We start from the raw sequence: 47,878 nt of genomic DNA on the forward strand, positions 1-47,878 counted from the left end.
ACTGGACCCCGTACACCTGCTGACCTGCACCGACCACGTCCTGTACCTCGGAGACAAGGACCTCAGGACGATTGCCGCGTACGACACCGCCAACGGGCGGGAGTTGTGGCGCATACGGTCGACCGTCGCCCCCTACAAGGGCGCGGACCCGCTCTCCGACCCGACCCCGCCGGCCCACCTCACCGGCGGGCGGCTGGCTCTCGTACGCGGCCCCTCGGTGGATCTCTACGCACCGGACACGGGCAGGCTGCTGCAACGCGTCGACACCGGGAACGCGCCCGAGGAGTACTCCCCAACACCGTCCGCCGCCGACGACCAACGCCTCTACCTCAGCGGCCGGAGCGGGCTGGTCGCGGTGGACACCGCACGTGGCAGGGTGGTGTGGCGGCTGAAGACGCCCGGCCCCGGCAGATGGGGCACCTTCGGCAACCCGGAGGTGGCCAACGGCACCGTGTACGTGCTGGCCCCCTCCCTCAAGTCGGTGGGCCCCGGCAAGACCCTCACCCGCCTCTTCACCTACGACGCCGAGTCCGGCACCCCGTCCTGGACCTGCGACATGCTGACCGACGTCGACTACCTGGGCGGCCGCCCCGTGATCCGCGGCGAGCGCGTCTACCTCACCGGCAAGGACTCGGCCGCCCTCCTCGCCATCGACACCCGCACCCACAAGGTGACCTGGACCCACACCGTCCCCACCTCCCAGTCCGGCACCCAACGCCACCTCACCAGCGACTCCACCACCCTTTACCTCCACACCCCCAAATCCACCACAGCCCTCCCCCTGGACCGCCCATAACCCCACTCACCCCGTCAGCCCCTTGGGCAGCCCCTTGGGCCAGCGGGGCCGCCCACCCCGGCCCACCCCCACCCCGTCCCACACCACCCGCGTAACACCCCCACAGCCCCCACCCCACCCCCGGCGGCCCCCATGAACCTCACCACCCCCCTCACCCCCCAAGACCCCACCCACCTCGGCCCCTACCAACTCCTAGGAGTCCTGGGCGCCGGCGGCATGGGCACCGTCTACCTGGGCCGCACCCACACCCCCACCAGCCTCCGCCCCCCTCACCTCGCCGCCGTAAAAACCCTCCGCCCCGAGCTGGCCCGCGACCCCCACCTCCTCTCCCGCTTCCGCCGCGAAATCGAAGCCGCCACCGCCGCACGCAGCCCGTACGTCGCCAAAGTCCTGGCCCACGACCTCACCACCCAACCCCCCTGGTTCGCCGGCGAGTTCGTCCCAGGCCCCACCCTCTCCACCGCCGTGGACTCCCGCGGCCCCCTCCCCGAGCCCGCCGTCCGCGCCCTCGCCGCCGCCCTCGCCCGCGCGCTGGCCACCCTCCACGAGGCCGGCGTCGTCCACCGCGACCTGAAACCCTCCAACGTCCTCCTCGCCTCCGACGGCCCCCGCGTGGTCGACTTCGGCATCGCCCGCACCAGCGAACGCACGGCCCTCACCGTCACCGGCCAGAACCCCGGCTCCCCCGGCTACATGTCCCCCGAGCAGGTCCTCGGCGGCGAAATAGGCCCTCCCAACGACGTATTCGTCCTCGGATCGCTCCTCGCGTACGCCGCCGGCGGCCATCACGCGTTCGGCAGCGACTTCTCCATCGCCGCGTTCGCCATCGCCCACGAGGAACCGGACCTCTCCCGCGTCCCGCACCCCCTGCGCCCGCTCCTCGCCTCCTGTCTCGCCAAGGACCCGGCCGCCCGCCCCACTGCCCGCCAACTCAGCGAGCAACTCCCCGAGCTCAAGCCCAGGCTCTGGCTCCCGGCCGGCGTCGCCCAGGACATCGCCGCCCTGGAGACCCGCACCGTCGAGGTCACCGGTCTGCGCCCCGGCGACACCCGCGCCCGCCATCCCCTGACCCGCCGCGGACTCCTCATCGGCCTCGGCTCCGCCGCCCTGCTGGCCGCCGCCGGAACCGCCACCGTCCGTCTGCTCCCCGACGACGCCCCCGCCACCCTCCCCCTCTGGACGGGCGCCCAGGACACCGTCCCGCCCGCCGCCTGGCAGGACGAACACGCCGACCCGAAGGCCGAGTTCGGCCCGACCACCACGGGCAACCTGGTCCTGATCGCCCGCACGGGACGTACCGTCGCCGCCCTGGACCCCCTGACCGGCGCCCAGCGCTGGACGTACCGCTACGGCGCGGGCGGCGCCCCCGTGCCCGCGCCCCACCCCTACGTCCTCGACTCCTCGTCCCGCCTGGTCCGTCTCGACCCGGAAACCGGCAAGCCCCACTGGCAGGAGCAGGACGCCAGAAACACCCCCTCCGGCCTCACCTGCATCCTGGCCGCCGACCAGGACACGGTCTACGCCCTGACCCGTACACAACGCATCGTCGCCATCTCCGCCGAGAACGGCACCCACCGCTGGCAGTACACGGCCCCCGCGGGCACCGCCCTGGCCACGGCGGGCGGCACCCGTCTCCTGGTCGCCGCCAAGGACGGCCGCGTACACGCCTTCGACACCACCGACGGCCGCCCCGTCTGGCAACACCGGACCAGCACCGAGGAACCCCAGCAGCCCTGCATCGCGGGCACCCTGGCCCTGCTCTCCGGGAAGCTCCTGTGGGCCGGAGACCTCCTCACGGGCACCCAGAAGTGGACCGCCGAGGCCAACGGTGGCGCCGGCCCCTTCGTGCCGTCCCCGTTCGGCCCGCCCGCCGCCGCCGACGGCCGCTGCTACCTCGTCGACAACTCTGAGATACGTGCCTTCGACCTGGCCGACGGCAAGGACGTCTGGTCGCACGACAGCGTCGATCCGCTGGACTCCGCCACCCCACTCCTCGCGGCCGGCGGGGTGTACGTGCCCGTGGACGACGCCGCCACCGTCATCGCCCTGGACCGCACCACCGGCAACGCCCGCTACCGGGCCACCGCGGGCAGCACGGAGTCCTGGCGCGGCACCACCGCCGCAGGCGCGGCCATCTGGCAGCGGGGCTCAGTGGTCACCGCCCGCCCCGCCTTCTGACCCGCCCTCTCAGGCCTCGCACCTCCGGCCCCTCACGCACCTCATGCCCCTCACCCCTCAGTGCCCGTACGCCACCGTCACCGGCGCATGATCGCTCCACCGCTCCCCGTGGCTGGCCGCCCGCTCCACCCATCCCTTCACCGCACGCCCGGCCAGACCGCCGGTCGCCACCTGATAGTCGATCCGCCATCCGCTGTCGTTGTCGAACGCCCGCCCCCGGTACGACCACCACGAGTACGGCCCCTCCACCCCCGGGTGCAGCTGACGCATCACATCGACATATCCACATTCCTCGAAGACCCTGGTCAGCCACTCCCGCTCCTCGGGCAGGAACCCGGACGCCTTCCGGTTCGCCTTCCAGTTCTTGAGGTCGGCCTCCTGGTGCGCGATGTTCCAGTCACCGCACACCACCACCTCGCGCCCGTCCGCGGCCGCCCGCGCCTTCAGCCCGACGAGATAGAGCATGAATTCATCCATAAAGCGATATTTCTCGTCCTGTCGCTCGGTCCCGACCTCCCCCGACGGCAGATAGAGACTCGCCACCGTCACCCCCGGCAGGTCAGCCTCCACATACCGCCCGCTCCCGTCGAACTCCGCGCTCCCGAACCCGATCTGCACCCGCTCCGGCTCCTGCCGCATGTACAGCGCCACCCCGGCCCGCCCCTTGGCGGCCGCCGGCGCGAGCACCACGTGCCACCCTTCCGGAGCCCGCACCTCGTCCGGCAACTGGTCGGCCTCCGCCCGTACCTCCTGAAGGCAGACCACGTCCGCATCGGTCCCCGCCAGCCACGGCACGAAGCCCTTCTTGGCGGCGGCTCGCAGCCCATTCACGTTCACGCTCGTCACAGTCAGCATCCAAAAACCCTACCTACCTCCGCACCAGCCACCCTCCGTACGCTCGTACCCATGGAAATCCGCCCCGTCGCCTACGACCACCCCGACGCCGTCAAGCTCAACGACCAGGTGCAGATCGAATACACCGAGCGTTACGGCGAGCAGGACCTCACCCCGCTCGACCCGGCGATGTTCGCCCCGCCCCTCGGCCTCTTCCTGATCGCGTACGACGACGAGGGCTTCCCCGTCGCCACCGGTGGCTGGCGCACCCAGCGGGCGAGCGAGGAGAACTACGCCGACGGCGACGCCGAACTCAAGCGGATGTACGTCACCCCCGCCGCCCGCGGCCTGGGCCTCGCCCGCCGCATACTCGCCCTGCTCGAAGCCGACGCCCGCACCGTCGGCCGCACCCGCATGGTCCTCGAAACCGGCACCGAACAGCCCGAGGCCATCGCCCTCTACGCCTCCGAGGGCTACGCCCCGACCCTCCACTCCGAAAGATTCGGCCTCTACCGCACCACCGAAGAAAGCCGCTGCTTCACCAAGCCCCTCATCTGACCCACCACACACACGAGGGGCCGGCCTCCCGGCCGGCCCCTCGTCCCCCACTGCTCACGTACGACTACTTCTCACGCACCACTACTCACGCGCTTCTGCCCAAATGCCGCTGCACATACGAAAGATCCCGCCCGATCTTCCGATCGGACGGGATCTTTCTTGTTGTTGTGGACCTGTGGGGATTTGAACCCCAGACCCCCTCGATGCGAACGAGGTGCGCTACCAGACTGCGCCACAGGCCCTTGCAACGAGTGAAACTCTAGCACCTCTTCGGGGGTGCTTGGAAATCCGTTCCGAGGCCCCCCACCTGCGGCGGATCACTCGTTGGCGGCTCGGGGCCGTTCGCCCTCGTCGTACTGATCGAAGAGCGGGGTGCGACCGCGGTCGCGGGAGCGGCGGCCGGCCTGCGGTCGCTGCCGGGCCGCGGAGCCCGAGGGCGAGGAGGAGGACGAACCCGGGGCGTCCGCGGCGGAGGCCATCGGGTCGGCGGTGCTGGAGCGGGCGGAGCTCCAGGTGCCGGGAGCGCCGAGGTCGAGGTCGCCGGTGGCCCGGGGGGCGACCGGGGCGGTGACGTAGGTGGGCAGCGGGACCGGGACCGGCTCCCAGCTGTCGCCGCGGACACCGCCGCGTTCTCGCTCCCGCTGCTGGTCGACCCACTCGGCGTGGTCGGTCTGCTCGACCAGGGCGCGCCGGCCGGCCTCCTGCGGCGAGAGCGCGGGGGCGGGTTCGGGCTCGGGCCGCTCGTCGGATTCGGCGCGGTAGTGCTGGTCGGGCGCGGCCGACTGCTGCTGCGGGGTGGGGCGGCGAACCTGCTGGGTGCGCTGCTCGCGCAGCCGCTGGGCGGCGAGTTCGGCCCGCTGACGGTCCATGGTGAAGGCGAACCGGCGCTTCTCCTGTCCACGCAGATGCACGATGTACGCGCTCAGCAGGACGGCCGGGATGCCCGGCGCCCACAGGTAGTGCAGGCCGCCGACCCCGGCGACGATCGCGCCCAGGGTGAAGGCGGCGAAGAGCATCACGGTGGTACGACGACGACGGGCCAGCACCTTGGTACGGCGGGCGCGCTCGGCGGAGGCCGGGGACTGGGGTGCGGGGGTGGCGGGCCGGGCACGACGGGACTGGTCACGCGGGGGTTGCTGGTCGCGGGCAGGCTGCTGGTCGCGGGGAGCCTGCTGGTCATGCGCGAGTTGCTCACCCACCGGCTCGCGGTGCTGGTCGCGTACGGCCTCCCGTACAGCCTGCTCCCGTACGACGTGCTCCCGCGCAACCTGCTCGCGCGCGACCTGTTCACGGGCCTGGTGGCCACGGACCTGCTGGTCGCGGACCTGCGCCTTCACCTGCTGGCGCGGCTGCTCCCTGGCGGCCGAGCGTTCACCCCGGGATCCGGGTTCGGCGAAGGCGCGGACGTCGACCGAATCGGTCGCCGGGTCCGCACTGCTGGTGTCGGAGTCACTGGGCTCGGTGCCGTCCGTACCGTCCGCGTGCTCGGAGTCGCGCTGCTGGAGTTCCTTGGCGTACCGGCGCTCCATGGCCGCCCGTCCGGACAGCAGTCGGATGGCGGTGCTGAAGCGTTCCGTCGGACGGGCCTCGTTGAGTTCGTCCTGCCTGCGGAGCCACATCGGCACCAAGTAGGCGGCCCAGGCCCCGACAATGACTGCGTAGATCAGGCCGCTGCTGCTCACACCCCACACCGTAGAGGGGCCTGGAGGGGGCCATCTGCCAATTGGCCCGGTGTGTCGGACGTATCTGTCTGATATTCCGAACTTTTTTGACGTCCGGGATTGCAGCCGCGATCAAATTCGAACACTTATTTCATTTCTGGGACGTCGAGCGCCGTCGCCACCTGCCGAGGACGCCCTCGGGCACCTCTTCCGAGGTCAGAGCGAAGACGAGGTGGTCGCGCCAGGCTCCGTCGATGTGCAGATAGCGCGGCCGCATGCCCTCTTCGCGGAAGCCGAGCTTTTCGACGACGCGGCGGCTGGGGCCGTTCTCCGGCCGAATGCACACCTCTATGCGGTGCAGTCCGACGCTGCGGAAACAGTGGTCGACGGCGAGCGCCACCGCCGTCGGCATCACCCCGCGCCCGGCCACGTCCCGGTCGACCCAGTAGCCGACGTGCCCGGAGCACATCGACCCCCAGGTGATGCCGGCGACCGTCAGCTGGCCGACAAGTCGACCTTGGTACTCGATGACGAACGGCAGCATCCGCCCTGCGTTCGCCTCCGACCGCAGGTGGCGGACCATTTGACGGTACGTCGGCCGATGCGCGACGGGACCGAACGGAGTGGGCGGCGGGACGGTCGCCTCCCACGGGCGGAGCCAGTCGCGGTTGCGCCGGTTGACCTCGCGCCAGGCCCGTTGGTCACGCAGCTTTATCGGGCGGAGGGTGATGTCGCCGTCGACCAGTTCCACGGGCCAGGCGGAGCCGTTCAGCTGAAGCTCCCGGTGGGTCCGGTGGGGCGTGGGTGGTCGCCGCCCCGGAGCTGGTCGACGGCGTGCAGCAGGATCCGGTCGAGGACGGCGAGACCGTCGCGGACACCGCCGGTGGAGCCGGGGAGATTGATGATCAGCGTGGTGCCGCCCGCGACTCCGGCCAGCCCCCGGGAGAGGGAAGCGGTGGGTACGTGCGGGCGGCCCTCCGCGCGGATCGCCTCGGGGATGCCGGGGATCTCGTAGTCGATGACGTACCGGGTGGCGTCGGGGGTGCGGTCGGTGGGCGAGATCCCGGTACCGCCGGTGGTGACGATGACGTCGTACGCGACCTCCACCCCGTCCCGCAGGGCCGCCTCGACGGGGTCACCGTCGGGCACCACCTGCGGGCCGTCGACAGTGAAGCCCATCCGGGTCAGGCCCTCGGCGACCAGTGGCCCGCCCTTGTCGGCGTACACGCCGGCGGAGGCGCGGTTGGAGGCGGTGACGACGAGCGCGCGGTACGGGCGGACGTCGGGCCCCGCGTGCGCGGGCGAACCCGGCACCTGCGGCAGGTAGCCGGGCTCGGACACCGGTCCCGGCACGGCGTCGGGGTGCGCGTGCGCCTCGGACACGGGGACGTCGGTGTCGGCCGGCGCGTCGGGGGCGAGGTCGGTGACCTGGTGGGTACCGGGCCGCTGAGTGGCCTCTTCGGGCCTGGTCCCGGTGGCCGACTGCGAGATGGTCATGAGCGGTTCCAGTCGCCGGACTTGCCGCCGGTCTTCTCCTCGACGCGTACGTCGGTGATGATCGCGCCCTTGTCGACGGCCTTCACCATGTCGACAATCGTGAGCGCAGCGACGGTGACCGCCGTCATCGCTTCCATCTCGACGCCCGTACGGTCCGTGGTCTTGACCGTGGCGGCGATCTCGACCGCGTCGTCGGCGACGGTCAGGTCCAGCTTGACGCCGGAGACGGCCAGTGGGTGGCAGAGCGGGATCAGGTCGGGGGTGCGCTTGGCACCCATGATGCCCGCGATGCGCGCGGTGGCGAGGGCGTCACCCTTGGGCACACCCTCGCCACGCAGCAGTTCGATCACGCGCGGCGCGACGAGCACGCGTCCGCTCGCTCGGGCGGTACGGGTGGTGACGTTCTTCTCGGAGACGTCGACCATCCGGGCCGCGCCCGCCTCGTCGATGTGCGTCAGCCTGCTGTGCGTACTCATTTACTCCGCCTCGCGTTCCGGCGCCGGTCTTGCCTGGCAGTCGTGGCCACGGCGCAGCGGCAGACACCGTACCGCCACCGGACACTCACTGGGCGAGCAGGACCACCTCGACTTCCCGGCCGGCTTCGACGCTCTCGGTGTCCTCGGGTACGACGAGCAGGCAGTCCGCGTGGGCGAGGGCAGCGATCAAGTGCGAGCCGGATCCGCCCACGGGGGTGACCGTGCCCGCGGCGGCGTCGTACACCCCGCGCAGGAACTGGCGCCTGCCGATGGGCGAGTTGAGGGCCTTCTCCGTCTTGAGGGTGGCGCGTGCGGTCGGCCGGTGGACGTCCTCAAGGCCCATCAGGGCGCGGATGACCGGGCGGACGAACAGCTCGAAGGAGACGTACGAGGAGACGGGGTTGCCCGGCAGGGCGAGGAGCGGGGTGTGGTCGGGGCCGATCGAACCGAAGCCCTGCGGCTTGCCGGGCTGCATGGCGAGCTTGCGGAAGTCGACTCCGCTGCCCTCCTCGTCCTCGTCGCCGACGGAGGACAGCGCCTCCTTGACGACGTCGTACGCGCCGACGCTGACGCCTCCGGTGGTGACCAGGAGGTCGGCGCGGACGAGCTGGTCCTCGATGGTGGCGCGGAGGACCTCGGCGTCGTCGGTGACGGAGCCGACGCGGTAGGCGATGGCTCCGGCGGCACGGGCGGCGGCGGTGAGGGCGAAGCTGTTGGAGTCGTAGATCTGGCCGGGGCCCAGCTTCTCGCCGGGCTGGACCAGTTCGGATCCGGTGGACATGACGACCACCCTGGGGCGCGGGCGGACCAGGACGGTGGCCCGGCCGATCGCGGCGAGCAGGCCGATCTGCGGCGGGCCCAGCACCGTACCGGCTTCGAGGGCGGTGTCACCGGCCTTGACGTCGCTGCCGGCCGCGCGGACGTGCGCGCGGGCCTCGGCTGGGCGGTGGACGCGGACCTCGCCGGTGGAGTCCTCGGGGTTGGCGCCCGCGGCCCGCATCGTGGTGGCGGGGCCGCCACCGCTGCCGCCGTCGGTCCACTCCACGGGCACGACAGTTTCGGCACCCGGGGGCAGCGGTGCTCCGGTCATGATGCGGGCGGCCTCGCCGGGGCCGACGGTGAGCGGGCCGCCGCCGCCGGTCTCGCCGTCTTCGCCGTCGGGGTCACCGTCCTCGCCGTCAGGGGCGCCGGAGCCACCACCGGAGCCCGCCGCCACATCGCCGATCACGGTGAGCACGGCGGGGAACTCCGTGCTCGCCTCGGCGATGTCGGCCACTCGGACCGCGTACCCGTCCATCGAGCTGTTGTCGAAGGGGGGCAGTGCGAGCGGGACGATGACGTCCTCGACGAGTACGCAGCCCTGGGCGTCCGGGAGTTGCAGCTCGATGGGCTCCAACGGGTGGATCGCGCCCAGGACGTCGTCCAGGTGCTCGTCCACCGACCAGACGCGGTCGGGGCCGCTGCCGCTGTCGGGGGCGGTGGCGGGCGGTGCTTCGGTGGTGCTCACGGTGCTACATCTCCTCGGTGACGTAACTGCGAAGCCAGGTCTGGAAGTCCGGGCCCAGGTCCTCACGTTCGCACGCGAGTCTGACAATCGCCCGAAGATAGTCCCCCCGGTCCCCGGTGTCATAGCGCCGGCCCTTGAAGACCACGCCGTGAACGGGGCCGCCGGCCCTCTCGTCGACCGCGAGCTTCTGCAGGGCGTCGGTGAGCTGGATCTCGCCGCCGCGGCCCGGCTCGGTCTCCCGCAGTATTCCGAAGACGGCCGGGTCCAGGACGTAACGGCCGATGATCGCCAGGTTGCTGGGTGCCTCGGCGGTCTCGGGCTTCTCGACCAGGCCGGTGATCCTGACGACGTCGCCGTCGGCGGTGGGTTCGGCGGCCGCGCAGCCGTACAGGTGGATCTGCGCCGGGTCGACCTCCATGAGGGCGATCACGCTGCCACCGTGCTGCTCCTGGACCTCCACCATGCGGGCGAGCAGCGGGTCACGGGGGTCGATGAGGTCGTCGCCGAGGAGGACCGCGAAAGGCTCCTCGCCGACGTGCGGGGCGGCACACAGGACGGCGTGGCCAAGGCCGCGGGGGTCGCCCTGGCGGACGTAGTGCATGGTCGCGAGGTCGCTGGACTCCTGGACCTTGGCGAGGCGGTCCGCGTCGCCCTTCTTGGTGAGGGCGGACTCCAGTTCGTAGTTGCGGTCGAAGTGGTCCTCCAGGGGGCGCTTGTTGCGGCCGGTGACCATCAGTACGTCCGACAGGCCGGCCGCCGCGGCTTCCTCGACCACGTACTGAATCGCCGGTTTGTCGACAACCGGGAGCATCTCCTTGGGCGTCGCCTTGGTCGCCGGGAGAAAGCGGGTGCCGAGCCCCGCCGCCGGGATGACAGCTTTACTGATTCTGGGGTGATCCTGAGTCATGACCGCACGATATCGACTGACTCAGCCGGAACATCGGGTTTCCGGCCCTTTGATGCGTTACGAGAGAAATGTGAAGGTGAAGTGACCGTGGATGACGCGGAGATGGCGGCCCTCGTGACGACAAAGGCGGCGCTGCGTCGTGAACTCCTGGACCGAAGGCGCCTCTTGACCGTGGAAGACGCGCGGGAGGCGGCCGCGGTTCTCGCCCGTCGGGCACTGGAACTGCCCGAACTGGCGGCGGGGACGGTCGCCGCGTATGTCTCGGTCGGCCGCGAGCCCGGCACCCGCGCACTGCTCGACGCACTGCACGCGCGCGGGGTGCGGGTTCTGCTGCCGGTGCTGATGCCCGACAACGACCTGGACTGGGCGGCGTACGAGGGCGCGGAGTCACTGGCGAAGGCCGGTCGCGGCCTGCTGGAGCCGACCGGTCGGCGATTGGGCCTGTACGCCGTACAGGAGGCGGACACGGTACTGCTGCCGGGGCTGGCGGTCGACGGTCGGGGGATGCGACTGGGGCGCGGCGGCGGGTCGTACGACCGGGTGCTGGCGCGGCTGGGGGGAACGCGCGGTGAGGCGCGGGGCCTGTACGGCGTACAGGAGGACTTGTACGGCGTAGAGGAGGAGTCTGCCGGGTTGTACGGCCTACGGGAGACGCCGGACCAGCTGTACGGCGTACAGGAGGAGTCGCCGCAGCTCTACGGTGTACAGGAGTCACTGGACGCTGGTGACCGGTCACCGGGAGGACGAGCGCGGCTGGTGGTGCTCCTGTACGAGAACGAGGTGGTCGCGGAGGTTCCGGTGGAACCCCACGACCACCCCGTGCACGCGGTGGTGACGCCGGCCGGCGTCCGTCGGTTCGGCTGAGCCCCTACTGGGAGGGCTGGTCACCGCCCTGGCCCGGCTTGAGGACCAGGGTTTCGGTGGTCGCCTTGTCGACGGCCTGCTTTCCGAAGGGCCAGTCGAGCAGGTCGCCCTTGGCCCACAGGTCGGTCTGATCGCTGTAGTTCGAGCTGTACGCGTGGCCCGAGGAGCCCGTCAGGTTGATCCAGCGGGACTTGTCGAGGTTGCCGAGGTTGACGACCATGCGCATCGACGGGACCCAGACGACCTCGTAACCGCCGGCCGCGTTCCAGCCGGTGGCGTTGACGGTCGCCTCGCCGCCGCCGAGGTTCCACGGGCCGCGGTTGAGCAGGTGCTGGATGAAGCCGGGGCCCTCGGTGCCGAGAGTCTGGTTCTTCAGCGTGAGCTGGTGCAGGCGGCCCCAGTTCCAGGTCTTGATGTTCTTGCCGAGCTTGGCGGTCAGCTCCCAGCGAGCGTCCTTCATGGCCCGGGCGAACAGCTGGTCGCGGGTGGTGGTGGCCTCGTTCGTACGGGAGGCCGGCGTGGCCCACCACTCGTTCTTCTCGTCCTTGACCAGGCCGCGCACGACCTCGAACCAGCGGTCACCGCCGTCGGGCTGGGCGGAGTCGCCATCGCGCTCGCCGCACTCGCGGGTCGGCTTGGCCAGGTCGTCGACCGGTCCCGATCCGTCGGCGGCACGGACGTACAGGCAGGAACCCTTGACCCGCAGTTCCTTCGGCATCTTGTTGCCGAAGGCCAGGCGCAGGATGTTGCGCCAGACGCCGTTGAAGTACGCGGCGGCGGCCGAGTCGGACTCCTGGGTGTAGTCCCAGCCTTCGAGGAGCTTCTGCGCCTCGCGGATGTACGGATCGGAAATGTCGATTTTCAGCAGGTAGGGCGTCAGCAGTTTGGCGATCTCGCTGCTGTTGTCCATCTGCATGGTCCGCATGTCGTCCGAACTGATTTTGCCGCCGTCCTTGGTCTTGGACTCGATCAGGTCGTTGATGCGCTGGCTGCGGGCGCCGTAGCCCCAGTCCTCGGTGAGGAGGTAGGGGTACTTCTTGGTGTCGATCACGGCCTGGTTGGCGGTGACGATGTAGCCACGGCTGGGGTTGTACTCGTAGGGCAGTTCGGCCTGCGGGATGTAGCCCTTCCAGCCGTTCTTCGACTCCCAGCCGGCCGCGGGCAGCCGGCCGTCCCTGTCGCCCTTGCGGATCGGGATGCTGCCGGGGGCCTGGTAGCCGATATTGCCCGCGGTGTCGGCGTAGATGAGGTTCTGCGACGGCACCTCGAAGTGTGCGGCTGCTGCCCGGAAGCTCTTGAAGTCCTTGGCCTTGTTGAGCTCGAACACGGCGTCCATGGACTTGCCCGGCGTCAGAGCGGTCCACTTGAGAGCGACCGCGTAGCCGTTGCCGCGGTCGGGGGCGGCGTTGCTGACGGGGGCCTTCTGGCCGACCGACTCCAGTTCACCACTGCGGTCGGAGACCAGCGGACCGTTGCCGGTGGAGCGGACGGTGATCTTCTTCGGTTCGCCGCCGGCGACCTTGATGGTCTCCTCGCGGGTCTTGAAGGGGACCTCCCGGCCGTCGAGCAGGTAGGTGTTGTTGGCGCCGACCTTCTCCAGGAAGAGGTCGGTGACGTCGGCGCCGAGGTTGGTCATGCCCCAGGCGATGTCCTGGTTGTGACCGATGACCACGCCCGGCATGCCCGAGAAGGTGTAACCGGCGGTGTCGTACTGGCACTGCGCCGAGACCTCGCGGCAGTGCAGGCCCATCTGGTACCAGAGGGACGGCATCTGGGGGGCGAGGTGCGGGTCGTTGGCGAGCAGCGGCTTGCCGGTGGTGGTCTTGGAGCCGGAGACGACCCAGGAGTTGGATCCGATGCCGTTGCCGTTGGGGCCGAGCAGGGCGGGGATCTCGTCGAGGGCGTCGGAGACGCGGGCGAGCTGGGTGTTGAGGCCCTGGGTGCCGGCGGTGCCGTTGGAGCGGTTCGCTCCGGTGCCGATGCCGTTGCCGGTTCCCGCGGAGTTGCCGGTTCCGGGACGTCCGGTGGAGTCGGGTCCCGTACTCGAATTCGCACGCGTGCCGCCGGACGACGTCCTGGCCCGGTTCTCCTCGACGATCGGCTTGTGCCGGTCGAACGGGTAGTCCGGGTAGAGGTCGCTGATCTGCTTCGCGTCGAGGCGGCTGGTCATCAGCGAACGGTCGATCTCGTCCTGCATGTTGCCGCGCAGGTCCCAGGCCATCGCCTTGAGCCAGGCCACCGAGTCGACCGGGGTCCACTCCTCGGGCGTGTAGTCATTGGTGAAACCGAGGGCCGCGTACTCGACCGAGATGTCCTTGTTGGCGCGCCCCTTGAGGTACTGGTTGACGCCCGCGGCGTACGCCTGGAGGTACTTCTTCGTCTCCGGCGTCAGCTTGGTGTCGTACTCCTGCTGGGCGACCTGGCGCCAGCCGAGCGTACGGAGGAAGGCGTCGGTCTCGACCTGGCCCTCACCGAACATCTCGGAGAGCCGGCCCGACGTCATGTGGCGGCGGACGTCCATCTCCCAGAAGCGGTCCTGGGCCTGAACGAAACCCTGGGCGCGGAAGAGGTCGTTGTCGGAAGAGGCGTAGATCTGCGGGATTCCGTTGGCGTCGCGCTTGACGTCGACCGGTCCGGTCAGGCCGTCGAGGGTCAGTTCGCCGCTGGTCTGCGGGAACGACGCTCGCACGGTGCTGACGCTCCAGTACGTGCCGTAACCGACGCCCGCGACAATCGCCAGCACCAGCACGATGACGAGCAGGCGGGCGCGACGCCCCTTCTTTTTCTTGCCGCCGGAAGCGGCTCCGGAAGGGGCTGTTGTGGTGGCGGGCATCGCTGTCCTTCGAGGGGCAGGGTGGTCCTGGAGTGCTGGAGCAACCATAGGCGCAGGCCCGTACCGCTCCTGACTCGGTCTCCGGAACCCCGCGAAGGAGCGGTGAGGGCAAGTGCGAGAAGGGCGTTAAGGAAACGTCAAAGATTAGGTAAGGTAATGAAATTACCTCGCCGCCGGCAGTAACGATCCGGCTGGCCCCAGGAAAGGACCGGCCCCTGACTGTCCACCAGCTCAATGAACTCCTGCTCATCTGCGCGGTCGTGCTGCTCGTCGCTGTCGCGGCGGTCCGCATCTCGTCGCGCAGCGGGCTCCCCAGCCTGCTGATCTATCTCGGGATCGGCATCGCGCTGGGGCAGGACGGCATCGGCAAGGTCGCCTTCGACAACGCCGAACTGACCCAGGTGATCGGCTATGCCGCTCTTGTCGTGATCCTGGCCGAAGGCGGCCTCGGCACGAAGTGGAAGGAGATCAAACCCGCGTTGCCTTCGGCTGTCGTCATGTCGACAGTCGGTGTCGCGGTGAGCGTGGGCATCACGGCTGCCGGTGCGCACTATCTGGTGGGCCTCGACTGGCGACAATCACTGATCATCGGCGCGGTGGTCTCATCGACGGACGCGGCGGCGGTCTTCTCCGTGCTGCGGAAGGTGCCACTGCCCGCGCGGCTGACCGGCGCACTGGAGGCCGAGTCGGGGTTCAACGACGCCCCGGTGGTGATCCTGGTCGTCGCGTTCTCGACCACCGGGCCGGTGGACACCTGGTACGCGCTGATCGGCGAGATAGCCCTTGAACTGGCGATAGGCGCAGCGATCGGTCTCGCGGTGGGCTGGCTGGGTTCGCTCGGCCTGCGCAGTGTGGCCCTGCCGGCCTCCGGCCTCTATCCGATCGCGGTGATGGCGATCGCGGTGACGGCGTACGCGGCCGGCGCGATGGCGCACGGCAGTGGCTTCCTGGCGGTCTACCTCGCCGCGATGATCATGGGTAACTCCAAGCTGCCGCACTGGCCTGCCACTCGCGGTTTCGCCGACGGGCTCGGCTGGATCGCACAGATCGGCATGTTCGTGCTGCTCGGCCTGCTGGTCACACCGCACGAGTTGCTCGACGACATCTGGCCGGCAGTCATCGTCGGGCTGGTCCTGACGATGGTGGCGCGACCCGCGTCCGTGCTGGTGAGTCTGTTCTTCTTCCGTACGCCGCTGCGCGAACAGGTACTGCTGTCGTGGGCGGGGCTGCGGGGTGCGGTGCCCATCGTGCTCGCCACCATTCCGATGGTGGCCGGCGTCGCGGGCAGCGACCAGATCTTCAACATCGTCTTTGTGCTGGTGGTCGTCTACACGCTGGTCCAGGGGCCGACGCTGCCCTGGGTGGCCCGTCGGCTGCGCATCAAGGAAGCTCCGGAGGCCGCTGCCGACCTGGGTATCGAGTCGGCGCCGCTGGAGCGGCTGCGCGGTCATCTGCTGTCGGTGGCCATCCCGGAGCACTCGCGGATGCACGGGGTGGAGGTCAATGAGCTGCGGTTGCCGCCGGGCGCCGCGGTCACCCTGGTCGTACGCGACGGAACCAGCTTCGTACCGCTGCCGACGACCGTGCTGCGATGGGGTGACGAACTGCTGGTGGTGGCGACCGATCCGGTACGGGAAGAGGCCGAGCGGCGGCTGCGCGCGGTCGGCCAGGGCGGCAAGCTGGCGGACTGGCTGGGCACCGGCGGGGAACCGGTTCCACGGGCCGTAACCCGCAAAAGCCTGTGAACGCAAGCCCTGGCGGCGAGATCCCCTGTAGCATGAAGGTGAATTGATCGACCAACTCTGCCTGACGCAGAGCTGGCGCGACCGCACGGCGGCCTGTTTCCCCTGTTTCGAGGGGACGTCCGGTATCTACCGCCGGTCCTGCGCAAGAGGACAGCTCTCGGCGGCTCCCGCACGCGATTGCGTGCCCACGTACGGCGTAGACGTACGGTGTACAGGGAATTCCCTGTACACCGTAGAACGTGGCCACGTGCAAGGGGAGCGCCACCAGGCGGCAGAAAGGCAAGGGCCGTGACGCACACGGTCACGACCGACGCCACCGAAGGCTCCGGCACGAAGAGCTCCGGCACGCGTGACGGCAAGCGCCCTGGATACGGGCAGCTGCTGCGTACCCCCGGGGTGTGGACGTTCCTGATCCCCGGTTTCCTGGCCCGGCAGCCGTTCGCGATGCTGACCATCGGCATCGTGCTGCTGGTGCAGCACACCACCGGTTCGTACGGCAGCGCGGGCATCGTCGCCGCCGTCACCGGTGTGTCCATGGCGCTGTTCGCGCCGCAGAGCGGCAAGCTCGCCGACCGATTCGGTCAGCGGGCGGTACTGCTGCCGGGTGTGCTGGTGCACGCGACCTCCGTCGGTGCGCTGACCGCGCTCGCGCTCGCGGACGCACCGCTGTGGGCACTGTTCGTGGCTGCCGTTCCGGCAGGTGCCTCGGTGCCGCAGGTGGGTCCCATGGTGCGTGCACGCTGGGCGGCCAAGCTGGACGGTTCGCCGCTGATGTCGACGGCTGCCGCCTTCGAGTCCGTGACCGACGAGTTCACCTTCGTGGTCGGCCCGGTGCTGGCGACGGCCCTGTGCACGGGCGTACATCCGGCAGCGGGTCTGATCGCGGAGGCCACGCTCACCCTGGCCGGCGGCCTGTTCTTCGCGGCGCAGAAGCGCACCCAGCCGGTGCCGAGCCGCACCGCCGGTGGCGCGCACGTCAAGCACGCATCCGCGCTGTCCATCCCCGGTGTGCGGGTGCTCGCCGTCGCGTTCCTGGGCATCGGCGCCGTCTTCGGCGGCATGCAGGTCTCGCTGACCGCCTTCGCCTCGGAAGCCGGAAACCCGGGCATCAACGGGCTGCTGTACGGAATCTTCGCGGGCGGCAACATGCTGGCGGGCATCGTCTGCGGCACCGTCGCCTGGAAGATCGGGCCGCGCCGTCGGCTGATGACGGGCTACGTCGCTCTGACGTTGTTCGCCTCGGGGCTGTGGGCCGTGCACTCGGTGCCGCTGCTCGCCGGGCTGGGGCTGCTGGTCGGGCTGTGCATCGCACCCGCGTTGATCACCGGCTACACGATGGTCGAGACGCTCGTGCCGGCCACCGCGCGCACCGAGGCCTTCACCTGGCTGACCGGCGCGGTGGCGTTCGGGCAGGCCATGGCGGTGACGGTGGCCGGCCGGCTGACGGACGCGTACGGCTCGTCCGCCGGATTCCTGGTGCCGCTCGGCGGTACGGCGCTGGCGCTGATCGTGCTGGTCGCCCTGCGTTCCAGCCTGCTGCCGCAGTCGTCCGGGCGGGTCGCGGCACGTGGTGTGGGTCACCGCGTGCCGGTCACGGTGGACTGATTCCGCGGAATACGTCACTATGGACCGTCGTTAGCACTCATCGAGTGAGAGTGCCAGGAGGATCAAGTGCCGACCTACCAGTACCAGTGCACCGCATGTGGCGAAGGCCTTGAGGCAGTGCAGAAGTTCACCGATGACGCGCTGACCGAGTGCCCGAACTGCCAGGGACGCCTGAAGAAGGTCTTCTCCGCGGTCGGCATCGTCTTCAAGGGCTCCGGTTTCTACCGGAACGACAGCCGCGGCTCTTCGTCGAGCAGCACGCCGGCGTCGTCGTCCTCGAAGTCGGGCACCGCGTCCAGCGGCTCGGACTCGAAGGCCGCCTCTTCGTCGTCCCCGGCGTCTTCGACGACGTCGTCCACGTCGTCGAGTTCGTCCAGCAGCTCCTCGGGGTCGTCCTCGGCCGCCTGAGTGACTTGCGTTTTCCGAAGTCCCCGCCGTCATCGACGGCGGGGACTTCGGCGTTTCCGGGCGCGGCTAGGGTGACGGCCATGGTGAACGCACAGGCAGAGATCGGCGTCATTGGCGGTTCGGGCTTCTACTCCTTCCTGGAGGATGTGACCGAGGTAGTGGTGGACACCCCTTACGGCAGTCCCAGCGACTCGCTGTTCCTGGGCCGGGTCGCCGGGCGGAAGGTGGCGTTCCTCCCCCGGCACGGCCGCAGCCACCACCTGCCCCCGCACCGCATCAACTACCGGGCCAACCTCTGGGCACTGCGCTCGGTGGGCGCACGTCAGGTGCTCGGGCCGTGCGCGGTGGGCGGCCTGCGGGCCGAGTACGGGCCGGGCACGCTGCTGGTGCCGGATCAGCTGGTGGACCGTACGAAGGCCAGGACTCAGTCGTACTACGACGGCGAGACGGCGGTCGACGGCAAGCTGCCCGCGGTGGTGCACATGTCTTTCGCCGACCCGTACTGCCCCGAGGGCCGCAAGGTGGCGCTGGCCGCGGCGCGCGGGCGCGACTGGGAGCCGGTGGACGGCGGCACGCTGGTGGTCGTCGAGGGGCCACGCTTCTCGACCCGCGCCGAGTCGGTGTGGCACGCATCGATGGGCTGGTCGGTGGTCGGCATGACGGGACACCCGGAGGCGGTTCTCGCCCGCGAACTGGGGCTCTGCTACACGTCAATGACCTTGGTCACGGACCTGGACGCGGGAGCCGAGACGGGCGAGGGCGTCTCGCACGAAGAGGTGCTGAAGGTGTTCGGCGCCAATGTGGACCGGTTGCGCACGGTGCTGTTCGACGCGGTGGCGGGGCTGCCGGCGAACGCGTCGCGGGACTGCCTGTGCGCGCACGCCCTGGACGGGATCGAGACGGGCATCGCACTGCCGTGAGGTGGGCGGGAGGCCGATGAACCACCGATGAGGGCACACGGCGAATCCCCGGTGAGGGCGGGCTCCGAATGCCCCGCCGGGGTGAGCGGGTTGCCCCCAGGCTGAGGGTTATCCACAGGCTCAGCAGGATGGGCGCGGAAGGTGGATCGTGAGGGACCCAGAACGCCCCCAGCGATCAGGTGGTGATGCTCCGTGTCTCCCGTCCCTCTTACTTCCCCGTCCCGTCAGCCCGGCCCACCCCTTCCGTCTCTTCCGCAGGCCCTGCCCGCGCCCGAGCCGTTCGGGGTGCCGGAGTTCGCGCCGTTGCGTGTACGCGGCGGAGGCGGCCGGCACCGGCTGCGGCGGGCTGTTCGGCGCAGGCGTCGGGCAATGGCGGCCGGACTCGCGGTGACCGCGGCCGCGCTGGCCGCCTCGGCGCCGCGCACCACGGACCGTACAGGCGCGCACACTGAAGCGGCCGAGGCCACGGAAGCGACCGGTCGAGCTCGCCAACGGGCGGTTCCCCGAACCGAGGTGGTGTCGGCACCGGTGCGTATCGCGGATGCGGCGACCGTACGTCTGCTGCGGCGCGGCGACCTGGTCGATGTGATCGCAGCCGCGAACTCTCCTACCGGCCGTGGAGGTCCATCGGCACGCGTGGTGGCGTCCGGGGTTCGAGTGACCGACGTGCCGGGTACGCGGGAAGCCGCTCCGGAAGACGGGGCGCTCGTGGTGCTGTCCGTTCCGCGTGCCACCGCAGCCGAGTTGGCGGGTGCAGGCGCAACGTCGCGTCTGGCGGTGACTCTGTGCTGATGTTCCAGGTGCTGACTCACGTACTGAATTGCACTGACGAACTGGAGGGTCACCGATACGAGTTGACGGATTGGACAGCTACGACGGGTGCTGCCGTAGGTTTCGGAGGAGTTTGCTCCGCCCCCTGCACATGCGAAAAGAGGCTCACTTGTGAGCAACGAGAAGACCAGCCTGCTGGAAGGCTTCAAAGCCTTCCTGATGCGCGGCAACGTGATCGATCTTGCGGTTGCCGTCGTCATCGGTGCCGCGTTCACCAACATCGTGAACTCGATCGTCAAGGGCGTGATCAACCCGCTCGTCGGCGCGTTCGGCACCAAGGACCTGGAGAGCTACCAGTCCTGCCTGAAGGGCACCTGCGCAAAACTGCCGGACGGCTCGGTCGACGGCATCCAGATCCTGTGGGGCTCGGTGCTCAGCGCAGTACTGAGCTTCCTGATCACCGCTGCTGTTGTCTACTTCCTGATGGTGCTGCCGATGGCGAAGTACCTGGCCAAGCGCGCCGAGAAGGAAAAGGCGAAGGAGGCGACCACCGAAGTGATGGAGGCCACCGAGGTGGAGCTGCTGAAGGAGATCAGGGACGCCCTGGTCGCACAGCGCGGCTCCGGGCACAGCAACCCGTAACGACGCCGCGGCTGCCGCTGGCGAATCAGACGTGGTGCGGCGGCTTCTCGTCGAGGAAGCGGGCGAGGTCCGTCGTACCGCCGGTCCCCGGCCTCTCGCCCCAGCCCCGGTCCGTGTCGTCCGAGGACTGCTGGTCCAGCGGGTCGTCGAAGACCAGCTTGGGCTTGGGGCGCTCGGTCGGCGCGGGGCGGCCGAGGCCGGGGTCGGCGTGGTCTGAGGTGTTCACTCCTCCAGGGTACGGCGGGGACCGAGCCGGCCCGGCGAGCCCGCGGACCCGGTCAGCTGGGGGCCTCGGCACCCTTGCGGGCGTAGAACCACCAGCAGACGACCAGGCACGTGACGTAGAACCCCACGAACACCCAGAGCGAGCTGACCACGGGGAAGTTCGCGAACATCGCGGGGATGAAGAAGAAGCCGTAGGCGGCGATGCCGGAACTGAAGCCGGTGACCGCACCCGCTTCCATCTCGGACTGCTTGAGCGCCGCCACCCGGGCCTCCTCGCCCTTGCCCTCGGCGCCCTTGAGGTGCTGGTCGCGGAAGATCACCGGGATCTGCCGGAAGGTCGAGCCGTTGCCCAGGCCGCAGAAGAGGAACGCCACCAGGAAGCCGGCGTAGAAGACCCAGAAGTTGCCCTGGTCGCCGCCGCTCGGGAGCGCGCTGATGACGACCACCAAGGCGATGCCCATGCCCACGAAGGACAGCATGGTGACGCGGGCGCCGCCCATCTTGTCCGAGAGCCAGCCGCCGCCCCAGCGGGCGAGCGCACCGATGAACGGGCCGATCCAGGCGTACGTCGTCGCCGAGTAGTCCGGATTGATCGGGGTGAACGTGGTGTTGATCAGGTTGGGCAGGGCTGCGGCGAAGCCGATGAAGGAGCCGAAGGTTCCGACGTACAGCCAGGTCATCAGCCAGTTGTGCTTGCGCTTGAAAATGATCTTCTGCTGGCTGAACGGTGCTGCGGCGACCTTGAGGTCGTTCATCATGAACCAGGCGAGCAGCGCCATGACGATCAGCAGCGGCACCCAGAGGAACGCTCCGTTCTGGAGCCAGACGTCCTCGCCGGTCTTCTTGCTCTTCAGCGGACCACCGGCCGGGGCGAACAGGACGGCGGCGGTGATGACCAGCGGGGCGACCAGCTGGACGATGGAGACGCCGAGGTTGCCGAGGCCACCGTTCATGCCGTTGGCGTTGCCTTTTTCCCGCTTGGGAAAGAAGAAGCCGATGTTCGCCATGGAGGACGCGAAGTTGGCGCCGCCGAGGCCGCAGACCGCGGCGATCAGGGCCATCTCCCAGTACGGGGTGCTGGTGTCCTGGAGGGCGAATCCGAGCCAGAGCATCGGCGCGATCAGAATGATCGTGGAGAACGCGGTGAACTTCCGCTCGCCGTAGATCGGCCCGATGAAGGTGTAGAGGATGCGGAAGGTACCGCCGGTGATGCCGGGGATGGCGGTCAGCCAGAAGAGCTGCGACTTGGAGTAGTCGAAGCCGACGTCGCCGAGCTTGACGACGGTGACCGACCAGACCTGCCAGACGACGAAGCCCAGCATCAGTGCGGGGACCGAGATCCACAGGTTGCGTTGGGCGACCTTGCGGCCGGTGGACCGCCAGAAGGACTCGTCCTCGGGGCGCCAGTCGCTGATGGTGGTGCCGGGTCTGTAGGTGTCGGTGCCGGGCCCGCTGCCGGTACCTGCGGGGGTTGCTGTCGACATGGGAGTCATCGGTCCTTGGGGTCGAGGAGCCAGAGAAGGAGGACGGCCAGGAAGGACAGGCACAGGAAGCCCGCACCCCACCAGGCGGTGCCGGTGTCGCCCTTCATCCATTCGTTGACCGTGATGAAGAGGGCCCAGAGCTGGCCGATGACCACGGACATGGCGAGGACCAGGCGGGCGGTGAGCTTGGCGGAGCGTTCCGGTTCCTGCTCGGTGCCCGCGCCGGGGCCGGGTCCTGTGTGACGGACCCGGGGGTCCCCGTAACCGCTGGTGGGCCGGATCTGCGGGTAGCGCTCGTGGACGGGGCGGTTGAGACGCGGGACGGCGCTGCCGGGGTGGTATTCCGGGCGGGGCGGGACTCCGGTGGCGGAGCCCCTCTCCGGTCCGGGCTGCCGGCCCGACTCGGGGGACGGTGTCGGGGCGGTCATGTCTGCCTCCCCTGGCGGAGGGGCTCGGAGGGGGTCTTGTGGCGGGCGGCGGCGCCGGGGCAGCCGACGCGAGCCGCGAATTCAGGGCGTTCGTCGAGGAGCTGGCGGCACAGGCCGGCTTCGATGCTCTCGCCGGAGCGGGTGGTGCCGATCGCCCAGATGCTGCCGTCGGTCTCCTCGATGACGACCACCTTGGGCAGCCCGCGGGGTGGCGGGCCGGCGGTGACCTCGCCGGTTCTGGCGTCGAAGATGCCTTCGTGGCAGGGGCAGTACAGCTCGCCCTCGGTGCCGCGGTCCTTGCGCCACAGGACGGCGCAGGCGAGGTGGGTGCAGACCGCGGAGTAGCCGACGAGGGCGCCGTCGTCCAGGCGGACTGCTACGGCGCGGTCCTCGTCGCCGGGGTAACGGAAGGAGATGGACTCGCCGGGCGGCAGGGCGTCGGCGATGCGCTTCGGCTTCGGGACGCCCTCACCTTCGGGGTCGCCGTGCCGGTGCAGTACTCCCCCGGCGACCGCCAGGCCGCCGACAGCGAGGCCGCCGGAGACGGTGGCGACGATGCGGAGATAGTCGCGGCGGGTGGTGAGGGAATCGGCGCTGATCCGGTCGTAATGGGCGGAGCGGGCGACGGCCTCGGCGTCCGCGGAGTTGCCCGGGGCGTCGGTGTCGGTGGTTTCCGGTGGTGGGGGCTGGACGGTACTCATCGGACGTCGACTCCGTTCACCTCGACGACCGGGAGCCCGCCGGGGACCGGCCACTGGACCTTGTCGGCGGGGACGACCATGGCGACCCCGGTGGAAACCATCACGTCGCCGAAGGCGAAGGAGTCGGCGACCTGGACGCCGGGGCGCTCGGCCTGGAGCTCTTCGAGGGTTCCGTAGAAGAGGGCTCCGGTCGGGCAGACCGTGGCGCACATCGGCGCGAGGCCGTAGGCGGTGCGGTCGTAGCAGAGGTTGCACTTCATCTGCAGCTTGGCTTCGAGGTCGATCTTGGGGACACCGAAGGGGCAGGCGTTGACGCAGTTGGCGCAGCCGATGCAGCGGGTGGTGTCGGCCTGCTGCACCACGCCGTCGGCGGTGACCAGGATCGCGTCGGCGGGGCAGACCTCCGCGCACGGGGCGACCGGGTCCTCGCAGTGCATGCAGACCGTGGGGAGGGAGGCGACGGACTGGCCGGGCTCCGTGTAGTCGAGGTGGATCATCGACTTGCCGCGGTGCGAGTCGCATTCGCGGCACGCGGAGACACAGGCCTGGCAGCCGATGCAGCGGCCCGGATCGATGAAGATCGTTTTACCCATCATGGCTGGTCAGCTCCTCTCTTCTGCGGTCGCTCGGCCCTGTGGGGCGGTGGGTGGCAGGGGGTCGGTGCGGGATACCTGGGTCTCGGGGTACGCCTGGTGACCGGGGGCGACGGGTGGTGCGGGCACCTCGTCGATGTGGTCGGCGCGTTCGATGCGGCAGGCGCAGACCTTGTACTCGGGGATCTTCGAGCGGGGGTCCAGGGCGTCGATGGTGAGGATGTTGGCGGCCGTCGGCGAGGGCCAGTGGTACGGGATGAAGAAGGTGTCCGGGCGGATCGCCTCGGTCACCAGAGCCGGGTAGACGGAGCTGCCGCGGCGGGTGACGACGCGCACCGGGTCGCCGTTCTTGAAGCCGTGCGAGGGGTGCACCTCCACCCACGGGCGCGGGGTCTGCTCGACCAGTGCGCCCAGCCGGCGGGTCTGGTTGCCGGAGAGGAAGTGGGCAACGGTGCGGCCCGTGGTGAGCGACATGGGGAAGTCGTCGTCGTACGGGTCCATCGGCAGGTGCCACTCCACGACCTGGAGGTGGATCTTGCCGTCCGGGTGGAAGGTCCGGCCGTCCTCGAAGAGGCGGGGGGTGCCGGGGTGGTCGGTGTCCGGGCAGGGCCAGGCGATGCCGCCGGTCTCCTCCAGGCGTTCGTAGGTGATGCCGTAGTAGTCGTTGACGGTGCCGGCGGAGGCGACGCGCAGTTCCTCGAAGACCTCGCGGGAACCGGCGAAGGCGAACTTGTCGCCGACGCCGAGGCGCTGGGCGAGCTGGCACATCACCCAGGTGTCGGTGCGTACCCCGGCGGGGGGCTCCTGCGCCTTGTTGTGCTTGACGACGCGGGCCTCCGCGTTGGCCATCACGCCCTCGTCCTCGGCCCAGGTGGTGACGGGGAAGACGACGTGCGCGTTGGCCGCCGTCTCGGAGAGGAAGAAGTCGAACTGTGCGTGGAACTCGGTCGCGTCGTACCCCTCCTTGACCACCCGGTAGTTGGGCAGCGAGACGAAGGGGTTGTTGCAGACGCCGATGAGGCCGCGGATCTCGCCGCGCTGCATCTGCCAGACCATTTCCATCATCGAGGTGCCTGCGGCCGGCAGCTCGGACTCCTCGATGCCCCAGATCTCGCAGATCTGGCGGCGATGCTCGTCGTTCAGGATCGAGCGGCCGCCGGGAAGCATGTCGGACTTCTGGCCGTGTTCGCGGCCGCCCTGTCCGTTGCCCTGGCCGGTGATGGTGCCGTAACCGGCGCCCGGTTTGCCGATGTTGCCGGTGGCGGCGCACAGGTTGATGACGGAGAGGCAGTTCTCGACGCCCTGTGAGTGGTGCTCGATGCCGCGAGCGTGCCAGGCCATCGCCTTGCCCGCGGTCGCGAAGACCCGGGCGACCTGCTCGATCTGCGCGCCGGGAACGCCGCAGATCTCTGCGGAACGCTCGGGCGGGTACTCGGCGACCTTGGCCTTCAGCTCGTCCCAGCCGGTGGCGGACGCTGCCAGATACGCCTCGTCGACGAGGTTCTCGCGTACGACGACGTGCAGTACCGCGTTGAAGAACGCCGAGTCGGTGCCCGGCTTGAGGGCGACGTGGATGTCGGCGGTGCGCGCGATGGCGGTCTCGCGCGGGTCGACGACGATCAGCGTCGCCCCGCGGTCACGCGCTCCCCACAGGTACTGGGTCATCACCGGGAAGCACTCACCGACGTTGGAGCCGGCGATCAGCAGGCAGTCGGTGAGGAGGATGTCGGAGAAGGGGTTGCCGGCGCGGTCGATGCCGAAGGCGAGCTTGTTGGCGCCCGCGGCGCTGACCATGCACAGGCGGCCGTTGTAGTCGACATGTCGGCTCTTCAGGGCGACCCTGGCGAACTTGCCGACCAGGTACGTCTTCTCGGAGAAGAGGCTCGCACCGCCGAGCATGCCGAACGCGTCGTTGCCGTACGTCTGCTGGATACGACGCACCTCGGACGCGGTGAAGTCGAGCGCCTCCTCCCAGGAGACCTCCCGGAACTCCTCGTCGCGGGAGCGGCGCATCAGGGGTGCGGTCAACCGGTCGGGGTGGTTGACCTGTTGGTAGGCGTTGATGCCCTTGGGGCACAGCCGCATCCGGTTGATGTCGTGGTTGCGGGGCTCGACGCCGAAGACCTTGCCGCCTTTGTCGACACGCAGGTACATGCCGCACTGCACGCCGCAGAAGCAGCAGTGGGTGGGGACGAGCGTTTCGCCGTTCTGGTCGGCGTGCCAGCGGTCGGCCGGAATGCCGCCCGCGTCGCGGAAGCCGCGGGTGCCGGGCGGTGCGAGGGAGGGGTCCAGCGGGATGCGCGGCCGACTGTGCGGGGTGACCTGCGGTGCGGGCCCGGAGGTGGGCTGCGGGGACGTCACTTGAAGCCCTTCTTGACGTGCGAGAGGTAGGCGTTGCCGCGCAGTTCGCGCTTGCAGCGCGGGCAGTACTCGGCCCACTGGGCGAAGTCGAGCTTCAGGTCGCGCATCGTGGCTTCGAGGTTCTCGACGTACGGCGCGGTGTCGATCGGGGTGTCGCAGCGGCGGCAGTGGAAGACCTCGTCCTTCTGCCGGGCGGTGTACTTGAACAGCTGCATGCCGACGGCAGCCGGCCGTTGCACGATGTGGAAGAACTTCCCGAACGGGATGTAGATGAGGGTGAACACCACCGACACCATGTGCAGGATCGCCAGGAACTCGTAGCCGCCGCCGTGCAGGAAGATCGACGAGAAGGTCAGCAGCAGGCCGGTGACCGAGATGACGATCAGCGCGATCAACGGCACCAGGTCGTAGGCGAAGCGCTGGCCGGTCATCGCACCGCGGTCCTTCATCCGTCGCCAGAGGAAGTACGAGGCGCCGGGGATGACCATGACGGCGGCGATGTCGAGGCCGTGGAACATCAGCCAGCCGAGGATGTTCGCGGAGTTGAAGCCGAGGACCTTGATGCCCCAGATCCGCATCTCGTAGCCGGGGCCCGAGCCGCTGCCCGAGGTGAAGGTGAACCACCCCCAGGTCAGCGGGAAGGTGATCGCGGCGGCCAGGATGCAGCCCCAGAAGATGAGCTGGTGGGCGGCCCAGCGGGCGTGCGAACGGGCGCCGAGGAACTTCTGGAAGCCGAGATACGTGGCGATCATCTTCGGCAGCGCAGTGGGTGCACGGCGGAAGTTCTCCGCGGAGAAGAGGCTTCCCCAGCCCTTCTTGAAGAGCCGCCGGGCGCCGGGGGCGGAGACCCACACGGTGTAGCGGTAGGTGACACCGAACGCCAGGAAGATGGTGGCCACCGCGTACGGCAGAAGGGCGGAGTCGAAGTCCCTCAGCATTCTGCTGCCGAAGTAGATGGCCAGCACAAGGAGGAGGGAGACGACGGTGGCGGTGAGGCTCGCGCGGCGGGTCACGGAGAGCGCTGGTCTCGACGTGGCGGGGCCCGACGCGGGGGACGACGCGGGAGGCGGCTCCGCCGGAGGCGCGATGGGAGGTTCGGTCACTTGCCCAAATTAGGGCTAATGGGGAGAAAGTTCTGGTTGGAGGACTCAGATGGCGTACAAGCCGTGCGCCGTGAAGAGGTCACGGGCGGCTGCCACCTGGTCGGGGCCGGGAGACGGGGTGTCGTGCAGGGTGAAGTTCTTGCCGAGGGCTTCCCACTTCGACTCGCCCAGCTTGTGGAACGGAAGTACGTCGACGCGCGAGACGACCCCGAGGGAGGCGGCGAAGGCGGCGACACCCTCGATGTTCGCCGGGTCGTCGGTCAGTCCGGGGACCAGGACGAATCGCAGGTGCACCTCCTTGCCGAGGTCTGCCAGGCGGCGGGCGAAGTCCAGGGTGGGGGCCAGTTCGCGGCCGGTCACCTGCTGGTACGTCGCCGGGTCCCACGACTTGATGTCGAGCAGCACCAGGTCCACGTCGCGCAGCAGCGCGTCGGTGGCGCGGGCGCCGAGGAAGCCGGAGGTGTCGAGGGCGGTGTGCAGGCCGAGTTCGTGCTTGAAGCGGTGGAAGAGCTCGCCCGCGAAGACCGGCTGAAGCAGGGGCTCGCCGCCGCTTATCGTGGCGCCACCGCCGGCCGCACGGATGAATGTCGTGTACTTCGCGGCCTCCGCGACGATGTTGTCCGCCGCGTAACGCTTGCCGCTGCGCATCCGCATGGTGTCCGGGTTGTGGCAGTACAGACAGGCGAGCGGGCAGCCGGCGAGGAAGGTCACGAAGCGGGTGCCAGGGCCGTCGACCCCGGTGGACAGGTCCCAGGAGTGCACGGATCCGCTGATGGGGCGCTGGGTGGCGGCTCCGGCCGGGGTGGCGCCCTCGGGAGCGTTAGGGGCGGCGGCCCTCACCGGAATGCCGGTTCCGAGAAGTACGGCGGTCATGGCAGGACCTCCTGGGAGGAGAGGCGGAATGGATTTTGTACGGCGCCGGGACCGGGTGCAGTCAGGGGGATCGGCCCCGGCGCCGTACGGTTCATGGGCTCCTGTACGGCGTACAGGAGGCTCTCTGAGCTCTTGTACGGCGTAGAGGAGCAGTTCCCCTACGCCGTACAGGGGGCCTACAGGGAGCCGTGGAAGGTGCGGTTGATGACGTCGAGCTGCTGCTCGCGGGTCAGCCGCACGAAGTTCACCGCGTAGCCGGAGACCCGGATGGTGAGCTGGGGGTAGTTCTCCGGGTGGTCCATGGCGTCTTCGAGCATGGCCTTGTCGAGGACGTTGACGTTCATGTGGAAGCCGTTGCTGGCCATGAAGCCGTCCAGGACGCCGGCCAGATTGTCGACACGTTCCTGAGCGGTGCGGCCCAGGGCGTCGGGGGTGATGGTGTTGGTGAGCGAGATGCCGTCCTCGGCGTCGTCGTACGGGAGCTTGGCGACCGACAGGGCGGAGGCGATGTAGCCGTGCTCGTCGCGGCCGTTCATCGGGTTGGCGCCGGGGGCGAAGGGGGTCCCGGCGCGGCGGCCGTCGGGGGTGTTGCCGGTCTTCTTGCCGTAGACGACGTTCGAGGTGATCGTCAGCACGGACTGGGTGTGCACGGCGCCCCGGTAGGTGGGGTGCTGGCGGATCTTCTGCATGAATTCCTGGACGATGCGGCGGGCGATGACGTCCGCACGGTCGTCGTTGTTGCCGTACGCCGGGTAGTCGCCCTCTATCTCGTAGTCGACGGCGAGACCGGACTCGTCGCGGATCACCTTCACCCGGGCGTGCTTGATGGCGGACAGCGAGTCGGCGGCGACCGACAGGCCGGCGATGCCGCAGGCCATGGTGCGCAGGATCTCCTGGTCGTGCAGGGCCATCTCGATGCGCTCGTAGGCGTACTTGTCGTGCATGTAGTGGATGACGTTGAGGGCATGGACGTACGTCTTGGCCAGCCAGTCGAGCATCGCGTCGTAGCGCGGGGCGACCTCGTCGTAGTCCAGGTGGTCGCCGGTGAGCGGTTCGAAACCCTGGACGACGAGCTTGCCGGTCTTCTCGTCCCGGCCGCCGTTGATGGCGTACAGCAGGGCCTTGGCGACGTTGACCCGCGCACCGAAGAACTGCATCTGCTTGCCGACGGCCATCGCGGACACACAGCAGGCGATCGCGGTGTCGTCGCCGTACTTGGGGCGCATCAGTTCGTCCGACTCGAACTGGATCGCGCTGGTGTCGATGGCGACCTGGGAGGCGAACGACTTGAAACCCTCGGGCAGTTGTCGCGACCAGAAGACGGTGAGGTTCGGCTCGGGGGCCGGGCCGAGGTTGTAGAGGGTCTGCAGAGCGCGGAAGGTGGTACGGGAGACCAGCGGGCGGCCGTCGTCGCCGATGCCGGCCATCGACCAGGTGACCCAGGTGGGGTCGCCGGAGTAGAGCTCGTTGTACTCGGGGGTGCGCAGGAAGCGGACGATGCGCAGCTTGATGACGAAGTCGTCGATGAACTCCTGCGCCTGCTCCTCGGTGATCAGGCCCCGCTCGATGTCGCGCTGCAGGTAGATGTCGAGGAAATTGTCGATACGGCCGATCGACATGGCCGCACCGTTCTGCTCCTTCACCGCGGCGAGGTAGGCGAAGTACAGCCACTGCACTGCCTCGCGGCCGGTGCGAGCGGGTCCCGAGATGTCGTAACCGTACGAAGCGGCCATCGACTGGAGTTCGTTCAGCGCCTTGATCTGCTCGGAGACCTCTTCGCGGTCGCGGATGACGTCCTCGGTGGCCCACCGCTCACCGAGGCGCGCCTTGTCGGCTTCCTTCGAGTCGATAAGTCGCTGTACGCCGTACAGGGCGACCCGGCGGTAGTCGCCGATGATGCGGCCGCGGCCGTAGGCGTCGGGCAGGCCGGTGATGATGCCCGAGGAGCGGCAGGCGCGGATCTCGGGGGTGTACGCGTCGAAGACGCCCTCGTTGTGGGTCTTGCGCAGGTGGGTGTAGATGTCGCGGACCTCGGGGTCGGCCTCGTGGCCGTACGCGTTGAGGGCGGTTTCGACCATCCGCCAGCCACCGTTGGGCATGATCGCCCGCTTTAGCGGGGCGTCGGTCTGCAGGCCGACGATGAGGTCCTTGTCGGCGTCGATGAAGCCGGGGGCGAAGGCGTCGATGCGCGAGGGGGTCTTCACGTCGACGTCGTAGACACCCCTGCTGATCTCCTCGGGGAACATCGCGAGGAGCTTCTGCCAGACGGCCGTGGTGCGCTCGGTGGGGCCGGCCAGGAAGGCGGCGTCACCCTCGTAAGGGGTGTAGTTCCGCTGGACGAAGTCGCGGACGTCGATGGCATCGGCCCACAGCCCGTCCCGGAACCCGTCCCAGGCCTCTGCGGTCACCGCGGACGCACCGGCATCCGCGGCAGTCCCGGCTTCCGTGCCGCCCGTCGTCTCCGCCTGGGTCGCAGTCATGACCACACCTTCCGATCGTCTGACGCCTCGCTCGACGCCTGTCGTGCGTCGCGAATTCCGCTGCCTCCATTCCACTCCTGAAAGGCGCTCCCGAGGGGCCGCAATGGTCCTCACCCTTGGACCTTTGGACCCGAATCCAATCGAGAAGAAGCTAGCTTCAAGCCCCTGACCTGCATATTCACTCGGGCCCAAAGTCCTTAGTTCGCTTGTGAACGCATTCACAAAGTTGTGCGGTGGGAGTCCCCCGAAGCCCGTCGGACAGCGCTTCGCGCGCGCTTCCCCAGCTCTTCTGGTGTCGTGTACCTATGACTGAGACGACGAGGACCACCAGCGGCCTGCTCCGCCGGATGTCGTCGCGCAGCCCGGACGAGGGGCACCGCGCGGCCACTCCCCTGGAGCTGTTCTTCGACCTGTGTTTCGTCGTCGCCGTCGCCCAGGCCGGGGTGCGCCTGGTGCACGCCGTCGCCGAGGGCCACTTCGCCTCGGGAATCCTCGGTTACACCCTGGTTTTCTTCGCCATTTGGTGGGCGTGGATGAACTTCACCTGGTTCGCCTCCGCCTACGACAACGACGACGTGTTCTACCGCATCGCCGTCCTGGTGCAGATCGCGGGCGTCCTGGTGCTGGCGGCCGGCGTACCCCGCGCCTTCGACGACGGGAACTGGACCGTCGCCATCCTCGGCTATGTGGTGATGCGCCTGGCGATGACCTGCCAGTGGCTGCGGGTCGCCCGCCACAACGAGGGCCCCGAACGGTCCATGGCGCTCAAGTACGCCGTCGGGCTCGTGATCGTCCAGCTCGGGTGGCTCGCCGTACTGATCACACCGGACGCGGCACGCCCGTACGTCTTCGCCGTTCTCGCACTCGCCGAGTTGAGCGTCCCTCCGATCGCCGAGCGGCGTTTCGAGACCAGCTGGCACCCGCATCACATCGCCGAGCGCTACGGCCTGTTCACCATCATCGTGCTCGGCGAATCCATCACCGCCGCGACCATCGCAGTCCAGGAGGGCCTGGACGAGCACGACGAGCTGGGCGAACTACTGTCCATCGCCGGCGGTGGCCTGCTGATCGTCTTCTGCGCCTGGTGGATCTACTTCGCCAACCCCGCGCAGGAACGCCTCACCTCCATGAAGCGCGCCATCCAGTGGGGTTACGGCCATCTGTTCATCCTGGGTTCGGCCGCGGCGATCGGGGCGGGCATCGAGGTGGCTGTGGAACACGTCGTCGGCAAGGCGCACATCTCGGCGGTGGCGGCGACCGCCGCGGTGACGATTCCGACCGCGCTGTTCCTGTTCACCGGATGGTTCTTGCAGGCCAGGCACTTCAAGCGGGACCTCGCGGAGAAGGCGCTGATGCCGGTGACCGTCGTTGTGGTGCTCGCCTGCACCTTCCTCGGCACCTGGGGGGTGCTGGCGGCGGGCCTCGCGATGGCGCTGACCGTGACCATCGGCACGCTGCTGGCCGCCCGGCCCGAATCCGACACCCTGCGCACACCGCGGCTGAGCTGAGCGCCTGCCCTTCCCGTACGACCACCGCAGAGATGACCAGCGCAGACACGCCCACCGCAGGCATGACCGACCCCCACAGCTACGCCCCCCACAGCTACGACCTCCGCTGCCACGACCTCCACGGTGATGACCTCCACAAGGCCCCAACCGCCGTGATACGCAGACCCCATGGCAAACCTCACGGAGAAGCCCGGACCCAACGACGCCCTGACCGACGTGGCCGGCCTGCGAGTCGGCCACGCACAGGCGGAGGGAGCACGCGCGCTCTCCGGCACCACCGTCGTCCTCACTCCCGAGGGCGGCGCGGTCACCGCCGTGGATGTACGGGGCGGTGGCCCGGGCACCCGCGAAACGGACGCTCTGGACCCGCGCAACCTGGTCCAGCGCACCGACGCCATCGTCCTCACCGGCGGCAGCGCCTACGGACTCGACTCCGCGTCCGGCGTGGTCGGCTGGCTGGAGGAGCAGCGGCGCGGCTACCGGGTCGGCCTGGACCCCGAGATGGTCGTACCGGTGGTGCCCGCGGCGTGCCTGTTCGACCTGGGGCGCGGCGGCGACTGGCGGGCCAGGCCGGACGCCTCGACCGGACGCGCGGCCGTGGAATCCGCCGCGGGTTCGGGAGTTGGCGCGCCCGTGGAGAGGGGATGCGTCGGTGCCGGTACGGGTGCGGTGGTCGGCGGGCTCAAGGGCGGCGTGGGCACCGCGAGCGTACGGCTGGAGTCGGGGCTCGCCGCGGGGGTCACGGTGGCGGCGCTGGTGGTGGTCAACGCGGCTGGTTCCGCGGTCGATCCGCTGACCGGGGTGCTGTACGGGGAGTACCTCCAGGGGCGGGTCGGCTACCCGCGCGAAGAGGTGCACCAGAAGGCGCTGCGACGTACCGGGGAGGCTCGCGCGGAGTCCGCGCGACGGTACGCCGACTCCGTACGCCCCCCGCTGAACACCACCCTCGCGGTCGTCGCCACCGATGCCGAACTCACCCGTGCCCAGGCGCAGAAGCTCGCCGGGACGGCCCACGACGGTTTCGCGCGGGCACTGCGGCCCGTGCACCTGCTGACGGACGGGGACACGGTGTTCGCCCTGTCCACGGGGGTGGCAGGGCTGCCGGCCGGGCAGTCGGACGGTCAGGACCCGGCGCTGGCGGCGCAGTTGGCGGCCGGGGCTCTCAATGAGGTGCTGGCGGCCGGTGCGGACGTCGTGACCAGGGCGATCGTCAAGGCGGTCCGGGCCGCGCAGGGGGTCGACGGGCCGGGAGGGGTCTTCCCGGCATACCAGGACCTCTATCCGGTTTCGGAGTGATGCTCCGACTCACGTGAATTTCGAGGCGGCGTACGGGAACCTCTCGTACGCCGTCCTTCGTTTTCACCAAACCGGGGCGCAATGTCAGACCCTTTGGCTACTTTGAGTACCGGACGAGTTACACGCGGCGATGGCCTGGAGAAGCCCTTGAACGATCGCGACGAGTACGAGAGCGACGGCCTCAAAACGACCGAGGAACACCTCGGGCAGCTCCTGGGCCGCGCGCTGAACTCCTTCGACCTGCCCGACGAGACCGTCGAGCAGCTGGAATCGGCGCTGGCGCACAGCTCTTCACTGCGCTCCTCGCACCACAGCGCCGGGCTGCACCGTTCCCTGCACCGGCACACCTTCCTGCTCTCCGACGGTTCCTCACTCACCCTCTGGGAGTTGGTGCACAGCGCGGGCCGTGACAGCGCCACCGAGCACGAGCTGTATCCGGACATCGGCGACGCCAGGCTTGCCGCGAACCGGCTGCCCGGACCGGCCGGTTCACGCGCGGACGACCTTCCGCTCTTCCCGGAGTACGCGGAAGGCCCGGACATCCTGGCCGAGTTGGCCCTCCAGCCCCGCAAGGAGGCCAAGCGCGCCTTCGTGCCGGACAGGTCCGCCGATCACGCGCGCCGGGTTCTGCGCCGTGCGGAGAACGCGGACCGGCCGGGCGAGGAGACCGCGCGCCGCCTCACGGACGCCCTCGCCCACGAGATCACGCAGGTCTACGGGCGCCAGCACCGCATCAAGGAGCGGGAGGTGGGCTTCACCCTTTACGAGCACGCGTTCCTGCTGATGGACGGCAGCGTGGCGAGCCTGTGGGAGGTCGAGCACACGGCGACACCCGACGGCCGTCATATGTGCGAGGTGTACGACGCGGAGCGGACCGCGCGCGAGGCGATGGAGCCGCGCGGGCGAGTGGGGTGAGGCGCCGCCCGGAACGGGCGGGCTGAGGGCGTCTGCGGCCGGACGCGTGGAAGTCCCGCCCCGTGGCGCTGATGCGGGGGCGGGACTTCTACGGCGTACGGGAGAAGTGGGTATACGGCGTACAGGAGGCGCGGTCGTGGTCGTACGCGAATCTCGGTTCTACACCGCATAACCAGGTGGCAGCCTCAGACCGCGGCCACCGCCTTCTGGTCGGCCTCGGCATCGCCACCGGCCGACGGTGCCACGGCGGTGACCGGCTTCCTGCGCATTCCCTTGAACAGGATGACGAGGGCCGCGGCGACCACCGTGCCGGCCACGACCGCCACCAGGTAAAGCCACGGGTTGCCGATCAGCGGGACGACGAAGACGCCGCCGTGCGGTGCCCGCAGGGTGCTGCCGAAGGCCATCGACAGACCGCCGGTGACCGCGCCGCCCGCCATCGCCGCGGGGATGACACGCAGTGGGTCGGCCGCCGCGAACGGAATCGCGCCCTCGGTGATGAAGGATGCCCCGAGCACCCAGGCGGCCTTGCCGTTCTCCCGTTCGGTACGGGTGAAGAGCTTGCCGCGCACGGTCGTCGCGAGCGCCATCGCCAGCGGCGGGACCATGCCCGCGGCCATCGCGGCAGCCATCACCTTGAGACTGCCGTCGTTCGGGTTGGCCAGACCGCCGATGGCGAAGGTGTAGGCCACCTTGTTGAAGGGGCCGCCCATGTCGAAGCACATCATCAGGCCGAGGACGACGCCGAGGATGATCGCGTTGCTGCCGGACAGTCCGGAGAGCCAGTCGGTCAGCGCCGTCTGCAGCTTGGCGATCGGCTCACCGATCACCAGGAACATCAGGAATCCCACGACCACCGAGGAGATCAGCGGGATTACCACCACGGGCATGATCCCGCGCAGCGCCGCCGGCACACGCACCCGCTGGATCGCCATCACCACGGCGCCCGCGATCAGACCTGCGGCCAGGCCGCCGAGGAAGCCCGCCTTGATCGCCACGGCGATGGAGCCGCCGACGAATCCGGGTACGAGACCGGGCCGGTCCGCCATCCCGTAGGCGATGTATCCGGCCAGCACCGGCACGAGGAAGGCGAAGGCCAGCCCGCCGATCTGGAACATCAGGGCAGCCCAGCTGGTGTGGTCACCCCAGGCGAAGTGCTCCATCACGGAAGGCGCTTTGTCGATTTGGTAGCCGCCGATCGCGAAGCCGAGCGCGATCAGCAGACCGCCGGCGGCGACGAACGGCACCATGTAACTCACACCGCTCATCAACCACTTGCGCAGCTTCGCGCCGTAACTCTCGCCCGCCTCGCCGATTTCCTCGACCGGTGAACCCTTGGCTGCGGCGGAGGTGACCTCGCCGCGGGCGGCCTTGTCCTTGGCCTCGGCGATCAACTCGTACGGGCGGTTGATGCCCGCCTTCACCCCGACATCAACGGTCGGCTTGCCCGCGAACCGCTCGCGGTCACGTACCGGTACGTCGTGCGCGAAGATCACCGCGTCGGCTGCGGCGATGACCGCCGGGTCGAGGCGGGTGAAGCCGGAGGAGCCCTGCGGCTCGACGGTGAGCTGCACGCCGTCGTGGTTACCGGCCTGTTCGAGGGATTCGGCTGCCATATAGGTGTGCGCGATGCCGGTGGGGCAGGAGGTGACGGCGACGATACGGAAGGGGGCTTCGCCGGTTGCGGCTATGGGCGCCGCCGGGGCCGGCGGGGTGTCCGTGGCAACGGATGCGGGGGCGGTATCCGCAGTCGCCACCTCGTCAGTCGCCACCGGGGCGGCCGTCACAGGTGCGGCCGTCACAGGCTCGTCGCCGCGGATCATCGCCGCGGCCTCCTCCGGCGTTCCCACCGACCGCAGCGCACCCGTGAACTCCGCGTTCATGAGCTGTCGCGCCAGGCTGGAGAGGATCGTCAGGTGAGCGTCGTCCGCGCCCGCCGGGGCGGCGATCAGGAAGATCAGGTCGGCGGGCCCGTCCGAGGCGCCGAAGTCGACACCGGTGGCGCTGCGCCCGAAGGCCAGCGTCGGTTCGGTGACGTGCGCGCTGCGGCAGTGCGGAATGCCGATGCCACCCTCCAGGCCGGTCGGCATCTGCGCTTCGCGCGCGGCGACGTCCGCGAGGAACCCGTCCAGGTCGGTCACCCGGCCGAGAGCGACCATCCGGGTCGCGAGGAGGCGGGCGGCCTCCTGTTTGGTGTCAGCGGCCAGGTCGAGGTCGACCAGGTCCGCGGTGATCATCTGGCCCATCGCGGGCTCCTTTGCACGGATGTGAAGGCAGATACAACGGGGACGGCAGGGGTGAGGGGTACCGCGGGTTCAGGGGGTGCGGGGTCAGGGAGCGCGGGTTCGGGGAGCGCGGGTTCGGGGAGCGCTGTCCGGGCGCTCATGCGGCCGGTTCCGTCAGTACGCGGTCCAGCGGTACGTCGTCGGTGACGGTGACCGCCGCCGGGTCCAGGTCGGACGGCGTCGGCATCACACTGCCGGGCAGCTGAACCGCGGCCGCTCCGTGCGCGACCGCCGCGGCGAGCGCCTCGGGCCCTTCGCCGCCCGCCGCCAGGAACCCGGCGAGCGACGCGTCCCCCGCGCCGACATTGCTGCGTACGACATCGACCTTGGCGCTCGCGAAGTGCACGCCGGTCTCCGCGACCAGGAGCTGACCGTCCGCGCCCAGGCTGGCGAGCACTGCGCCAGCGCCGAGCGCACGCAGTTCCTCGGCAGCCGCGACCGCGTCGCCGACCGTCTTCAGCGGACGGCCGACCGCTTCGGCCAGCTCCTCCGCATTGGGCTTGACCACGTCGGGCCGCTCCCGCAGTGCGGCGAGGAGCGAGGGGCCCGAGGTGTCGAGCGCGATGCGGGCGCCCGCCGCGTGGGCGCGGACGACCAGGTCGGCGTACCACTGCGGGGAGAGACCGCGCGGGAGGCTGCCGCAGCAGGCGATCCAGTCGGCGTCGGTCGAATGCACACGGACGGCGGCCAGCAGGGCCTCGGACTCGGCGGCGGAGAGCTCGGGGCCGGTGGCGTTGACCTTGGTCAGGGTGCCGTCGGGCTCGGCGACGCTGATGTTGGAACGGGTCTGCCCGGACACCCGTACCGGCGCGACGTCGATGCCCTCGGCCGCCAGGAGTTCGGCGACCAGGGCGCCGGGGGCGCCTCCCAGCGGGAGGACAGCGAGGGTGCGGTGACCGGCGGCGGACGCCGCACGCGAGACGTTGACGCCCTTGCCGCCGGGGTCCATCCGGTCGGAGGTGGCCCGCAGGACTTCACCGCGCGTCAGTAGGGGGACCTCGTACGTCCGGTCGAGGCTGGGGTTGGGGGTGACGGTAAGGATCATCGTCGGCTCATTCGGGGTCGGTGCGCGTTGTGCCCTGCTCGGCGCCGGTGAGGCGCTTGTACGGCGTATGGGGTTGAACGCCGTACAGGGGCAAGTGCGGGGTGGTGGCGGTCAGGTGAGGTCAGACGCGGGTCATACGCACAGCACCTCGACGCCCGCCGCCGTGAGGGCCGCCTCGTCCGCCGGGTTGAGGCCGGTGTCGGTGATGAGCAGGTCGATGTCGGTGAGGCCCCCGAAGCGGGCGAAGTGCTCCTGCCCGTGCTTCGCGGAGTCCGCGAGCAGCACCACGCGGCGACCGGACGCGATGAGTGCCCGCTTGACGGAGGCCTCGGCGAGGTCGGGGGTGGTCAGCCCGTGTTCCAGGGTGAAGCCGTTGGTGCCGAGGAAGACGACGTCGGCACGGATCTCGCCGTACGCCCGCAGCGCCCAGGCGTCGACTGCGGCGCGCGTACGGTGCCGCACCCGGCCACCGACGAGGTGCAGGTCGATCCCGGGGTGGTCGGCCAAGCGGGCGGCGGCGGGCAGCGAGTGGGTGACGACCGTGAGCGCACACTCCAGCGGGACGCCTGCCGCGAGCCGGGCAGCGGTGGAGCCAGCGTCGAGCACCACGCTTCCCTCGGAGGGCAGCTCGGCGATGGCGGCGTGGGCGATGCGGTCCTTCTCGTCGGCGGCGGTGGACTCCCGCTCGGCGAGGTCGGGCTCGAAGTCGAGGCGCCCGGCCGGGATCGCCCCGCCGTGCACCCGGCGTACCAGACCGGCCCGGTCGAGGGCCTTGAGGTCACGGCGGACGGTCTCGGCGGTGACCTGGAAAGTGTCAGCGAGGGACAGCACGTCCACCCGCCCGCCCTCCCTGGCAAGGCGCAGAATCTCCTGCTGACGCTCCGGCGCGTACATGTGGGTTCACGTCCGATCAATGCCCGAACCTGTGGTTTCCCTGGCAGACTACGCCCACATTGCGCGTAAGTAAACATACTCGGACTCGCGTCGGGCATAAACCGACTTCCATCGGTGTCCGCATCCACATAAACCAAAGGGCCCACCCCACACCCCAGAAGTGCGGGGCGGGCCCTCGGCGACGTAACGGCGACAACCGGAACGACCGTGACGGCCAGGCGGCCAGGCGGTCAGGCCGTCAGCGCGGGCTCCTTCTGTACGCCACCGGTCTCGCCCGGTCCACTTCCGCTTCCGGTGCCGGAAGCGGACCCGGTCGCGGCCGGGCCGTCGGCGACCGGCTCGCCGCCGGACGTACCGTCGGCCTCCGGCACCGCGCGCCCCGGCGCCTTCTTCGGCAGCGCGAACATCAACACGAAGATCACCAGCAGTACCGCGACCGCCCAGCCCAGTGCGTTCTGGAAGGCCTCGACGTACGCCGGGCCGACCGGCTGCTGGCCGAAGTGCACCCCGTCAGCGAGACGGTTGTCGACAATTCCGAAGAAGACGACCGACACCAGGCCGATGCCGAACGCGTTGCCCGTCTGCCCGGTCGTGTTGATCAGCCCCGACGCCGAGCCGGCGTGCTCCTTGGGCACTTCGGACAGCACCGCGTCCGTCAGAGGCGCCACGATCAGCCCCATGCCGAGACCCATCACGATCAGCGGCAGCGCCATCTGCCAGGAGGTGATGTCCGCGCCGAACTGCTTGGACTCCCAGATGTAGAGCAGCAGGCCACTCGCCATGGTCAGCGCCCCGGTCTGCAGAACCTTGCGACCGAAGCGCGGCACCAGCTTCTGGACCGAGACGCCGGCCGCCACCGACACCGCGATCGAGAACGGGATACCGGTGACGCCCGCACGCAGCGCGCTCCAGCCGAGCCCGATCTGCATGTACAGCGTCCACACCATGAAGAAGATGCCGCTGAAGACACCGAAGGTGAGCTGCACAGCGATACCGGCGGCGAAGCTCTTCACCTTGAACAGCGACAGTTCCACCAGCGGTGAGCCGTCGCGGCGCGTCTTGTACCTCTCGTACGCCACGAACACCGCCAGCACCAGCAGGCTGCATCCCATCGACACGTAACCCCACACCGGCCAGTCCAGCTCGCGGCCCCGGATGAGCGGGTAGATCAGCGCGAGCAGCGCGAGGGTGACCAGCACGACGCCCGGCAGGTCCAGGCGCAGCGCGCGCGGGGCCTTGGACTCGGTGATGAACTTCGCGCCGAGGATCAGGCCTGCAATGCCGACCGGCAGGTTGATCAGGAAGATCGGCCGCCATTCCAGACCGAAGAGGTTCCATTCGGTGAGCAGCGCGCCGAGCAGCGGTCCGGTGACCGCGCCGAGGCCGACGATCGCGCCGAACAGGCCGAAGACCTTGCCGCGTTCGTGGGCGGGGAAGGTCGCGTGCACGATCGACAGCACCTGCGGGACCATCAGCGACGCCGTCGCACCCTGGAGGATGCGGGAAGCGACCAGGATGTCCGGGTTGGCGGCGAACCCGCAGAGCGCCGAAGCGATCGTGAAGCCAGCCATACCGATCAGGAACAACCGCTTGCGGCCGTAGATGTCACCGAGTCGTCCACCCGTGATCAGCCCGGCGGCGAAGGCGAGTGCATAGCCCGCGGTGATCCACTGGATGGCGCTGAAGGTCGCGCCCAGGCTGCCCTGGATGCTGGGGATCGCGATGTTGACGATCGTGACGTCCACCAGGTCCATGAAGGCGGCGGTCATCACGATGGCGAGGGCGAACCAGCGACGGCGGTCGTGGGGCGCGGCGACGTGGGTGGTGTCCGGTACGGCGGCGGAGGGTGCGGCAGGTATCGGAGACCTTGCGGATGTCCCCGACGGGGGTGCTGAAGTCATACCGAAGACGTTAGTCCTGATGTAGGACACACTGTGTCCCACATCGGCCTCATGCTGGGTGTTATGACGGACACACCCGCACGGCTGCTGCAATTGCTCTCGCTGCTCCAGACACCCCGCGAATGGCCGGGCAGTGAACTCGCGGATCGGCTCGAAGTGTCGCGCCGCACCGTACGCCGGGACATCGACCGCCTCCGTGACCTGGGCTATCCGGTGCAGGCGACGATGGGCGCGGAGGGCGGCTACCGGCTGGTCGCGGGCAAGGCGATGCCGCCACTGGTGCTCGACGACGAGGAGGCGGTGGCCATCGCGGTCGGGCTGCGGGCCGGCGCGGGGCATGCAGTCGAGGGCATCGAGGAGGCGTCGGTGCGGGCACTGGCCAAACTGGAGCAGGTACTTCCGTCCCGGCTGCGCCACCAGGTGTCCACCCTCCAGGCCGCGACGACGCCGCTGACCAGTGGCGACGGGGCGAGCATCGATCCGCAGACGCTGACGGTGATGGCGGGGGCCGCGACCGGGCATGAGCGGCTGCGGTTCGACTACCGCTCGGGCGACGGTACGGCGTCCAAGCGCCTGGTCGAGCCGTACCGCCTGGTCAGCACCAGTCGGCGCTGGTACCTGGTCGCGTACGACATCGACCGTGAGGAGTGGCGGACGTTCCGGGTGGACCGGGTGAGCGAGCCGTTCGCGACGGGGGCGCGATTCGTGCCGCGCGGGCTGCCGACGGGCAATGCCGCCGACTTCATCCGGCAGTCGATGCGCGCGCTGGGCAATGGGCGGGAGGAGCCGTTCCGGCTGGTGGCGACGTTCGAGGCTCCCGCCGAGTTCGTGGCGGCGCGGCTGCCGGCTTCGACGGGGGTGCCGGTGGCGACCGGTGACCACAGCTGCCGGCTGGAGGCGGACATCACGGACTCGCTGGAGTGGCTGGGGGTCCGTCTGGCCATGGTGGACTGCGAGTTCACGGTTCAGGCGCCGCCGGAGCTGGTGACTTACCTGTCGTCACTGGGCACGCGGATCACACGCGCGGTCACTTCAGCGACGGAGTAACCCCCGGCTCTCGTACACGAGTGGAGCAACCCCCGGGTCGCATGGGCAAGTTGATGGGGAGCCCCGGCGCCGGGGGGAGTGCGCCGGGGCTTCTTCCCTGGTAGGACGCAGCGGCTGGGGCGCCCCCGCGTCGTGGTTCTGTGGTGGGTGTTCCGTGAAGGGCCCGGAGTGCGTGGCCGGTTCAGGCCGCCGCGTCGAATCCCGTGTCGTGGGCCATCTTCTTGAGCTCCAGCAGTGCGTGCTTCTCTATCTGCCGAATCCGCTCGCGGGTCAACCCGTGCTCCTTGCCGACCTCGGTCAGCGTGCGCTCCCGGCCGTCCTCGATGCCGTACCGCATCTTGATGATCGAGGCGGTACGCCCGTCGAGCTTGCCGATCAGGTCCTCCAGCTCCTCGCTGCGCAGCATGGAGAGCACCGACTGCTCCGGGGAAACCGCGGAGGTGTCCTCAAGCAGGTCGCCGAACTGGGTCTCGCCGCCGTCGTCGACCGGCATGTTGAGCGAGACCGGGTCGCGCGCCCAGTCCAGGACGTCGCTGACGCGCTGGGTCTTGGTCTCCAGCTCGGCGGCGATCTCCGCGTGCTCGGGATCGCGCCCGTTCTCCCGGTTGAACTCGCGCTGGACGCGACGGATCCGGCCCAGCTCCTCCACAAGGTGGACGGGCAGGCGGATGGTGCGCGACTGGTCGGCTATGGAGCGGGTGATGGCCTGGCGGATCCACCAGGTCGCGTACGTGGAGAACTTGAAGCCCTTCGCGTAGTCGAACTTCTCGACCGCGCGGACCAGGCCGGCGTTCCCCTCCTGGATCAGGTCGAGCAGAGGCAGACCGCTGCGCGGGTAGCGGCGGGCGACGGCGACGACGAGGCGCAGGTTGGACCGGATGAACAGGTCCTTGGCGCGCTCCCCCGCCTCGTACAGCTCTTCCAGTTCCTCACGCGAGGCGGCACCGGCCTGCTGGGAGTCGCCCGCTTGCGGGGACTCGGCCTCGCCGTCCAGAATCCGGCGTGCATACACTCCGGCCTCGATGGTCTGGGACAGCTCGACCTCCTTGGCGGCGTCGAGCAGGGGCGTCCGTGCGATCTCGTCGAGATACATGCCGACCAGGTCGCGGTCGGCGATCTCGCCGCCTACGGCGCGAACGCTGCTTGCCCGGGACGATCCGGTTGAGGACCGACGGGCGACGGCACGGGTTGCCATGCTTGGTGCTCCCTTGCGTGAGTAGGTCGCTGGTGTGGCTGTGGCTGCCGGGATTCCTCTCGGGTTCCCCGCTTCCAATGAATCCAACGGCTGGAATCCGGACAGAATTCCCCTCAGCCGCACTCAATTTCGTGATCTTGCAGTACCCTGTCGCCCCACCCAGGAGGAAACTTGTCCCAAATCACCACGAAAGCGCAGGTCAGGCCGGGTACAGAGGCCGATCTGCGGGAGCTCACCGACCTTTACAACCACTTCATCAGTGAGACGTCGATCACCTTCGACACAGCCCCCTTCACGCCCGACGAGCGTCGTCCGTGGCTGCTCTCCCACCCTGAAGACGGCCCCCACCGCCTCTTGGTTGCTCAGGATGACCGAACTGCCCGGATTCTGGGGTACGCGACGAGCAGTGCCTTCCGGCCCAAGGCCGCCTATGCGACCTCGGTCGAGACCACGGTCTACTGCGCCCCGGACGCGGGCGGCCGCGGCATCGGCACCCTCCTCTACGAGGCCCTCTTCGCCGCCCTCGCCAAGGAGGACGTGCACCGCGCCTACGCCGGAATCACCCAGCCCAACGAGGCATCGGCCCGACTGCACGCCCGCTTCGGCTTCGCCCCGGTGGGCGTCCACCGGGAGGTGGGCCGCAAGTTCGGGCGGTACTGGGACGTCGCCTGGTACGAGAAGGACCTGGGGCGCGATGCGCCGGAAGACCCGCGTCCCCTCCGCCTCGCGGAGTAGGTCCCGAGCCCGTTACGGATCAACTACCGCGCACCTACTGTCCGACGCATGGACACCACGGGGATCTACGACGAAGCGCTGACCCGCCTCCACGCCACCGGACCTGAACGGCTCGGCCGGCTCACCAATCACGCGCCGATGGCCGTCGAGGCCCTGGCCGCCCACGGCCGGGCCCGCTCCGTGCACCGGTGGCTGGACCTGTACACCGTAAAGCTGGAGAACTTCCCGTCCGGCCACACGCGCGTCACCGACGCGAACTGGCCAGAGGCGCTGGGCGATCCGCGTCGGGCGGCGGACTGGATCGCGTACTTCGGCGAGAAGCTCGCCGAGCGGCCGTGGCGCGAGGTGCTCGCCGAGTGGTGGCCGCGGCTGCTGCTCGGTATGTACGGCGGCTCCACCCATCCGGTGATCAGGGTGGGCCACGCGGTACGCAGCCTGCTGACGGCCGGCGACAACCCGGCCGGCCCCCGGCTGACGGAGCTGGCGCACGGGCTCGGCTACTGGGCGGCCCGCCACCACCTCGCCCCGGAGGTCGCGTCGTCGGCCGGAGCGGTCACCGCCGCCGGCGCGCTGGACGCCGTACCGCCCATCGGAGTCCGGGAGGGCGGCTTCCCCGACCGGCTCGCGCAGGTGGCGCGGCTGCCCGAGTGGGCGGCGGCTGCGGCGACGCCCGAGGAGGCGCGCGGGAAGCTGACCGAGCTGGTGCGGGCGGCCGTGCACCGGTACGCCACCCACGGGCACGGCGAGGAGACGATGCTGGTGCACGCCTCGACCGCGCCCAATGCCGTACTGCGCACCCTGCCCGCGTTGCCGCAGGAGATGTGGGCGGCCAGCCTGCACGCCGCGTGGACGGCGTCCGCAGCGGTCACCGCGATGTACGCACCCGACGAGCCGGTCGCCCATCGCGCGCGAGCGGCGGGTCTCACCGCCGAGGAGGTCTTCGAGCGGGCGGACGCACATGCCGACGAGCACGTGGTGAAGTTCGCCGACACCGCGCTCGACGTCGGTGACGAGCAGGCGCTGTCGGCCGTCCTGTACGCCGTAGAACTGAGCGTGCCGATGACGTGAGGTGCGGGGGGGGCGTACGTCGCGCGGCGGTGACGGTCACCCTCGCGCGACGGTCACCATGTCGACAATGCACGTCACACGTCAATGCACGTCACACGTCACGCGGCAGTCACCGGCACCGCGCAGCCACCGCGATCCCACAGCCACCGTCAGCCGAACTGCACAGACCGCTTCGCCAGCCCCATCCAGAACCCGTCGATCACACTGCGCGCGCTGCTGAGCTCATCCTCGGCCGCCCCGAGCGTCACGAAGAGCGGCGCGAAGTGCTCGGTGCGCGGGTGGGCCAGGGCGCCGGCCGGTGACTTCCGTTCGAAGTCGAGCAGCGCATCCACGTCAGCGGTGGCCAGTGCGCGCTGCCCCCAGTCGTCGAACTCGGCCGACCAGGCGGGCACCCCCGGCCCGGTGTGCCTGAGTGCCGCCAGGTTGTGGGTGAAGAAGCCGCTGCCGACGATCAGTACGCCCTCGTCGCGCAGCGGTGCCAGCCTGCGGCCGATCGCCATGAGCTGCTGGGGATCGAGCGTGGGCATCGACACCTGGAGCACCGGGATGTCGGCGTCCGGGAACATTTCCACCAGCGGGACGTACGCACCGTGGTCGAGCCCCCGGTCCGGCACGTCCTGGACCGGCAGGCCGACGCCGCGCAACAGGTTCCGTACGGAATCGCCCAGTTCAGGGGCGCCCGGGGCGGCGTAACGCACCGCGTAATAGTGCTCCGGGAAGCCCCAGAAGTCGTAGACGAGAGGCATCGTGCGGGTCGCGCCGAGGGCCAGCGGGGCCTCCTCCCAGTGGGCGGAGATCATGAGGATCGCGCGTGGCCGGGGCAGGTCGGCGGACCAGGCCGCGAGTTGTCCCGGCCAGATCGGGTCGTCCGCGAGCGGCGGCGCTCCGTGGCTGAGGTAGAGGGCGGGCATGCGCGCGGTGGTGCCGGTCATGGCTGTATCGGTCATGCGTCTAGTTTAACTTTCAAGGAGAAGCTTTACAGTGGAGTGCATGAGCACAGAGAAGAAGGCGGGCCGCAGGACCGAGGCGTCGGCCGGCACCACCGTCACGGACACGCGTTGGCTCAGCGACGAGGAGCAGCGCGTCTGGCGCGCGTACATCCACGCCACCACCCTCCTCGACGACACCCTCGACCGCCAGTTGCAGCGGGACGCGGGCATGCCGCACATCTACTACGGGCTACTGGTCCAGCTCGCCCAGGCACCGGGGCGCAAGCTCCGGATGACCGAGTTGGCCAAGAACATGAAGATCACCCGCTCCCGGCTCTCGCACGCGGTCGCCAGGCTGGAGAAGAACGGCTGGGTGCGGCGGCAGGACTGCACCTCGGACAAGCGCGGACAGAACGCGTTCCTCACGGAAGAGGGTTTCGAGGTCCTCAAAGCTGCCGCCCCAGGACACGTGTCACTCGTACGCAGGGCCCTCTTCGACCGGCTGAGCGAGGAGCAGGTGCAGCAGCTCGGCGACATCATGCGCAGCCTCGCCGAGGGGCTGGAGCCGACGGGCACGGGTGCGGACCTGCCGTGGCTGCGCTGAGCGCGCCGGACTGTACGGCGTACAGGAAGTTGCCTGTACGCCGTACAGGAAGCTGACCCTTACGCCGTACAGGAAGCTGACCCTTACGCCGTACAGGAAGCTGACCCTTACGCCGTACAGGAAACCGAGCCTTACGCCGCACAGGAAACCGAGCCGTACGCCGCACAGGGACACCCCCTCACGCACTCCCACACCCGCCCCATCACCCCGTCGCCCCACCGCTCCCATGTGACCCGAATCACAACACAACCCACCATCGGCCCACCCAACGCGCGGGCCCCCACACATCACAGGAGGGTGATCGAACAGGAGCAGTCAGGACTGACCGGGACGGACCGGACAGGGCTGCGTGGAGCGGAAGGCGTTTCCCCATGCAGCAGCCGCGCCCCCGCCCCGGCATATCCGGCGGCCCCACCGGCCACGCCGGCCCCCTCCGCCACACCCGCACCCCCCGCCGCGTTCTCTCTCTCGCCGCCGTGGCAGCCCTCACCCTCTCCGCTGTGACCAGCGCGAGCACCCCGCTGGCCGGCCCGGGCCACTCCTCGGGCGGCCCGACCGGAACCCTGCGCGCCGCGCACACCGCCGACAGCCCCGGCCGCGTGCAGGTACAGCCGGAACCCGCCGGTCCGCCCGGCTCACTGGAGGCCATCGAGGCGGCCGTGCAGCCGTGCCGCATCACCGGCACCCGTGGCGTACAGATGTCGGAGGGCATGCCGACCCCGCCCGGCTACACCCGCTCCACCGGCGAGGTGCGCGCCCTCAACCTGATGATCGACTTCTCGGACGCCCCCGGTGAGGGGACCGCACTGGAACGCTTCCAGGAGTTCGCCCCGCAGACCGCCGCCTGGTTCGACGCCAGCAGCTACGGGCGGCTGCGTTACGTCCCGCAGGCGCCGATCACCGACTGGCTGCGGATGCCGCTGGCCTTCGCCGACTACGGGATAGAGCGCGGCGCCCCCTTCGAGCCCGGCTATCAGCGGCTGGTCCAGGACATCGTGTCGCTCGCCGACCCCCAAGTCGACTTTTCGGCATACGACTTGGTGAACATCCTGGTCACCCCGAACGCGGGCCCCTCCGCCCTGGACACCGTTCTGTCGGTGACGTTCTCCGGCAACAGTGAGGCGCCGGTCGCCGACGGCGTGCCGCTCGCCAACACCTCGTTCGTCTACAGCCGCCAGGACGACGGCTCCGGCAGCTACGCCGAGACCGGCTTCCGGGTGCTCCCCCACGAGAACGGCCATGTCTTCGGCCTGCCCGACCTCTACACCGCGGACGGCGGCAGCTCGGTCGGGCACTGGGACATCATGTCCGAGGACTGGGGGGCCAACAACGATCTCCTGGGCTGGCACAAGTGGAAGCTCGGCTGGCTCGACAGCCGGCAGATCGGCTGCGCCGTCCGCCGCGGCACCACCGACCTCACCCTCGCCCCGCTGGCCTCCCCCACCGGCGGCCGCAAGCTCGCCTTCGTCCCGCTCTCCGACAAGTCGGGTTACGCCGTCGAGGTGCGCACCCGTGCGGGCAACGACGACGCGGTCTGCAAGCCGGGCGTTCTCATCTACCGGGTCGACGCCGACGTGGACACCGGCAACGGCCCCATCACGGTGGCCGACAGCGAGCGCGACAGCGGTGGCTGCACCCGCCGCCCCAACGTCCACCTGGAACTCTCCGACGCCCCCTTCGCCCCCGGCTCCTCCTTCACCGACCGCGAACGCGGCGTCCGCATCGACGTCCTCGACCAGAACAACGCCACCGGGAACCACCGGATCCGCATCACCCGCTCCTGAGGCTCAACCCACCCACGAAACATCCGCCGCACACCGCCCCACCTCATCGGCTACGCTGTCCTGGGCCGCCGCACCAATAGCGGTCCAAACCCTTGCTGCGACCGGGCGAACTCGCCAGAGTTCTCCGCCACGTTCTACGCAAGGCCCCGCCTCCGTAGCTCAGGGGATAGAGCACAGCTCTCCTAAAGCTGGTGTCGCAGGTTCGAATCCTGCCGGGGGCAC

At 69.7% G+C, this 47,878-nt stretch carries 40 protein-coding genes and 2 tRNA genes (1 of these 42 only partly in view); 18 read left to right on the top strand and 24 right to left on the bottom strand.

Annotated elements, in window-relative coordinates; genetic code table 11:
* Together ACIA73_RS32520 and ACIA73_RS32525 are read left to right on the top strand one after the other, a co-directional pair.
* A protein-coding gene (locus ACIA73_RS32520) for a PQQ-binding-like beta-propeller repeat protein (RefSeq protein ID WP_399442467.1) crosses the window boundary here: on the top strand, window positions 1-796 show its 3' end. It extends 1,451 nt beyond the left edge of the window; only the last 796 of its 2,247 coding nucleotides appear in the window; its start codon lies off the left edge, out of view; the stop codon is at window positions 794-796.
* A gap of 132 nt (window positions 797-928) precedes the next feature.
* Window positions 929-2,974: a serine/threonine-protein kinase gene (locus tag ACIA73_RS32525; RefSeq protein ID WP_399442468.1), complete on the top strand. Its 2,046-nt coding sequence runs from the start codon at window positions 929-931 to the stop codon at window positions 2,972-2,974.
* A gap of 57 nt (window positions 2,975-3,031) precedes the next feature.
* Here ACIA73_RS32525 and ACIA73_RS32530 read toward each other — a convergent pair whose 3' ends face one another.
* Window positions 3,032-3,829 (bottom strand): exodeoxyribonuclease III, encoded by a 798-nt coding sequence (locus ACIA73_RS32530; RefSeq protein ID WP_399442470.1) that lies wholly within the window; start codon window positions 3,827-3,829, stop codon window positions 3,032-3,034.
* A 51-nt stretch (window positions 3,830-3,880) separates the two neighbouring features.
* On the opposite strand from ACIA73_RS32530, the gene ACIA73_RS32535 reads away from it, so the two are divergent.
* Window positions 3,881-4,366: a GNAT family N-acetyltransferase gene (locus ACIA73_RS32535; protein ID WP_399442471.1), complete on the top strand. Its 486-nt coding sequence runs from the start codon at window positions 3,881-3,883 to the stop codon at window positions 4,364-4,366.
* Window positions 4,367-4,534: 168 nt separating this feature from the next.
* On the opposite strand, the gene ACIA73_RS32540 is transcribed toward ACIA73_RS32535, so the two are convergent.
* From ACIA73_RS32540 to galU, 7 genes are all read right to left on the bottom strand, one after another.
* Window positions 4,535-4,608 (bottom strand) — tRNA-Ala (locus tag ACIA73_RS32540).
* Window positions 4,609-4,683: 75 nt separating this feature from the next.
* Window positions 4,684-6,048 carry a gephyrin-like molybdotransferase receptor GlpR gene (gene glpR / locus ACIA73_RS32545; protein WP_399442472.1) on the bottom strand — a complete coding sequence of 455 codons (1,365 nt, stop codon included), beginning with the start codon at window positions 6,046-6,048 and terminating at the stop codon, window positions 4,684-4,686.
* Window positions 6,049-6,178: 130 nt separating this feature from the next.
* Window positions 6,179-6,778 (bottom strand): GNAT family N-acetyltransferase, encoded by a 600-nt coding sequence (locus ACIA73_RS32550; RefSeq protein ID WP_399442473.1) that lies wholly within the window; start codon window positions 6,776-6,778, stop codon window positions 6,179-6,181.
* Between the two features lie 17 nt (window positions 6,779-6,795).
* Entirely contained in the window at window positions 6,796-7,350 is a 555-nt protein-coding gene (locus tag ACIA73_RS32555; RefSeq protein WP_399442512.1) for a molybdenum cofactor biosynthesis protein B, read from the bottom strand.
* Window positions 7,351-7,520: 170 nt separating this feature from the next.
* Window positions 7,521-8,000: a cyclic pyranopterin monophosphate synthase MoaC gene (gene moaC, locus ACIA73_RS32560; RefSeq protein WP_399442474.1), complete on the bottom strand. Its 480-nt coding sequence runs from the start codon at window positions 7,998-8,000 to the stop codon at window positions 7,521-7,523.
* An 85-nt stretch (window positions 8,001-8,085) separates the two neighbouring features.
* Entirely contained in the window at window positions 8,086-9,507 is a 1,422-nt protein-coding gene (glp, locus tag ACIA73_RS32565) for a gephyrin-like molybdotransferase Glp (RefSeq protein ID WP_399442475.1), read from the bottom strand.
* A gap of 4 nt (window positions 9,508-9,511) precedes the next feature.
* A complete protein-coding gene (gene galU / locus ACIA73_RS32570) occupies window positions 9,512-10,414 on the bottom strand; it encodes a UTP--glucose-1-phosphate uridylyltransferase GalU (RefSeq protein WP_399442476.1) in 903 nt (300 codons plus the stop codon).
* An 87-nt stretch (window positions 10,415-10,501) separates the two neighbouring features.
* On the opposite strand from galU, the gene ACIA73_RS32575 reads away from it, so the two are divergent.
* Entirely contained in the window at window positions 10,502-11,278 is a 777-nt protein-coding gene (locus ACIA73_RS32575; protein WP_399442477.1) for a 5-formyltetrahydrofolate cyclo-ligase, read from the top strand.
* A gap of 4 nt (window positions 11,279-11,282) precedes the next feature.
* On the opposite strand, the gene ACIA73_RS32580 is transcribed toward ACIA73_RS32575, so the two are convergent.
* Window positions 11,283-14,111: a penicillin acylase family protein gene (locus ACIA73_RS32580; RefSeq protein WP_399442478.1), complete on the bottom strand. Its 2,829-nt coding sequence runs from the start codon at window positions 14,109-14,111 to the stop codon at window positions 11,283-11,285.
* Between the two features lie 161 nt (window positions 14,112-14,272).
* Here ACIA73_RS32580 and ACIA73_RS32585 point away from each other — a divergent pair, with 161 nt between their 5' ends.
* The 5 genes from ACIA73_RS32585 to mscL all read left to right on the top strand — a co-directional run bounded on the left by ACIA73_RS32585 (window position 14,273) and on the right by mscL (window position 20,202).
* Window positions 14,273-15,856 carry a potassium/proton antiporter gene (locus tag ACIA73_RS32585; protein ID WP_399442513.1) on the top strand — a complete coding sequence of 528 codons (1,584 nt, stop codon included), beginning with the start codon at window positions 14,273-14,275 and terminating at the stop codon, window positions 15,854-15,856.
* A gap of 378 nt (window positions 15,857-16,234) precedes the next feature.
* Window positions 16,235-17,461: an MFS transporter gene (locus ACIA73_RS32590; RefSeq protein WP_399442514.1), complete on the top strand. Its 1,227-nt coding sequence runs from the start codon at window positions 16,235-16,237 to the stop codon at window positions 17,459-17,461.
* A gap of 66 nt (window positions 17,462-17,527) precedes the next feature.
* Window positions 17,528-17,869 (top strand): FmdB family zinc ribbon protein, encoded by a 342-nt coding sequence (locus tag ACIA73_RS32595; RefSeq protein ID WP_399442479.1) that lies wholly within the window; start codon window positions 17,528-17,530, stop codon window positions 17,867-17,869.
* Between the two features lie 80 nt (window positions 17,870-17,949).
* Window positions 17,950-18,789, top strand: a complete 840-nt coding sequence (locus ACIA73_RS32600; protein WP_399442480.1) for an S-methyl-5'-thioadenosine phosphorylase — start codon at window positions 17,950-17,952, stop codon at window positions 18,787-18,789.
* Between the two features lie 942 nt (window positions 18,790-19,731).
* On the top strand, window positions 19,732-20,202 hold the full coding sequence (gene mscL / locus ACIA73_RS32605; protein WP_399442481.1) for a large conductance mechanosensitive channel protein MscL: 471 nt from the start codon (window positions 19,732-19,734) through the stop codon (window positions 20,200-20,202).
* Window positions 20,203-20,227: 25 nt separating this feature from the next.
* Here the strand turns inward: mscL and ACIA73_RS32610 are convergent, their stop codons facing one another.
* From ACIA73_RS32610 to pflB, 9 genes are all read right to left on the bottom strand, one after another.
* The gene (locus ACIA73_RS32610; RefSeq protein WP_399442482.1) at window positions 20,228-20,428 is read right to left on the bottom strand and encodes a hypothetical protein; all 201 of its coding nucleotides are present in this window, start codon (window positions 20,426-20,428) and stop codon (window positions 20,228-20,230) included.
* A 52-nt stretch (window positions 20,429-20,480) separates the two neighbouring features.
* Window positions 20,481-21,911: a NarK family nitrate/nitrite MFS transporter gene (locus ACIA73_RS32615; protein ID WP_399442483.1), complete on the bottom strand. Its 1,431-nt coding sequence runs from the start codon at window positions 21,909-21,911 to the stop codon at window positions 20,481-20,483.
* Between the two features lie 5 nt (window positions 21,912-21,916).
* Window positions 21,917-22,339, bottom strand: coding sequence for a hypothetical protein (locus ACIA73_RS32620; protein ID WP_399442484.1), 423 nt, complete (start codon window positions 22,337-22,339; stop codon window positions 21,917-21,919).
* The gene (locus ACIA73_RS32625; RefSeq protein WP_399442485.1) at window positions 22,336-23,040 is read right to left on the bottom strand and encodes a ubiquinol-cytochrome c reductase iron-sulfur subunit; all 705 of its coding nucleotides are present in this window, start codon (window positions 23,038-23,040) and stop codon (window positions 22,336-22,338) included. The genes ACIA73_RS32620 and ACIA73_RS32625 overlap by 4 nt, the downstream gene beginning before the upstream one ends.
* A complete protein-coding gene (locus ACIA73_RS32630; protein WP_362417721.1) occupies window positions 23,037-23,636 on the bottom strand; it encodes a 4Fe-4S dicluster domain-containing protein in 600 nt (199 codons plus the stop codon). Before ACIA73_RS32630 ends, ACIA73_RS32625 begins: the two co-directional genes overlap by 4 nt.
* A 6-nt stretch (window positions 23,637-23,642) precedes the next feature.
* Window positions 23,643-25,931 carry a molybdopterin oxidoreductase family protein gene (locus tag ACIA73_RS32635; RefSeq protein WP_399442515.1) on the bottom strand — a complete coding sequence of 763 codons (2,289 nt, stop codon included), beginning with the start codon at window positions 25,929-25,931 and terminating at the stop codon, window positions 23,643-23,645.
* Window positions 25,932-25,990: 59 nt separating this feature from the next.
* Window positions 25,991-27,097: an MFS transporter gene (locus ACIA73_RS32640; protein ID WP_399442486.1), complete on the bottom strand. Its 1,107-nt coding sequence runs from the start codon at window positions 27,095-27,097 to the stop codon at window positions 25,991-25,993.
* A 45-nt stretch (window positions 27,098-27,142) separates the two neighbouring features.
* Window positions 27,143-27,970, bottom strand: coding sequence for a pyruvate formate-lyase-activating protein (pflA, locus tag ACIA73_RS32645; protein WP_399442487.1), 828 nt, complete (start codon window positions 27,968-27,970; stop codon window positions 27,143-27,145).
* Between the two features lie 176 nt (window positions 27,971-28,146).
* Window positions 28,147-30,450 carry a formate C-acetyltransferase gene (pflB, locus tag ACIA73_RS32650; protein ID WP_399442488.1) on the bottom strand — a complete coding sequence of 768 codons (2,304 nt, stop codon included), beginning with the start codon at window positions 30,448-30,450 and terminating at the stop codon, window positions 28,147-28,149.
* Window positions 30,451-30,755: 305 nt separating this feature from the next.
* Between pflB and ACIA73_RS32655 the strand changes: the two genes are divergently transcribed.
* The 3 genes from ACIA73_RS32655 (at window position 30,756) to ACIA73_RS32665 (ending at window position 34,169) form a co-directional block, all read left to right on the top strand.
* Entirely contained in the window at window positions 30,756-31,958 is a 1,203-nt protein-coding gene (locus ACIA73_RS32655; protein ID WP_399442489.1) for a low temperature requirement protein A, read from the top strand.
* Between the two features lie 168 nt (window positions 31,959-32,126).
* Window positions 32,127-33,254, top strand: coding sequence for a P1 family peptidase (locus ACIA73_RS32660; protein WP_399442490.1), 1,128 nt, complete (start codon window positions 32,127-32,129; stop codon window positions 33,252-33,254).
* A 147-nt stretch (window positions 33,255-33,401) separates the two neighbouring features.
* Window positions 33,402-34,169, top strand: a complete 768-nt coding sequence (locus ACIA73_RS32665; protein WP_399442491.1) for a DUF6227 family protein — start codon at window positions 33,402-33,404, stop codon at window positions 34,167-34,169.
* 185 nt (window positions 34,170-34,354) lie between these two features.
* Here ACIA73_RS32665 and ACIA73_RS32670 read toward each other — a convergent pair whose 3' ends face one another.
* The 4 genes from ACIA73_RS32670 to ACIA73_RS32685 form a co-directional block, all read right to left on the bottom strand.
* On the bottom strand, window positions 34,355-36,415 hold the full coding sequence (locus ACIA73_RS32670; protein ID WP_399442492.1) for a fructose-specific PTS transporter subunit EIIC: 2,061 nt from the start codon (window positions 36,413-36,415) through the stop codon (window positions 34,355-34,357).
* 136 nt (window positions 36,416-36,551) lie between these two features.
* A complete protein-coding gene (gene pfkB / locus ACIA73_RS32675; protein ID WP_399442493.1) occupies window positions 36,552-37,499 on the bottom strand; it encodes a 1-phosphofructokinase in 948 nt (315 codons plus the stop codon).
* A 132-nt stretch (window positions 37,500-37,631) separates the two neighbouring features.
* Window positions 37,632-38,393, bottom strand: a complete 762-nt coding sequence (locus tag ACIA73_RS32680; RefSeq protein ID WP_399442494.1) for a DeoR/GlpR family DNA-binding transcription regulator — start codon at window positions 38,391-38,393, stop codon at window positions 37,632-37,634.
* Window positions 38,394-38,623: 230 nt separating this feature from the next.
* Window positions 38,624-40,294 (bottom strand): MFS transporter, encoded by a 1,671-nt coding sequence (locus tag ACIA73_RS32685; RefSeq protein WP_399442495.1) that lies wholly within the window; start codon window positions 40,292-40,294, stop codon window positions 38,624-38,626.
* A gap of 63 nt (window positions 40,295-40,357) precedes the next feature.
* Between ACIA73_RS32685 and ACIA73_RS32690 the strand changes: the two genes are divergently transcribed.
* Window positions 40,358-41,341 (top strand): helix-turn-helix transcriptional regulator, encoded by a 984-nt coding sequence (locus tag ACIA73_RS32690; RefSeq protein WP_399442496.1) that lies wholly within the window; start codon window positions 40,358-40,360, stop codon window positions 41,339-41,341.
* Between the two features lie 181 nt (window positions 41,342-41,522).
* Here the strand turns inward: ACIA73_RS32690 and ACIA73_RS32695 are convergent, their stop codons facing one another.
* Window positions 41,523-42,536 carry an RNA polymerase sigma factor RpoD/SigA gene (locus tag ACIA73_RS32695; RefSeq protein ID WP_399442497.1) on the bottom strand — a complete coding sequence of 338 codons (1,014 nt, stop codon included), beginning with the start codon at window positions 42,534-42,536 and terminating at the stop codon, window positions 41,523-41,525.
* A 171-nt stretch (window positions 42,537-42,707) separates the two neighbouring features.
* Here ACIA73_RS32695 and ACIA73_RS32700 point away from each other — a divergent pair, with 171 nt between their 5' ends.
* Both ACIA73_RS32700 and ACIA73_RS32705 read left to right on the top strand, forming a co-directional pair.
* Window positions 42,708-43,271 carry a GNAT family N-acetyltransferase gene (locus tag ACIA73_RS32700; protein WP_399442498.1) on the top strand — a complete coding sequence of 188 codons (564 nt, stop codon included), beginning with the start codon at window positions 42,708-42,710 and terminating at the stop codon, window positions 43,269-43,271.
* Window positions 43,272-43,319: 48 nt separating this feature from the next.
* Window positions 43,320-44,339: a questin oxidase family protein gene (locus tag ACIA73_RS32705; RefSeq protein ID WP_399442499.1), complete on the top strand. Its 1,020-nt coding sequence runs from the start codon at window positions 43,320-43,322 to the stop codon at window positions 44,337-44,339.
* A gap of 149 nt (window positions 44,340-44,488) precedes the next feature.
* On the opposite strand, the gene ACIA73_RS32710 is transcribed toward ACIA73_RS32705, so the two are convergent.
* Window positions 44,489-45,271 (bottom strand): dioxygenase, encoded by a 783-nt coding sequence (locus tag ACIA73_RS32710; protein WP_399442516.1) that lies wholly within the window; start codon window positions 45,269-45,271, stop codon window positions 44,489-44,491.
* Window positions 45,272-45,329: 58 nt separating this feature from the next.
* On the opposite strand from ACIA73_RS32710, the gene ACIA73_RS32715 reads away from it, so the two are divergent.
* The 3 genes from ACIA73_RS32715 to ACIA73_RS32725 all read left to right on the top strand — a co-directional run bounded on the left by ACIA73_RS32715 (window position 45,330) and on the right by ACIA73_RS32725 (window position 47,877).
* The gene (locus tag ACIA73_RS32715; protein WP_399442500.1) at window positions 45,330-45,872 is read left to right on the top strand and encodes a MarR family winged helix-turn-helix transcriptional regulator; all 543 of its coding nucleotides are present in this window, start codon (window positions 45,330-45,332) and stop codon (window positions 45,870-45,872) included.
* A 371-nt stretch (window positions 45,873-46,243) separates the two neighbouring features.
* Window positions 46,244-47,656 carry a M6 family metalloprotease domain-containing protein gene (locus ACIA73_RS32720; protein ID WP_399442501.1) on the top strand — a complete coding sequence of 471 codons (1,413 nt, stop codon included), beginning with the start codon at window positions 46,244-46,246 and terminating at the stop codon, window positions 47,654-47,656.
* 148 nt (window positions 47,657-47,804) lie between these two features.
* A tRNA-Arg gene (locus tag ACIA73_RS32725) sits at window positions 47,805-47,877 on the top strand.
* Window position 47,878 lies beyond the last annotated feature (1 nt).

Source organism: Streptomyces sp. NPDC051561, assembly GCF_044454195.1.
Classification (GTDB): domain Bacteria; phylum Actinomycetota; class Actinomycetes; order Streptomycetales; family Streptomycetaceae; genus Streptomyces.

Excerpts from the sequence above, each read along its gene's own strand:
- ACIA73_RS32685 (WP_399442495.1), bottom strand. The coding sequence starts at position 40,294 with ATGACTTCAGCACCCCCGTCGGGGACATCCGCAAGGTCTCCGATACCT.
- ACIA73_RS32615 (WP_399442483.1), bottom strand. The coding sequence starts at position 21,911 with ATGTCGACAGCAACCCCCGCAGGTACCGGCAGCGGGCCCGGCACCGAC.
- moaC (WP_399442474.1), bottom strand. The coding sequence starts at position 8,000 with ATGAGTACGCACAGCAGGCTGACGCACATCGACGAGGCGGGCGCGGCC.
- ACIA73_RS32630 (WP_362417721.1), bottom strand. The coding sequence starts at position 23,636 with ATGATGGGTAAAACGATCTTCATCGATCCGGGCCGCTGCATCGGCTGC.
- ACIA73_RS32690 (WP_399442496.1), top strand. The coding sequence starts at position 40,358 with ATGACGGACACACCCGCACGGCTGCTGCAATTGCTCTCGCTGCTCCAG.
- ACIA73_RS32670 (WP_399442492.1), bottom strand. The coding sequence starts at position 36,415 with ATGGGCCAGATGATCACCGCGGACCTGGTCGACCTCGACCTGGCCGCT.
- ACIA73_RS32580 (WP_399442478.1), bottom strand. The coding sequence starts at position 14,111 with ATGCCCGCCACCACAACAGCCCCTTCCGGAGCCGCTTCCGGCGGCAAG.
- pflB (WP_399442488.1), bottom strand. The coding sequence starts at position 30,450 with ATGACTGCGACCCAGGCGGAGACGACGGGCGGCACGGAAGCCGGGACT.
- ACIA73_RS32535 (WP_399442471.1), top strand. The coding sequence starts at position 3,881 with ATGGAAATCCGCCCCGTCGCCTACGACCACCCCGACGCCGTCAAGCTC.
- galU (WP_399442476.1), bottom strand. The coding sequence starts at position 10,414 with ATGACTCAGGATCACCCCAGAATCAGTAAAGCTGTCATCCCGGCGGCG.
- ACIA73_RS32600 (WP_399442480.1), top strand. The coding sequence starts at position 17,950 with ATGGTGAACGCACAGGCAGAGATCGGCGTCATTGGCGGTTCGGGCTTC.
- ACIA73_RS32715 (WP_399442500.1), top strand. The coding sequence starts at position 45,330 with ATGAGCACAGAGAAGAAGGCGGGCCGCAGGACCGAGGCGTCGGCCGGC.
- ACIA73_RS32625 (WP_399442485.1), bottom strand. The coding sequence starts at position 23,040 with ATGAGTACCGTCCAGCCCCCACCACCGGAAACCACCGACACCGACGCC.
- pfkB (WP_399442493.1), bottom strand. The coding sequence starts at position 37,499 with ATGATCCTTACCGTCACCCCCAACCCCAGCCTCGACCGGACGTACGAG.
- ACIA73_RS32695 (WP_399442497.1), bottom strand. The coding sequence starts at position 42,536 with ATGGCAACCCGTGCCGTCGCCCGTCGGTCCTCAACCGGATCGTCCCGG.
- ACIA73_RS32530 (WP_399442470.1), bottom strand. The coding sequence starts at position 3,829 with ATGCTGACTGTGACGAGCGTGAACGTGAATGGGCTGCGAGCCGCCGCC.
- ACIA73_RS32620 (WP_399442484.1), bottom strand. The coding sequence starts at position 22,339 with ATGACCGCCCCGACACCGTCCCCCGAGTCGGGCCGGCAGCCCGGACCG.
- pflA (WP_399442487.1), bottom strand. The coding sequence starts at position 27,970 with ATGACCGCCGTACTTCTCGGAACCGGCATTCCGGTGAGGGCCGCCGCC.
- ACIA73_RS32720 (WP_399442501.1), top strand. The coding sequence starts at position 46,244 with ATGCAGCAGCCGCGCCCCCGCCCCGGCATATCCGGCGGCCCCACCGGC.
- ACIA73_RS32525 (WP_399442468.1), top strand. The coding sequence starts at position 929 with ATGAACCTCACCACCCCCCTCACCCCCCAAGACCCCACCCACCTCGGC.
- ACIA73_RS32705 (WP_399442499.1), top strand. The coding sequence starts at position 43,320 with ATGGACACCACGGGGATCTACGACGAAGCGCTGACCCGCCTCCACGCC.
- ACIA73_RS32680 (WP_399442494.1), bottom strand. The coding sequence starts at position 38,393 with ATGTACGCGCCGGAGCGTCAGCAGGAGATTCTGCGCCTTGCCAGGGAG.
- ACIA73_RS32710 (WP_399442516.1), bottom strand. The coding sequence starts at position 45,271 with ATGACCGGCACCACCGCGCGCATGCCCGCCCTCTACCTCAGCCACGGA.
- ACIA73_RS32655 (WP_399442489.1), top strand. The coding sequence starts at position 30,756 with ATGACTGAGACGACGAGGACCACCAGCGGCCTGCTCCGCCGGATGTCG.
- ACIA73_RS32660 (WP_399442490.1), top strand. The coding sequence starts at position 32,127 with ATGGCAAACCTCACGGAGAAGCCCGGACCCAACGACGCCCTGACCGAC.